The sequence below is a fragment of the Gynuella sp. genome (genome assembly GCF_050297175.1).
Classification (GTDB): Bacteria; Pseudomonadota; Gammaproteobacteria; order Pseudomonadales; family Natronospirillaceae; genus Gynuella.
On the sequence record NZ_JBNKSF010000006.1, the window covers coordinates 57,672 to 115,342 of the forward strand.

The window sequence follows — 57,671 nt, forward strand, 5'->3', positions numbered from 1 at the left end:
AAGGTGCAGTGCCTGAATAATTTCATTAACTTAACATGACAACATTTTCTGTCGGGTTAAATGGATGAGCAGATCATGGCATGGTTGGTGCCATGATCTGCTATTTATCCTGTGTGCACTTCTGTTTCGTCGGCGTGAACATGACACCATAGGCGGTTCAGACTTTGAACTTCCCTACAAGTGAAGTGAGGTTCTCAGAGAGTTCTTTTAACTCATCAGAGACGCCATTCGCTTTTTTGGCGATGACGTCTGTATCTGTAGACGTTAACTTTATATTGACGATGTTCTGATTAATATGTTCCGCCACTTGATGCTGTTCTTCTGCACTCGTAGCAATTTGTGCGGTCATGTCCTTGATTGCATTGATACTTTCGAATACTTGTCCCAAGGTGCCTTCCAGTTCTGAGGTCAAAATCTTGGATTCCTCCGCGTTTGAGAGACTCTCGGAAGTCTTTGAAGAAACGGTTGCAACCAATTGACGAAGCCCATTGAGTAACTTTGATATCTCTTCAGTAGAATCAGCAGTGCGACTGGCCAGTGTCCTGACTTCATCTGCAACCACAGCGAAACCTCGACCTTGCTCACCAGCTCTGGCAGCTTCAATTGCTGCATTCAATGCCAATAAATTCGTTTGTTCTGCTATACCCCTTATAGTGTCGAGAATACTTTCTATGTTTTTAGATTCATCTGTTAGTGTGGTCATTTCTTTGTCTGATTCCACTAACAATGCTGACAGTTTGCTGACTGAATTGACCGTTTTCTGCAGTGAGATTTGTCCGGCATTTACTTGGGACTGACTGTCATTTGCAACCTCTGCCGCTTCAGCGCAGTTTCTGGATACTTCATGTGAGGTCTCCACCATTTCTTCAAACGCTGTCGAAACCAGATCGATGGATTCTGTTTGATCATGTACGAGTCGGGTGAGTTTACCAGACTGGTTATGTAAATCTGTTGATCGATTTCCCACTCCGTGCCCGGTTTCCTGAACGCTTTTTACCATTGCTCTGATGCTCTTCAAGAAAGCGTTGAAAGACTGTGCAAGACGCCCGACTTCATCAGTAGAGGCCACATCTAATTCTGAAGTAAGATCACCTTCTCCCTCCGAAATCGATTTAAGGCTGTCATTGATTGCATACAATGGGGCTGTGAAGCGGGAAATGAGAAAATAACCGAGGCCTATAAACAGCACAACAAATAGCATGCTAATTATAACAATGAGTCCAAAAAGCTGGTTGGTTTGTGACATGACCTCAGACTTTGGTATCAAACCATAGTAGTACCAACTTAGCTGATCTGATTGTATTTTCTGAACAAACCAGGCTTCTTTGCCAATAGTGACCTCAGATAAACCAAGTGGACTGGCTTCAATTGTTGAAATAGGGTCATTAAGCTGAGATAACTTCTGAAAATTGAGTTCGACATTTCTGGGATTGGCTAAAATTGTGCCGTCTTTCTCAGTTAAAACAACGTAGCCATTTTTTCCAAACTGGACATTATTAACAACATTTGCCAGTTTCTCTAATGTGACATCCAAACCAAAAACCCCGCTCAAGCCGGAGTCGGTTTTAAATGATGTCAGGTAATCTATGACGGGTGCACCGGTGAAAATATCTTTATAAGGACGGCTCAATACTGGCTTGGACTGTCCAATCGCATCTTGATACCAAGGCCTGGGCCGAGGATCATATTTGCTTGTATCCGACGTGGGCCATTGAACGTAGCCGCCAGTCTCCAAACCTACAAATACATAAGCCAGATCACCATGGGACTGTCCAAAAGTCTCCATGATTTCAAAGGCATCTTTCTCTTCCTGACTGTTTTGTAACGGCGTCATAGGTTGGTCTACTGCCGTCATATACGTCATTGTCTTATCCGTAAGGGCTCTTATTTGAGTTGTTCCAGCTAAAAAGACGGTGTCTTCTTTTAATCCTTCAAGGTATAGCTCGATAAGGCTATTAACCAGATTTACCTGTTGATCTGCAGTGGTTTCAAAGTTTTCTACGGCACTGGATCGCAACTTCATGATTAGGGTAAAGGCAATAAAGATTACCGGGAGTAAAACACTCACAGATAGTAAAACAATGAGTTTTCCGCGAATTGACATGATTTCATACCTTACTGAAGGCTATGGGAACATTTAGGTGTTATCGGCACCAATTAGTTAAACCTTTATTATAGTGTTATCAATTAATTTACATACCACTCATTCACGACGCTCGACAATACTGAATATCAATAACGCTGGGCTCTGTTTTTTTTGCCTCGTTAATCTGCTATCCGAGAGAGCTATAGATGCAGATAAAAAGACGTTGATCTTGCAGGGTCTCTGATGGCCTGTTCACAACAAATTCGTCAGATCTGTTAACGACTGAAAAAGGCTGAAGTCCAGTGATGCGCTGTTCCAGCAGTTAACATTAAGCTTAGTCATTCCAAGCCAAATTGGCCAACACAGAGCACGGTCTTTTTAGTCAGAACTCTTACCGGATTATGCATCTTTGGTATTCCTCTTTGATGTCGCCTTACGTCAACCACCCCAACCACAGTGGCCAATGCTGCGGGCCAAACAAGGGAATGGCAAGGACAACCCCCAATGAACGTTGAGCATTTTGCCGAACCAGACTGGACAGGCTTCACTGGTGACGAAATCGCATAATCTGCTTAACCCGACAGCGCTTGATGTCGGGTTAAGTGGTGGATAAATTAGGATGATAACCATTCCATAACCTGTTCTTTATTCGGAACGCCACCTTTGTGCACTATGGTCTCGTCAATAACCACCGCCGGCGTGGACATGACGCCATAGGCCATTATGTTTTCGGGTTCCTGAACTTTCTGAACGGAAACTTCGATACCCAGAGCACGGGCACTGTCTTCAATCAGTGTTGCGGTGCTCTTGCATTTGGCACAACCGCTGCCCAGAACTTTGATGATTTTCATGATAACTTCCTCTTAGAGTAAAAATGACAGGCTATTAAATATCCATCCAACCAGCGTAAATGACACCAGTAACATGCCAAACAAAATGGCCAGTAAACGCCACTGCATCACTTGTTTGAGTAGGATAAATTCGGGAAAACTGGCGGCAACAGTACTCATGCAAAAGGCCAGAGTCGTGCCTATGGGAAGGCCATGGGTGATCAGGCTTTCCATAACCGGAATCACCCCGGTCGCATTGGAATACAGGGGTATGCCCAGCAGTACCGCTGCGGGAACGGTCCACCATTGGCCAGCTCCAAGGTGTGAGGCTATCCAGCCATCGGGGACAAATCCATGTAACGCCGCTCCAAGGCCCACCCCGATGATGACCCATTTCCATACCCGGCCAAAAATCTCCTGAGCTTCTCGTTTGGCAAACTCGTGGCGCTCGCGGAAGGTGAGTCGTGGAGCCGGGCCTGCCTGAGTATTGGCTTGAGAACTTTGGCCGGTCTGCAACGCTCGGGCGGCAAAGGACTGCAACCAGCGTTCAGCGCGAACAGTATCGAGAAAAAGACCACCCAGCATGCCAACCGCTATACCCACCACCACATATAAAACCGTGAACTTCCAGCCCAGCAGACTTAGCAGCAACAGTATGGCAACTTCATTGATCAACGGTGATGTCAGCAGAAAGGCCATAGTGATGCCTACCGGAATGCCGGCGGAGGTGAATCCCAGAAATACCGGAATGCTTGAGCAGGAACAGAAAGGCGTGATGGCACCAAAGCCTGATGCCAGCAGGTAACCGATGCCACGGTGTTTACCAGCCAGAAAATCCCGCACCCGTTCAACATCCAAAGATGCCCGCAACAGTGCGATGACATAAATCATGATGATCAGCAGCACAAAAATCTTGCTGACATCCTCCACAAAGAAATGCAAAGCACTGCCCAGCCTGGTTGTGGCTGAAAATCCGGCCAGGTCATAAATCAGCCAACTGGCGAAATCTGCAAATATTCCCAACATCGCTCGCGCCCTTGAAAGTGTGTATGAGAGTAGACGCAGGCAGCTGCAAAAGGATGCAGGTTTTTTTAATGGATACAGGCTGAATTAAAACAGCCAGAGTAGGGGAAGGAAGTTTTTCGTTATGGGTTCAGGATGCCGTAGGCGGCACAGTAAAACTGCATACTTGTCCGGTTTCATCGAAGCGGACAGAACAATGCCGGATCAATGATGTCCGCAGGCGCTGGCGGGCTCGCAGTAAGCGCGCTTTGGCGGCAGACAACGACAATTGACGCTGTTCGGCGTAGCTTTTGACCGTCATGTTCAGCAAGTCGCAGTGTTCGATGATGTCGCGATCGGTCTGATTCAATCGGGCGAGGTTACGGCTCAGACATTCGGTCAACCGATCGACGGGTGCTGGTTCTTCCTCCAGATGAGTTATGTCTTCCGGTAGTTCGCTGGTTTCCCGGTGCCGGCGCTGATAGTCGATGAGTGCGTTGCGGGCCACCCGAAACAGCCAGGCGCGGGGCTGGCTGACGGAACAGAATTTGGGACCCTGGGCAATGGCGCGTAAATAGACTTCCTGTAACAGATCTTCCGCCACCGCATCTGCCGATAACCGGTGGCGCAAAAAAGCCCTTAATTGTGCTTCATTCTGACGTATCGCCTGCAACAGACATTTCAAGCGTGCTGTTCCTCTTTGACGCAGTTTTACTCAAACCAGTGACGGGTGCGGTTGGCGAACCATACCAGCGACAACATGACCGGTACTTCCACCAGCACTCCGACCACCGTAGCTAGCGCCGCGCCCGAGTGCAGGCCGAACAACGAAATGGCCACTGCAACCGCCAGTTCAAAGAAATTTGAGGTGCCGATCATACAGGCCGGCGCGGCAATATTGTGCGGTAACCGCATTTGTTTGGCAGCGAGATAAGCGATCGCAAAGATGCCGTAGGTCTGAATCAACAAGGGGATGGCAATCAAACCGATGACCATCGGCTTATCCAGAATCGTTTGCGCCTGGAACCCGAACAACAAAACAACCGTGGCCAGCAGGCCGATGACAGACCAGGGCTTGAAGGCTGCCACAAAAGCCGCCAGTCGGCTGTGGTCGTTGGCTTTGTCCAGCTTGCTGCGGGTAATCGCGCCGATGATCAACGGCAGCACCACATACAACACCACTGACAGCAGCAGTGTTTCCCACGGAACCTGAATATCACTGATGCCAAGTAAAAACGCAGTCACCGGCGCAAACGCAAAGATCATAATGATGTCGTTAATGGAGACCTGTACCAGAGTGTAGTTAGGATCGCCCTTGGTCAGCTGACTCCAGACAAATACCATTGCCGTACAGGGCGCAACCCCCAGTAATATCATGCCGGCGATATATTCAGCCGCTGATTGCGGGTCCACCCAGCCGGCAAACAACACCTTGAAGAACAGAGCGCCCAGCAGCGCCATGGTGAATGGTTTGATCAGCCAGTTGATCACCAGCGTCAGAATTAAGCCCTTGGGTTTTTTGCCCACGTCTTTGAGAGAGGTAAAGTCGATCTGGATCATCATTGGGTAAATCATCAGCCAGATCAGTACCGCCACAACCAGATTGACATGGGCATACTCGATGGCTGCAATCTGACCAAAAACGCCCGGTGCCAGATTTCCCAGCAAAACACCCAAAGCGATGCACAATGCTACCCATAACGATAGATATCGTTCAAACAGTCCCATTCTTCATCGCTCCTATATCGACCGCTGATTGACGCGTGCCGTCAGTTGTTCGGCGCTTTCCACCCGTTCAGAATAACGATCTACCAGATAAGCGTTGTTATCACGGGTCAGTAGGGTAAATTTCATCAACTCTTCCATCACATCGACAATACGGTTGTAGTAACTGGAAGGTTTCATACGGTCCTGATCATCAAATTCCAAAAAGGCTTTGGCGACCGATGACTGGTTGGGAATGGTGATCATGCGCATCCAACGGCCCAACACCCGCAACTGATTGACCACGTTAAAAGACTGCGACCCGCCTTCCACCTGCATGACGGCGAGGGTTTTACCCTGGGTCGGCCGTACGGCCCCAAGGGATAGGGGAATCCAGTCGATCTGGGCCTTCATAATGCCGGTCATGGCGCCATGACGCTCCGGCGAGCACCAGACCTGACCTTCGGACCATATCACCAGTTCCCGCAGTTCTTTCACTTTTGGGTGTTGTTCATCCTCGGTATCCGGCAAGGGGAGTTCCTGTGGGTCGAATATCCGCACTTCGCCACCCATCTGGCTCAATAATCGGGCGCATTCCTCAACAACCAGGCGGCTGAAGGAGCGGGTACGCAATGATCCATACAACAACAGAAAACGCGGTTTATGGTCAGAAAACTGGCGGCTGAAATGGTTGGTATCCGGCACCTGGAATTGTGACGGATCCAAATTCGGTAACGACATATCATCGAGACTCATGACCGCGCTCCCAAGGCTGCCAGGGCTTCGGCCCATTGGGTTTTATCCATTGCGGCGACGGTCAGCAATGCATCCACCCGGTCACTGATGAGCTGGATGGTGTGCCGGAACGCATCCGCGATCTCTGCTTCCGAACCGCTCAGTTTTGAGGGGTCTTCGAGTCCCCAATGAACTTTCAGCGATTTGCCGAACCAGACTGGACAGGCTTCACCGGCAGCGGAATCGCACACGGTGATCACCACATCCGGGGCGAAATCCTCAAATTCATCCCAGGACTGACTGCGCAGATCGGCTGTCGGGATACCGGCTTCTGCGAGATATCTCAGCGACAAGGGATGTACTTCTCCTGCGGGCTGGCTTCCCGCGCTTCTGGCTTCGATCCCGCCAGCGGCTTTGTGGTTGGTAATTGCCTCAGACAGGATGCTGCGGCAACGGTTATGAGTGCAGATATACAGAATTTTCATGATTAGGATTCGCAAATGGTTTGACAGGATGAGGAAAGCCGTTGCAGGCAATCCGCCAGATAATCAGGATTTTGTGTGGAGGTCGTTTCAAGATTCTGCCGTGCCCATTCCGGTAAGGCGGGGTGAAGACGGTAATACATCCATTGCCCCTGACGGCGTTCCTTGACGATATTGCTCTTACGCAGTAGCGCCAGATGCCGTGAAATCTTGGGTTGGGACTCGTCCAGAGCGACCATCAGATCGCAGACGCACAGCACACCTTTCGCTTCGATCAGCAGTAACGATTTCAGCCGGGTTTCATCGGCCAGCGCCTTATAAAAATCAATCGGTGCGAGTGGCTCAAATGACTCGCTCACATGCTTGCTGTTGACCAGCACAAACAAGCGGATGCGTTCGCTGATCTCATGCAGCGTGCGCGCAAATGCCAGAGGATCATCACTGGTTTTCGGGTCAGGAAAATCCCAGGCCATGACCACACCGGCGCCCGGCCAGTGGCGGCATTCCTGGTGGGCCTTGTCGCACAGCGAAATGACATAATCGAATGACTGTCCGGCAAACTCATCCGAATGCTTGGAGCGCAGACCTGCGCATGGAATTCCGGCCCGCTCCAAAGTGGACAGCGTTCGCGGATCAACTTCTTCGGGATGAGTACCGGCGCTATAGACCTCAAAATGATCTCCGGTCATATCCCGGAGCACCGCCTCAGCCATCTGCGAACGGGCAGAATTGCCGGTACAGACAAATAAAACTCTCATGTACACCCTCACAATCGGTGTTATTACCTTGGAGCGCATGATAAAAGTAAAATATATGATTTTCCATATATATGTTTTAATGAATATAAAATACTTACGTGTCAGAGACGCGCAGGTAGATAAAGCCTGGGTGAATGCAGGGTAGTGTCGAGGCCTTGAAGCCCCTAAAAAATGACGACTCAAGCTTAAGATGACATGTAATGATCACGCCCATAAGTCCAAACAACACAGTTAACGGCTTACCCCATCCGCATGCTCTTCAAAAATAGCCGTTAACTCACCGTACCGGGTAAAGCGATAAACGGTCTGCTGATCGGCGCCGTTTTGTCGGTGGCTGACTTGCAACAATCCCTATCCTTCAAAGTGATAACCAACGCAGTGAAAGTCATCCTCAGCGCTGTGTAAGTGGGTCAGGTGGTGTGGTCTGAGGATCACAGACTTGAGCATCTGTTCTCGCCATCGCTTGGTCAGTTTATGCGGTTCCATTGGTTGCACTCCTTTTCGATCAATGTATAGGGGCATTGACCTTACTACCGAGTTGGCTTGATTCCGGGAAACAGATAGAAATTAACCTTTCTTAACCGCTGTTTTATGCAATACAACTATCGATTTAATTGAGGTGACGATAGTAAGGAACATCGAATGAACAGCCATCCTCAGATAGGACATAACCGATACAGAGGGTTTGACGTTGTCAAAATCTCTGCCCGCACAGGTATCGTTGTGTGTGGCGATTCTTTGATGGAGGGGGTGTAATGCATCACTTGAGCGCGTGAAGGCATTAGAGCTGGAAGCACATGACATTCAGGTTAGTGTTCAGCCGGAACAAGTGCGTCAGACCGCCCTGGACGTTACCGTGTCGCACGATATCGTCCCGGATATCTCGCTGCCGATAAATCAATTCCGGTAAGTGCCACATGCCTGTTCCGTCAGGGCCACAAAAATAGTTCTGGGCGGATACGTGGGGTACTTGTGCATGCTGGCCAGGATCAGTCCGTTTCGTTCGGCGCGTTGGTCACTGAAATACCAATCGGCTACACATTGTCCTTGTTCCGTGCTGTTGGCGGCAGACACTTAAATGACTACATCTATTGCACCCTCAATCCAGAATTTCTGATGTGCTTCCGGTAATGCCAGAAAATCCTGATGGGTAAATGTTTCAGCCTGAACCGTGATAGATCCTGCCAAGCCAGTGATCAATATCATTAATAATAAAAAGTTCCTTAACTCATTTTTGAAAGTTGGCAAAGGTATAATACTGCGTCAGAAACAAGGGGGTGAGACTGTCCCTCCACACACATCAATCGCCTTGACCCCTTGTGCAGGCGTACTAACAGTAAGATAGAGCGGGAATGTCAACTTTCAAAGAATAGTTAATCATGAAGTTTTGGCATCCGCTCACAGCGAAGTCACCCGGTCATGATGCGCAAAGGACATAATGAAAATCATCCCCGCAAAGGCGCATCCATTAAAGTCCAGCCTATTCGCAACCTTGAATCCATTGAGCAGATCAAAGCCAGGCTCCAGTCCCAGCCTCGGAATTTATGTCTGTTTACCCTGGGCATTAACACCGCCTATCGGGCCAATGAATTACTGTCCCTGACCATTGGGCAGGTCAGCCATCTGAAGGCTGGGGATATTCTGGATATCAAACAATCGAAAAACAGTCAGTATCGTTTAACCATTTTGAACACCACCACAGAGACCAGTATTCAAAACTGGCTGGCCTACCACCCTAAACGTCACCATTCCAATGCATCACTATTTTTATCACAACGGCGTAACCGCGCCCTGAGTGTTGCTGCTGTAAATCGACTGGTGAAACGCTGGTGCCGGGATGCAGGCTTGCCGGGCAATTTTAGTTCACATACCTTGCGTAAAACGTGGGGCTACCACCAGCGAGTCTATAACCATGCGTCTGTTGCCATTCTCATGCGTGCTTTCGGCCATGCGTCCGAAGCCCAGACCCTGGATTATCTCTGCATCCTGCCGGATGAAATCCGGTCTTTGTATCTGACTTTGGAATTGTGAGGCGAGAAAATCTGTGGAATAACTGAACCTGTGATTGTGTGATAGGCGAATATTCTACTATGCTGAAATAGCCGCTTGCGACCCAAAGCGGACATAAATTATTAGATATATTAAAAATCTGATGGATACAAAATTTTTTGTGTCAGATTACAACAATGAGAAGGAGAGGGCTTTGAAGGAAGGAAATCCAGTTGAAATGAAAATACAACTCACCTTATGTGTGAGTATATACGTTAGGATACTACATGGATGATTCACAGTTCATAGATTACTTTGTTCAAAACTCCAGGCACCTTATGTGGTTTCTCGGAGCGGGTACATCTAGGACTGCGGGAATGCCCACGGCCACCGATCTTATATGGAATTTAAAGCGGCGTTACTATTGCCTCCAAGAAAATCAAGATATACAACGGCACGACATTAGCAAATCAGCCATTCAACAACGAATACAAAGTTATATGGATAGCCAAGGATTTCCTGCTCTTTGGAGCAACGAGGAATATTCCTTTTATTTTGAACTTATTTTTGACGATGATTATGCCACCCAACAAGCTTATATTAATAAAGCACTGTCGCCGGAAAGAATATCCCTCAATGTCGGTCACCGAGCTTTGGCGGCACTTATTGAACTTCAAAAAGCGAGAGTTATTTTTACCACCAATTTCGATGAGGTTATAGAAACTGCTTACGCAGGAGTTAGCGGAAAATCTATATCACCCTTTCATCTTGAAGGCTCATATGCAGCTTTAGATGCCTTAAATACTGAGAATTTTCCGATCTATGCAAAAATCCACGGAGATTTTAAATACAGGAGCATAAAGAACCTGTCTCAGGATTTGCAGAGCAATGACGCTGAAATACAAAAATGCTTTATAGCGGCTGCATGCAGGTACGGCTTGGTCGTTTCAGGTTATAGCGGTAGAGATTCAAATGTTATGTCGATGTTTGAAGCCGCCATGAATCAAAATAATGCATTCCCTCATGGACTGTTCTGGACAGTTCCGAGATTATCATCCGCAGAAAAGCCAGTCTTAGAGCTAATCGAAAGGGCCAGGGATAAAGGCATTAATGCCAATCTGGTCGAGACTGGAACCTTCGACATAATGTTATCGAGAATTTGGAGACAAATAGAAGACAAACCAGACAGCATTGATAGTAAGGTTAAAAATTCGGGTTTTCTCGCAGTTAACATTCCGATTGGTAATCCTGCCAAGAATTTCCCTATCTTGAGGACCAATGCTCTTCTTATCATCGACGTTCCTACAAGATGTGGTTGTTTACTATCATGCGGGATTAACAGCTATGCGGATTTAAAAGCCAAATTAATTGATCATAACCCTGATACTGTATTGGCCTATACGGATAAAGTCCTATTTTGGGGTGATTTCAATGAAGTAAATAAAATAAGTAATAATAAGGAGACCGCGAAACAAGGTTCGGAAGCCTTTTCAAACGAAATCGAAGCTTTTCAAAACTCAACCATACTAAAATCCTTTCTTGAAGAAGCATTGGCAAATGCTCTTATAGAGGGCAAGCCTCATCTCCTTCTAAGAAAAAGAAACGGGGTTTACTACGTTGTGGTTAATCATGAATATAAGAATATTGGTGAGTTCTCGGAGCTTCGCAATATTCTGGGTTACAAAGAGAAACCAGGATACATAACCGGCACAGTTAGCGGAGTGCAAAATACGCACTGGGCTGAATCCACGTCCGTAAAATTGGATTTTCGTGATGGCAAGCCATGGCTTTTATTGCGTCCTGATATCTGGGTATCTCCCATGAAAAACCGAGAGAGTGCCATTGATTTTCTATATAAGCGAAAGATAAGACGCTATAACAATAAATCTTACAGTCTTCTGGATGCATGGATTGAAATTCTGTTTGGGATATCCGGAGGAAAGGAAAATGCATGCATTGAATACAGACCTAAAAGCGCTGCACCTGCCTCATTTACTATCGCGTTAAGAACAGCTTATAGTGGAAGGGAAAGCGATAATGCCTAATAACGTATCCGAGCTATCGGCGCATAAAGTACTACCGGAACCACGATTATTGTTTTCCGGCAGTAAAACAGATACGCATCCGCTAAGAGGATTAGTCCAACACGGTCCATACAGCAATGATCTTTCTTTTCCTAAACAGGTCAGGCTTGCCTGTCTCGCACCGAATGAACATCTGGCTCAATTAGACAGGCTAATAAGCGAGCTCAAAGGAAGCGCCAAAGTCCAAGATGCGCCGAATTACTATCTACCTTATGACGGCTTTCAAACGGTTTTTAGAACGCCACTTCCGGATGTTGAAGATAGTTTGAAATTCTCTACGTCAAATGAATGTAACTTACTTGCCGCAAATAGGGATGGCGCTGCACTTGTCGAAAATATGTTGCAGAGCATTGGTGGATTAATCAGAGGGCGAAACAGATTTGACGTACTACTTATTTACATTCCACCTTCGTGGAGTGAGTGTTATGAGTATGAAAACTTTAATTTACACGACGCCATTAAAGCTCAGTTAGCTCAACACCTTATACCCGTTCAAATCATCAATGAAAAAGCCTTCACACGACCATGTAGGGCCAATGTGATGTGGGGTCTTAGTATAGCCATATATGCGAAAGCTGGAGGAATACCTTGGAAATTAGCCGATTTTGATAAAGATGAAACTTATATCGGCCTTAGTTATGCCATGAAACAGCATCAAGATGGAGTCGAATATACGACTTGTTGTAGCCAGATATTTGATCCGGACGGAACTGGTTTCGAATTTGTTGCCTATGATACCAAGGAGTATACAACAGACCGAAAAGGTAATCCTTACCTCTCATATCAGGAAATGCAGTCTGTTCTCTCTCGCAGTTTACATTTATACCAAAATGGCCACAGCGGAAGGATTCCAAGAAAACTCTATATTCATAAATCTTCAGAATTTACGGAAGAAGAAATCCAGGGTGCATTTGATGCCTTCGGGGAAAAGACCGAAATTGAATTGATACAGGTCGTCAAAAGTGTACCTTGGTATGGCTTGAAAGTAGATAAGACTGAATCACAAAACAAAAAGAGTATTTTTCCCGCAGGCTATCCCATTGAAAGAGGGACGTACCAACCGATCAGCGGAAACGAATGCCTGTTATGGACTCAAGGAAGCGTAACGGGTGTAAATATGCAAAGGTCTAACCAGCCAGTGTTCAAAGAGGCTGCCCTTAAAGCAACACCCAATCCGATTTTACTGAGGCGATTCTCAGGCGATGGTGGCTGGCACGATAGCTGTAGCAGCGTCCTATCACTTACTAAAGTCGATTGGAATAATAACACCTTGTATAAAACACTACCTGCATCATTAGAGTATTCCAAAACCTTTGCAGATGTCGTTAAGCATTCGGGGGATATCGTTAATGATGTTTACGACTATCGGTTCTTTATGTAGTAGCACCCAATTGCCGCTTATTAATTTTTTAAAAGGATAAATAGTAATTGTTAGAGTTAAAACAAAAATCCAGTTTTAGTCTGCATAAGAAAGGAACACATGAATTTATAAAGCTTGAGGTTAAAGCAGAGGAATTTCAAAATCTTGTTTCAGGGCTTATGGGTCTAATTCCCGAGCATTATGTAGACCCGATTTATGTAGCACGTACCTTGGAGCGTCTAGGAAAACATGCTGCCGCTGAGAAATTAAAAATAAAGATACCGGAAGCAAAGAAGATTCGTTCAGGTGATATAGGGGAAATCGCAGCAACGGATTATATCGAGGATGAAACGCTTTACACCGTTCCAATTAGAAAACTTCGTTGGCGTGACCATAGAAATATGGCTATGCGAGGGGATGATGTCATTGGTATTTTATTCAGCCGACAGGACAACACAATAAAATTTTTGAAAACAGAAGCAAAAGGCAATAAAGCCCTAAGCACAGATGTTCTTGAAAAAGCCAGAGCAGAGCTTGATCTTAATGATGGATTACCCGCGCCCCATGCGTTGAGCTTCATGTCTGAGCGCCTTAATACAATGGGTGAGTATGAACTTGCTGATCGTATTGAAAAAGCACAACTGGTAGATGGCATTCAAGGCAACCAAGTTGAACATTTGCTTTTCACTTTTACACAATCCAATCCAGACTCTCTACAAAAAGCGGCGTTTGATGGGTATGGTGGCAACATCAAGCAAAACTCCGTAGGAGTTAAGATCGATAATCATCAGAAGTTGATTGCGAGCGTTTATCAAGGAGTTTTAGATGGCCTCAACGATTGAAGAAGTTGAGGCGCTGATCAGAAGCGCTTTAGCGGGAGGCTATAGAGGGCGATTACTTGAACGTGGCCTTGCTAGATCAATGATTTGGCAAGAAGGTGAACTACCCCAAGATGCGCCACGCTTTGCCAGAAGCCTTTCTTATGACTTGCTCTCATATGGGTATTCACTTTTATCTCTGGCTTTACGATTAAAAGAGCTAGGTGGTAATGACAATCTTTGCAGAGAAGCTTTTGAAAAATCAGCTTCTGCCATATCAGATGTTGTTGATAATGGCGATCCAGATAATCCGGAGAAAGGATTTCATAAAGTATTATCAGCCTCTGCCTATCACTTGGGGCGATATTCCGCAAAAGCTTACTCCTTAATTAATAGAAACTTGGAAGGTGAAAACTTATCTGAAATAGAAAGAACGCTGTGCCTTTTGATATTACGAAGATTTGATGATCTGGAAGCTTCTGTAATAAACTGGAAACTATCTGGAAAAGGGGCTGATGAAGGCTTAGCCGAACAAATAGAAACGCAGTTAAGTAGCTTTTCAGAAAATATTGATAGCGATAATCCCCCTCAGGAATTTGGCGTTTCATCCGTAGAAATACCAATCATAAATCAGGCCATAACGGATAGTTATTTTTCAGCTATCTTTGAATTTATTTTCGCGCTAGAAACAGGAAGTCAGCCGCTAAAAGATTTTGCCGTTACACGGCTGGAAAACTCTTTATCTATTTGTGGAGAGTTAAACCTTCTACCTCAATGGTGGGTATTTAGAATATCAAAATATCTCATAGATGATTTATGGGAGTCTAGTTTTCACAAGGTGTTACCTGTTACCCCTGAACATCCCAATAGCGCTGAATGGGCCATGTTGCGATGGCTTTTTATTGCCTCATTATTCAAGCGGAAAAAATCGGAAATTGACCTTTGGCCTTCTCAAATTGAAGGTGCTAAACGTGCCGTAAATGAATTTGATGACCTTGTTGTTTCATTACCCACCAGTGCTGGAAAAACAAGAATAGCTGAATTATGCATTTTGCGCTGTCTGGCATTAGGGAAACGCATTCTTTTTATAACCCCCTTGAGGGCATTATCAGCGCAAACAGAAAGCTCTTTGAGAAAGACATTCCAGCCCCTTGGCAGGACAATTTCTACACTTTATGGAAGCATTGGTACAAGTGATTTTGAACAGGATGTATTGAAATCAAACGATATCGTTGTTGGTACGCCCGAAAAGCTAGACTTTGCTCTTAGAAATGATCCATCACTGATTGATGATATTGGGTTAGTCATACTTGATGAAGGTCACATGATCGGACTAAACGAGCGTGAGATACGTTACGAAGTCCAGATACAGAGGCTATTGAAGCGAGAAGATGCAGAAAGCAGACGCATTGTCTGTCTTTCAGCCATATTGCCAGATGGCGATCAATTCGAGGATTTTGTGAATTGGCTACGTAAGGACGCTGATGGTGAGGCTGTATTATCGGTTTGGCGCCCAACAGATTTGAGGTTTGGCGAGGTTGTCTGGCAGGTAAATTCAGGCCAAATTAATTTTATCATTGGTGAGGAAAATCCATTTATACCTAGATTTGTGCAGCCATTTGTTCCGCCTTTACCAAATCCCGGATATCGTACAAAAAAATTTCCCGCCAGCAATAAAGAACTGACACTAGCAACAGCTTGGAAGCTTACAGATGATGGCCATACTGTACTCATTTACTGCCCTCTTAAAAAATCTGTAAATAGTTTTGCAAATGATATTATCGATCTACATAAGCGAGGAGCATTGGCCTCTGTTTTATCAGTTCCAATGCAAAGAATAGAACTTGCCATTTCATTAGGTAAAGAATGGCTTGGAGAATCACACGCGATTGTTGAATGTCTAAAGATAGGTGTAGCTGTGCATCATGGGAATTTGCCGACTCCCTTTAGGAAAGAAATGGAAAAGTTATTACGTGAGGGAATTCTTAAAATAACGATATCTTCACCCACGCTTGCGCAAGGATTGAACCTCGCCGCCACTGCGGTGATTATCTATTCGCTAAGCCGGAACAGAAAAACAATTGATGTATCGGAATTCAAAAATGTGATTGGCAGAGCCGGAAGAGCTTTTATCGACACACAGGGCATTGTCCTTTATCCAATTTTCGAACAATACAATAAAAATCACAGAAAATGGATAAAACTGATCTCGGATACAAATGCCAGAAACATGGAAAGTGGCTTGGTGTTACTTGTCAGCCAATTATTGGTTCGGATGAGTGAGAGCCTTGGAAGCCGTAATATTGATGAACTGATTGAATATGTGGCAAATAATAGGTCCTTAGACTTCCCTGAAATCGAAAACGAAGATAAAGAGCAGGTAGAAGAAAACCAGAATGCGTGGAAAAGACATGTCGTCAACCTTGATACAGCCATTCTTAGTATGCTCGGTAGCGAAGAAATAGATATTGAAGACGTGGCTGACACACTTGATTCTGTCCTTGACTCATCGTTATGGGAGCGCCGACTTAACCGTCTTGACAAAAACGACCTTAAAACCCTTTATGAGTCTTTAATAACAGAACGTGCCAAGCACATCTGGGAAAACAGCACCGCTCCGCAAAGGCGGGGTTATTTTCTAGCAGGTGTTGGGCTAGAAACAGGTCGTCAACTTGACGTGATCGCATCTCAGGTAAATGTCCTTTTGGTGAATGCCAACGGATATATTTTGAATGAAGACGAGGATTCAGCAATAGCAACCATCATACAGTTGGCAGAGTTTGTATTTACAATATCTCCTTTTGCACCTGACAAACTGCCAAATAACTGGAAAGCTATATTAACCTGCTGGCTACAAGGAAAATCACTGACAGAAGAACACTTCACAAATATTGATGATGCTCTCCAATTTGTTGAGGACGGTTTAATCTATCGCTTACCGTGGGGACTAGAAGCCATACGTGTACGAGCGAGTGCCAATAATGAAAGTTTTAGTGATGGAACATCCTTAGATGATTACGAGTTGGGATTAGCCGTTCCTGCAATAGAAAATGGCACTTTAAATAGAAGTGCTGCAATGTTAATGCAGGCAGGGTTTAGCTCCAGAAAAGCTGCGATAAATGCGATTGAAACTACAAATGCTAACTTTGCTAATAGTAATGAACTAAAGGTTTGGCTGAATTCAGATCAGGTATTTGATCTTTCTATTGTTGGTGATTGGCCAACACCTGAGACTTCAAGTTTATGGTGGGATTTTGTTCTTGGTTTTCAGCCGTCCTCCGAGTCTGTATGGTCATCTTCACCTACGCAAAGCTCTGTTATTTGGCGAGAGGGTTTTACAGCCGTCGCTGGTGCTCAAATGAAACTGTGGGGCAATGGTGATGACTTGACGCTAGTATTGTCCTCAGAGGGTGAAAATGTTGGGCATTTGAACGCAAGATACTCTTTGTGCGATAAAGGTGTTTATTTTGTTCAAGTGAATGGCAATCCAAATTTTGTCGATATCATTTACTGGGGACCAAGTGCAGACCCATTTGTAATACATTAGAGATTTTCGAGTAATGTCCGCTAATGGCCGTAGGCTGATTGTTTTTTAATATGCTATAAAATTCTTGGCAGTCAGAATTAGACGTCATCCGTTTAGTTTCGGGAAATGCGGCTACCGTCTAGTAAGCTGTTATGTATAAATCACACTGAAAGGAGGATGTGTTGAAAAATATAGGATTTAACTTTACAACCAATGACTTTAGATATTGCGTGCTTGAGAAAAATGGAGCCGATGTCACATTTGTTGAGAAAGACAAGATCAGTTACCCTAAAGCACTAGATGTGGCATCTACCGCCGGGTGGCTTGAAACCCAGATTTGCTTGCTTCTTGATAAGCATACTCCCAATGCAGTTGGCTATAAGCTGCCATTAACGCACAGCTCAACAAAGCCAATTCAGAATTCTATCTTCCCACTCGGGATTTTAAATCTGTGCTGTAACAAGAAAAATATCTCAATCGGTCATTTTACCAGTCAAGGTATAAATGCAACAAAATTTGGCCTTACGAAAAAAGATGATGTTTATGCCTATGTAGATGCTCACATCGGCCAGCATCGACCATATTGGGATAAAGCGACTAAAGACGCGGCACTGGTTGCATGGTTCCTATTATGAAAAAGCCTGACAAGATCAGAAAATTTGATGTCGTTAATTTTTTAGGAAATGGGAATTTTGGTTTTGTATTTCAAGCCTATGACCCTCTCCTGAAAGCCGACAGGGCCATAAAGCTAATAAAAGTTCCGAAACCTGAAAAGTTTGTGGAAGCCGTTAAAGAAGCTCAAACACTGGAAGCTTGTAGACACAAGCATATCGTTGATGTGAAAGAAGTTGATGTCTTCGTTTATGAAGGTACTCCGTGCGTTTACATAGCTATGGAATATTTGGCGAAAGGCTCAATTCAAAAACATTTAGAAAATCGATTTATTTCTATCCAAGATTCGCTGAGAATCGTATCTGAAGCTCTTTTGGGGTTAGAACATGCCCACAATAGCAATGTGCTTCATAGAGATATTAAGCCTGGGAACATCTTGTTTGGAGATAATGGGGAGGCGAAATTATCAGACTTCGGGTTGGCGCTAGACTACCATGTTGACCCTTCAGATACGATGGGTTATCGACCTCACCAGCCACTAGAGGTCATAGAAGGTAATCCCATGGATAAACTTAGCGATGTATACGCTATGGGTATTACTTTATTTCGACTCATAAACAATATTCCCATGGTTGAATTCAACTTTACAACAGTCGGTGAGTGGCAAGCAGCTGTAAAAGCCAATAAGTATCCAGAAAGGTGCTATCAGCCTTATATCCCAAGAAAAATAAAGACGGTTATAAACAAAGCCATTAACAATGATCCTAGAAAGCGGTTTCAAAGTGCAAGCGAGTTCAGGCAAGCATTAGAAAAGATTGGCATTCCTATTGATTGGCGGCCAATTGATAATGACTCATGGGTAGGCACTGGGATTAATGGCGAAAGCTATGGGCTTCAAAAGCAACGTAAAAAGAATGGATGGATTATTGAATACAAAAAAAATGGAAGAAAAGTGAAAGAAAATTGCCACAAAGAACTATCTGATAGTCAGGTAGCTTCTGAGTTCTTCAAAATAATTAGCTCAAACAATGCATAAACGCATGTTGTCGGACTGGTTTTACGCTACTCTCCAAACCAGCCACAAATGCGGGCGTTAAAAGTCCACTTTTGGCCGCAAACTGTTAAGGGGAATATATCTTGCCACCAAGAAAACCAAAAGCAGAACCGACAATTGATTACCACTTAAGCTCAGCATTTAAAGACGACGACATCATTAGCCTAATTTTAAAGGGTCATCTAGTGATCGAAGCTATGACTGCTAAAATATTAGAGCATATTGGTTTCGGTGATGAAATTTGGAAATGGTCATTTCCCAAAAAAATCGATGAATGTGTGGCTAATAGCCCAATGCCTCAGTGGATTGGAAATATCTGTCTTGATATTAACGAAATCAGAAATGATTACTGTCATTCATTAGGGCACCAAACCACCTTTGATGAAATATTTGAATATGTTCAAAAATGGTCTGAATCTGGCTTAGAATACACTGATGAAACGATATACAGTGATAAAGTCTATTCAGAAGAATGTTACGGACTAGAGGGAATTCTTACAGAGACTTTGTCGAATACAATGTTTGAAATTAATGAAGTTTTTAGTGCGCTAGGTATAAAAGAAACATACTTGGCTTAATGTCCGCTCTTGGCCGAATGTTGATAATTTGATTGGAATATAAATGTCAAAAGGTAATCTTTTCGAGGAATCAATTTCAGTCGATAGACAACATCCTCAATTCATTTCTTTGTTAAATTCTGAGGTGCATGGATGCGCTAGAGAATATATTAATAGCACATTTGAAAAAATGGGTGATCCCAATGGAAGTTTTATCAAGTACTTTCAGGGTAGTGGATTTCATTCTCGCTTATTTGAGCTTGCATGCTTTGCCTACCTTGAAGAGTGTGGTCTAAAAATTGATCGAAATTATGAAAATCCTGATTTTATTGGTGTGTCGGAAAATGTTGGTTTGGCTATTGAGTGTGTTACGGCAAATCCATCCAACGGGCAAAAAACAGATATATCACTAACTCAGATGGTTAATTATGCGAATGGCGAGTTAATGGATAAAATTACCCATGAAGTACCCAAAAGACTTGGACGCATTTTGTGGAAAAAGCTAAATCACCATTATCAAGACTTGCCGCATTGTCTAGGATTGCCTTTAGTATTAGTTATTGCTCCTTTTTTCGAAGGCGGATCGCTTCTATATACAGATCATTGCTTAATTGAATATCTTTACGGATCGCCGGAGGGAGACAATTCACAAGACGCTTTTTTTGGAAAAGATAAATCAAGACATATCAGTGCAGTGTTGTTTTGCAATAGGTTTACTGTTTCTAAGTTTCTTCGTATTTCGACAGATTTTAAAGGACTGAACGATTATAAAACCATCCTGTCAGGGTATGCCTACCAATCGATTGATGTTGAAAATTACCGATTAATTCATTTCTCAAGAGTTCTTGGAGATGAAAATACCCCAGAACTTTGGAGCGAAGGTGTGACATTGTACGAGAACCCCAACGCTGCTATCCCGCTTGAAAAAGAAGTTCTTAAGTGTTCAAGCAGAATATATGTTGAAGATGGGTATGTGTGTCGTGACGTTTACGGTTTTCACCCGTTGTCTTCCAGCACAATTTTGCATGCGGTAAGTTCTACTTGAATGTCCGCTTATGGTCGGAACCTGAAATTTTAATCAGCACAATATTTATTCATGATAATTCACCTTTTTGCACCACATTTTGCATCACAAATCGCACTACAAAACTATTCTCGCAAAAGATAAAATCAATGAAATAGGGGAGAGCTGACAAACAATCGGCTCTCTCCGTGTCCGCTACTTTTCTCCTTATTTAAAAAACAAAACATACTCAAAAGCAAGAAAACATAAGGCTTTGCGCATTATTTTATTGACTAACCGCGTTCCAGGTGCAATAAGTAATCTTATGTTTTGCACTACAGAACACACTACAATTTGCACCACAAACGAAAGCAAGGATGATGAAGTATATGAAGAAAAGAGGACGGCGCTGTCATTACGTCCGACGAATACCCAAAGATATTCAGCACATCGATACCCGCGAATTAATTCAAATATCTCTCAAAACCGATTCATTATCTTTAGCGCAGCAACGCGCCGCTACCTTGGATAAACACATTTTAGAATACTGGCAAAATCTGATTACCACACCAGACAAAGCGCACTAACAATTTGAACAAGTTGTAAAGATCGCTCGTCTGCACGGGTTTGGATATAGCACGCCTACCCAAATAGCTCACTCTTCGTTAGAGAATATTGTCGGTCGCGTTATGGCTGCACAACGAGGAAGTACGCCCATGCAATCGAAATTCTTGCTTGGTGGCGTTAAAAAACCTGATTTACCGTTATCTGAAGGGCTGGAAGCTTTCTGGAGTCTGAGCAGATACAGGCTGCTGGGCAAACAAGTCTGAAAACCAGATACGCAAATAGTGGGGGAGAGATGAAAATCTCTCTCTACGTTGAAGACGAGGTTTTGGTTTTGATGGTAAGGATGTGCGATCAGTCTTTCGCTTTAAAAGGAGTCTTTTCTTTGTTTTCCATGATTTTTCCCTTCAAAGAGTAAATCGAAACTGATATATAACTCTATGATATTTTGTGAAGATCGAGTTGAGCACTATGGTCACAAACTAATGAGGATTATTGGAAAAACACCACTTTCAATCACCGGCGGGTGACTCGAAAAAGCCCGTGCAACTTCTGCAAGTGTTAAAGCTATATGAGTGAATCAAGAGATAATTTTTGTAGCGAGTTGAAAGCTAAATTCCCAGAAGTAGAAAAACTGGCTAACTTAGAATACCAGAAGCAATGGGCGGACTATGATGATGAGTTCTACTCTTATACGTGGTTTGAAGCTCTTGCAAATGCCTTGAATGGTGAAATGCAGAAGCTCGTAAAACCCGAGAAATATACGGAATTATTTGAATTCATCCGGTTCTCGTACATGACGGGCACTGAGGACGTTAAAAAAACAATAGACGTAGCATTTGTTGAAAATTTGTTTTGGCAAATACCTCCAGAAAAAGCAAAACCATATTGGGAAAAACTACCCGATATCTTAAAGGACTTATACATTGGTTTTCACCAACGTAGACCCTAGCACAAGCAGGCACTCTATGCCTTGGATGCGCAACAAGTTACTCGCTATTTATGCGAGCGTTAGGAAGCAATAAATTTGAGGATTCAAGGGTTAAAATTGAAGAAAAAGGAAAGAACGTATCTATTGAAGGGCCACACTCCGAGTTTGATCTGGAGGGCTTGGAAAGGTATAGCGAAATAGAGAAACTGGCACTCACTAGGCTAACAAATCTCATAGTGAAAATTGCGAAAGGCTGATGCAGTCTGAAATCAGTTAAAGAACTGTTTCTCTGGAGTTCGGTTAATAGAACGGCAGTGAGGTATGTGATCACTATACCGGACTTAGAAGTACTGGGTATCCTTGAAATTCGTAATCCTGGAAAACTGGTGAACTTTTCTGAGGCCGTCGAGTTACAAGAATTCCGATGCAGCCATTATATGAGCGAAGCTTATCTTTTAGAAATATCTAATCCTCCCAAAATACGGGAGATTGGCGCACAAAACTCAGCAATAACTAAGAGAGCGAGATGCGTTGGCGTAGCATCGTCAGTTGAGTATGGTCACATCGTCCCTGAACATGGTTATCGCACAAAACACGATCTATGGCCATTGTTAACCCCAGTCGTTTGTCAATTTCTCTGAGCAATAACATTCCACCATCGGAAGAGATCTCACCGCGTTTAAAACTCACGTCGACTTTATGGTGTTTGACGGGTGGAAAAGAGAACGAAGTCTGGTAGCATTCTATCATCTCGGAGCCGCTCTTATTTTGTGTGTTAGCACCTATAAAATAAGGCCAACTCGGTTCCATGGTCCAATTTTGATGAAATATTCGGGCTAGTTGAAGAGCTTGAAGAATATGAAGAACAGAATTGTGCTGAATGAAGTTTAGAAATATAACTAGGCCAGACGAAATTGCTCCTTCGGGGTTGGGTCTTCGCATTACATGTTCAGCCCTGTTACGGCGGCCTTATGCTTTGAATTCATATTTACGGATCAGGAATCGATGGATTATTTTATATATTTGGGTATTTGTATTGTGGCGACAGCTAGCCCTGGGCCAGCGATATTTTTGTCTATTAAGAATGGCGCGAAATATGGGTTTGCAAGAGCGATTATAGGTGTCGTCGGCAATGTTGTAGCAATGCTCACTTTGGCCTCAGTGTCGGCGGTAGGGTTAGGAGCCGTAATTCTGGCATCTCCGTTTTTGTATACTGGTATAAAAGTTATAGGTGGCTTGTATCTGATTTATCTAGGTATAAAGGCATGGTGTTCTAAGCCCATATTTCATGCTAAAAATGCTGAAAAATTAGCATTTTCAACACCCAGTCGTTTAAAAGTATTTAGCGAGTCCTATGTGGTAGGTATCAGTAATCCCAAAGCTATCGCCTTTTACACGGCTCTATTTCCTCAATTTATCAATCTAGATCAGCCAGTTTTCTTACAGTTTGCTTTATTGGCCGGTACATTTGCCATATGTTCATTCTCGTTTCTGACCATATATGTTGTATTGGCCTCTAAATTGAGAAATCACCTAGAGAAAAGAAAAACGTTAGCGTGGTTTAATCGTATTACTGGCGGTGTCTTCATAGGGTTTGGTACTGCGCTTGTTTCCAGTAACCATGTATAACAATAGATACATACTGATGTGACCGCTTTTATGTATGTCGTTACATTAAACGCGTTCTGCAGTATGTATAGGTGAGTACAGCATTAGTGGCTTCCATGTGAATTGATGTTGGTAGCTCTGTGGTTGTTTTTTCAGTGTTTCCTCCGATCCCCATAGTCTATTTGGTTTGCTTGGTGCTAAAAGGTATAACAATAATAAAGCACTGAGTTAGCAAGAAAATTGTTGAAAACTCAATTTGACCTATAGCCAATGGGCTGTTTTGTACATTCGTAACTGGTATGAGAAACGTTTAATTCTTCATCTGGAATTCTGGTTAAAAAATGACAGGTTGGAAAAGAGCTGTCATTAGTATTTCCACCAGTGAGGACATGAACAACTATCCTGTTTGGTTTTCATTTTCACTATACCTGCTTTTAACTCATGGCGCTGGCTCATTCTTATTCAGTATTCCATTGTTGTTTGTTGTATCGGTATTATTGGTATCGATTAAGCGTAAAAACAAGAACAAACAAATGTCCCCATATGGGGGTTAGTTAATTTTGGGCAGATTTGCTAACAAACAACTGCAGCAGCTCAAATGACGCTGTGCTTCAATTGTCCGATGAGTTGGGTATTGTGCTTCGTCAGTAGAGATAACCACGTTGTGTACATATTTAATGTCGATAGAACGTTTGTAAGGAATGGTGATAGTAAACGTATTCCGATTCCAAATGTTATCGAGCATATCAAGGCGCTAATTGTTCAAAGTGCGCGAATGTACTTCTGGAGTTCTGGTGGGTGCTGAATATGCCGAAAATAGCGCAGTTGAATTTGGTGCTGGGCATTGTGTTCTGGTTTCCTACCTAACCTGAATTATCTAGGTGACGTGCAAATTCATAAGTGGCGGACTTCAGCAAACGAATGCAACGGCAACACTATCGAAACCTATAAAGAGAAAATAATTGAGCAGCAGTTAAAAATATAACAAGGGGCCTCTGAAAAATAGGAATAGTTTTGATGCAGGCGAGGAAGCGCCACTCGCAACACCGCAGTTTACTGGTGTAAATGAGGATGTGAGACGGGGGCTGACAACGTCCTGCGTGAAAATAGGCCATTTTTCAGAGGTTCCCAAAGTGCTTAAAGGAGATAAAAAATGGGCCTCATGATGCGCTATTCGCTGTTTGTCCTGCTTTTTTATGTGTGTTCATCGGCATGGGCTAGTCATACGGTTAAACATTACTCTGATCTTATTTGGGCCAGTCCGAAAGGGTTTGATTTAACCCTGGATATCGTTGTACCCGAAACCCAAACCCAGGCTAAACCGGTGCTGGTGATTTTTCATGGCGGCGGTTGGTTACTCAATAATAAGTCCATTATGCGGGACTTAGCCGATGCGATTGCTACCCGTACTGACGTGATTACCGTCAATGCCAATTACCGTTTGCTGGGGGATCTCAATAACACCACCACCATCGACGAACAGATTGATGATGCCATGGGGGCGGTGCTGTGGGTGAAGGATCATATTAGGACTTATGGTGGCGACCCTGACAAAGTGGCCGTTACGGGTGATAGTGCTGGTGGGTATTTGGCGGCGATGGTCATGCTGGCGGGTCGCAATCTGAGCAATGATGGTTTTATCAACAAGTCGTTAGGTTTTACGCCAACTTATTTGCCCAAGGGGCTTACGGCGGAACAGGTTGGCAGTCAGGATGGTTTAAAGCTCAAGGCGGCGATTTTAAGTTATACGGGATACACCTTAGTTGATGCGGCCAAAAATGGTTTTGAAACGAGCAGTAATCCCTTCTGGCATTGGGCTCACGTCAAACCTCGTGGATTTTTTGGTGACAACATCAATGTCAATGACAACCCTGAGTACTACCAGGCTGTTTCGCCGGTTCACTATATGGTCAGTGCCGAAGACTACCCATTACCTCAGCAGCTTGTGTTGCTGGGGGCAGAGGATACCGTTATTCCGTCAGCAGAAGTCGAAGGCTATGTGGTAAGCATGAAGAAACTGGGACAGCCGGTCGACTTTATACTTTACCCCCAAAAAGCCCACGGCTTTTTAGACAGTGGCTGTAACGATTATAACCATGGTTGTTTCAAGGAGCTTTCCGAGCCGGCAGTGACCGACATGGTGACGTTTTTGGATCAGGTTTTTGATTTGTAATGTGTTTTTTCGGTCTTTCAACGAGCCTGTTAAACCGGCTTGTCGCCAATTGCATCAATTTGGACTTCATTATGAGCAGACTACTCAACAATAATAAATCACTACTTTGTCACTTTGCAGAGTCCGGCAATAGTGTGCAGCGATATTGTCCGCCGACCATCATAAAAACCGGTTTACTGCATGCTCTTATGGTGGGCGTTATGCTGCAATTTGCCGGCGTGACTGTACACGCTGATACGCAAAATGGGCCGCCCAAATATCAGGATACATCGGTTGATTTTCACGCCCGCGCCAAAGATTTAGTCTCCCGTATGACCTTGGAAGAAAAACTCCCACAGCTGATTAACGACGCACCGGCTATTCCGCGTTTGGGCGTGCGTGAATACAACTGGTGGAATGAGGGCCTGCACGGTGTGGCAGCGGCAGGATATGCAACGGTCTTTCCCCAGGCGATAGGCATGGCATCGACTTGGGATACACCGTTGATGGGCCAGATTGCCGGAGTGGTGAGCACCGAATTTCGCGCCAAGTACTATGCCAATCAACACCGCTTTGGTGGGTCTGACTGGTTCGGTGGACTGACGGTATGGTCACCCAATATCAACATTTTTCGCGATCCCCGTTGGGGCAGGGGACAGGAAACCTATGGTGAAGATCCTTACCTCACGTCGCGGCTGGGTGTGGCTTATGTGGAAGGGCTACAGGGTGATGACCCTCGCTACTTAAAAACCGTCGCCACGCCGAAACACTTTGCGGTGTATAGCGGACCTGAAGCGAAGCGACACCATATTGATGTGCGCCCCAGTGCCAAAGATCTGGAAGAAACATACTTTCCCGCTTTTCGTGCCACGGTAATGGAGGCGAAGGCTCAGTCTGTCATGTGTTCTTACAACGCCGTGGACGGCGTGCCGGCCTGTGCTAGCAGACAGTTATTAACGGATAAGCTGCGTAAACAATGGGGCTTCAACGGCTATGTGGTATCGGATTGCGGTGCGGTTTCCGATGTTTATCAGGCGGCCAAACACGGCTATGCCAAATCACCCGAAGCGGGGATTAAAGCGGTATTTGATGCTGGTATGGATTTAATTTGTGGTGATGCCAATGAGGCCGATCATATTCGTTCTGCTCTAAAGCAAGGATTAATTAGCGAGGCGCAAATAGACCAATCACTGGTACGGTTGTTTAGCACCCGTATGCGCCTGGGCCAGTTCGACCCGCGCCCACAGGTTTTTCCAGACATTACTGCACAGGAGAATGATACGAAAGCCCATCGGCAATTAGCACTGACGGTGGCAGAAAAGTCATTGGTATTGCTGAAAAACCGCCACGACTTTTTGCCGTTGATATCGACGGTTAAAAGTCTGGCCGTGGTCGGCCCTAATGCGGATAACCTTGATGCGCTGGTAGGCAATTATAATGGCTCCCCGTCGCAGCCCATCACCTTGTTACAGGGCATGCGGGCGCGCTTTGGTAAGGCAAATATTCACTATGCGCCAGGCAGTGGTTTGCTTGATCCTATTCAAAGCCCGGTGCCGGATAATCTCCTTTGTGTTGATGTTCAATGCCATAAGCCAGGTTTAACCGCCGAATATTTTGCTGATAAAGATGTGACTGCCAAGCCTCTACGGAAAAGTGTTGAGGCCAATGCGCAACTGAGCTGGCAACGGCATGTCGCCAGTGGTGCAGTACGCTGGACCGGCTATATCAAAGCCCAGGAATCAGGCGTTTACAGCTTGCGTTACCTGGCCAATGGTGGTTATCGCATCTGGGTAAACCAACAACTTATCGTTGATGCGTGGAATGTTGACTGGCGCTCGGTTATTGCCAGTGGCACGGTGAAGTTGGTTGCGGGTAAAACCTACCCGTTGAAAGTGGAAGCTTTTCAGCGTGGTGAGCAGGGCGATGAAAAACTGGTCTGGAGTCTGCCTTCCGATCCAGGCGTTAAAGCGGCGCTGCAGGCAGCTGAACAGGCCGATGCGGTGGTATTTGCGGGTGGGCTGACCACCCAGCTTGAGGGTGAGGAAATGCCGGTTCCGTTGCCGGGTTTTTCCGGTGGTGACAGAACCAATTTATCGTTGCCGCCGGTGCAACGCCAGTTGCTGGATAAACTGTATGCCACTGGCAAACCGGTAGTTGTGGTGTTAATGAATGGCAGTGCCCTGGCTGTGAATCAGGCAGATAAAAAAGCAGCGGCCATTGTTGAAGCCTGGTACCCGGGCCAAAGCGGTGGGCAAGCCGTGGCCCGGTTATTAGCCGGTGATTTTAGCCCCGCTGGCCGTTTACCGGTGACATTTTACCCATCGGTGGATGAATTGCCCGCGTTTGATAACTACGCCATGGCAAATCGCACCTACCGGTTTTTTACCGGCGATGTGTTATACCCATTTGGCTACGGCTTATCCTACAGCCAATTTCGCTATAGCCACATGGCAGTATCACCGGCACAACGTCGTGGTAACCAGCCTGTGACGGTGTCGGTTGATGTAACCAATACCGGCAAGATGGATGCCGACGAGGTAGTACAGCTTTATCTGTCCCGTAGCGATGTTGCCGGTTCGCCGATTCGAACGCTGGTGGGTTTCAAACGCATTCATCTGGCTAAAGGGCAAACCAGTACGGTCAGCATGCGTATGGATGCGTGGGCCTTGAGTTCAGTTGATGCCAAAGGTCGGCGCGTTGTGGAGCCTGGAACTGTCACGTTGTGGATGGGCGGCGGTCAGCCTGATACGCGCAGCGGGTTGCCTGCAGCCGCAGGACAATCAGCCAGTTTCAGGATTGAACAAAAGCAATCCCTTTAACGCCTGGTTAAACAGGGGTAGATCCCAAAAAAGGGGTAACCGGGGGCGAAGTGCCGTTAATATTCGCCCTTAGGGGGATCGTCGCAGGCTCTAGGGAACGTCTGCAAAATGGCCTATTTTCGCGCAGGACATTGTCAGCACTCGTCTCACATCCTCATTGACGCCGGTAAATTGCAGTGTTGCCAGTGGTGCTTCTTCGCCTGTATCAAAACTATTCCTATTTTTCAGAGGCCTCCTAGTAAAAGATGGCGAACACGTTAACGTCGCAACAGTTTATTTTGCACCGTTGCATGTTCTTACCGGATATGAAAAGCCCTAACCAATTGAAAAGATTGTTATTAGTATAAAAGGAACAATCTTTTGCCCGTCATATAATTACTCATGCAATATTTTAGCGTAGCGCTTTTCCCCAAATGAGCATCAAAAACGAAATGAGTTCTTTCCGTATTATCGCGGCTGCTGAACCCGATAATGATTAAAGGAAAGACAAATGAGTGGAAATAGAGCCTCAAAGATAGAGTGAATAGTGGAAAAAGCATGGGTTTGTATGAACTTTTTAAGCCTGAAAGAACTGCTATTCAAAAAAGCGAGTATAAAATCAGAGATTCTCTGTTTACGTTCAGTGGCTCCTTAAAGTTTTATACTTTGGGAGTATAGGAAGGTGCTGGCCCTGCGAGTTTGCTTATGGATGGACCGAGGCCTTGGGGCTATGTTCGTCCCCTTGGTCACACGGCTTGCTGCCAGTACGAGATAAAATCTATGAAGGTGGTGCCGTTTTTGCCTTTTACTACATAACCAAATTATTCACTGGTTAGCAGTGACGGCCATGCTAACCCTGGTTAAGAGCCATAATGAACCCATTTACCGGGTGTGTTGCCCATGTACTGTTTAAAAACGGTGATAAATGCACTTGTATTGCTATAACCACAGGCTTGTGCAACCCATTCTACAGACCTACCCATTTGCAACCATTCCATGGCTTGCAATAACCGGGCGAGCTGCCTCCAGCGGACAAATGTCATACCCGTTTCTTCTGAAAATCGGCGCGACAGAGAGCGAGTGCTCATACCAATTTCGTTGCTCCAATCTGCAATGGTGCGGTCATTGCTGACATCTTTCAAAATGAGCATGGTCAGTTTTTGTAGGCGGGCATCCTGAGGAATTGGCAATTGCCATGGCTCCTGTTCTGCGGCATTCAGCTCATTCATCAGCACCTCCATCAGTGCTGATTGAATATGGTTATTCTCAGGTTGAGTGAATAACCGGCCTAAAATTGTTGCACCCAGATCAGTCATCTCGAGTACGCAGGGTGTATCCGGCATTTGTAGGCAGAGTTTAGGATGTAAATAGATTGAATGACCGGAGATGGCTGTGCGCGAGAACGCGGTATGTCTTTGTCGTGGCGGAATCCAGCCAACTCGTCCACATGGAATCAACCAACGTCCGTGGCTGGTTTCAATCAACAATACGCCTTGGTTAACTTGAGTAAGCTGACCGGCATCGTGGCTATGCCAGCTGCTGTCATAACTTGCAGGATGCCGCAGTTCGGATACGTGAAACTCAGGAGTACGAGGCATAGTTTGGCCGAAAATCGTTATTATTGGGCAAAATATATAAACATGGTCGTTTCCGCGCAAGACATACTATTCCTGGTCAGTTCACTAACGAGGAAAACTATGTCATGAATATACAACAGCTATTGTCAAGCAACGACGAAATCGAACAACGTACTCTGTTGGAGAACATGCTAAATAGCTTGTTTGCGGGTAAAACTCCGGTGGAAGAGCTGTTCAGCTCGGCTTATCAGCAGTGTAGCGATGGAAAGACTCTCGACTTTGCCGGTTTTAATGATCATTTATGCCACCTCCGTGGGCATGTAAACACAGTAGAGTTTAAGGTTGTCGATGTGTGCTTATGTGAAGACCGGCTGGCTGAACGTCATATTGCGACTGTCAGTCATAAGGATGGACAACTATCCAAAATTGAGGTCTATGTCTTTATGCGCTTACGAGAAAACAAAATTATCTCACTGGACGAAGTTAGTCGGGTGATCGTTGGTGCGGAACAAGATGGAGAGCTGGCAAGTGCTACAAGCTAGGAAACCCAGAACAATCGGACCGAATGTACACGGCATCATATCGTTGGACAAAACCCCAAAACATCATAAGCACACAAAGCCTGTGTGCGGTATAAGGATGCTGTAAGCAAAGTCAGGCGGCGCCCAAAGCGTGTGCCTGCTTTGGGCGTGGTAGCTAAGGAGCGTCGTAAATCTTATTCTAGGTTTGATATTAGCAGAGATGCTAAATGAAAAAGGACCGGCCAGGAAATATGGAAGAGCCCAGACAAGAATATTACGAAGACAAGTCAGGCGCTCAACGCCTTTTATACAGGTGTTATCCATATCAGAAGTAAAATTACACAAGAGAGGGTTTTGGTGAAAATACTGACACTGCAAGATAGCACACAACCGTTTGATGTCTCCGTTCGTGAAAGTACTGGAGCATCCATCGTAGTGATTTTTGCGGTAGGGGCGGGTGGTAATCCTGAGCGACACCATACGCTACTGGATGCATTGGCCGAGTCAGGCTGTACGGTTGTAGCACCTTATTTTGAGCGGCTCGCCACGACGACTCCCACCCAAGTCGAGTTGACCCTGCGAGCAAGACGCTTGTCTCTTGCGCTTGATGCTTTCTCCCAAGCTGGTGCAACCGTGGCGGGGGTGGGACATTCTATTGGTGCAACCACTCTCGTCGCGCTGGGTGGAGGACAAATTTGGTTGGGGCCTGGTCAGCCTGTCGAAATCACGGCAGATAAGCGGATAATGCGTCTGGGGTTGCTCGCGCCGGCAACCGGATTCTTTCAGGCTCCGGGTGCACTTGCTAAGGTACGTATCCCGGTTCTTGCCTGGGTAGGTTCCAAAGACCAAATCACACCTCCCGCCCAAACCCAATGGTTGGCTGACACCATGCGTGACTGGCAGACTGTGGATGTTCGCATCACTAACGGCGCGGATCATTTTTCATTCATGGACCAACGGCCACCACAATCAGTCGAGGTGTTGGCTAACAAGCAGGCATTTCTTCAGGAGCATTCAAGTGAACTTTGTACATTCGTGACGAGTTAATGACTCTGTGAGCCTCAGGGGAGGCCTGGCAAGTACTACCGATCACTATTTGCTCCAGCTGACACAAAACCGCTTCGCCCTAAGCCAAGGATGTTATGTTCGTTGCTCTGCGGACGAACAGGCAACCATCAGTGCGTCCTTAGGCCTGGGTACCAGAGTCATCAGATCACTTGTGCCAGTTTCCAGAAAGCCTGACATTGCTGACGCATAGATTGACATTAACATGGGGGGTTGAAATGGAAGTAGCTGCAAGTGATCAAGCATGGTTCTCTCTGCAGCAAAATTGGTCGGCTCATAAGGAATACCAATACGTTGCGCCAGGTCTGGTATTGAAAAGGGCTTAACCCCCGACAGTTCGTAGCAGGTATTCACGTGTGCTGTCACGTCCCTCAGGACTGTAATTGCAGCATCGGCGAGATCCTCGCGAGCCACTGCGGAAATTCCTGCAGATCCAAACGGTGCCGTTATCTGGCCTTCACGTGGGGCGGCTAAGGTTCCAATAAGCTCCGCATATAGGCCATTACGTAGAATTGTCCATGCCATACCACTTTCTCGGAGTTTCTGTTCCGTCCAACGATGAGCCAGAGCAAATCCAAGATGATCGCCGGTATAAGAAAGACTGGTATAGATTATATGTTTTACACCCTGTGCACGGGCAGCTGCGATAACGTTACCGTGTCGTTTAATAACCACGTCATCCTCGGCATATCCGGCAGACGTAAGAAACAATGTATCAACATCTGCGAAGTTTAGAGTTTCCGGCTGGTCAAAATCTATCCGGCGATCAGACCCAGATGCGCGGCTGGCTGTGATAATTGGCAATCCAATCTCTCGTGCCTTCTGTGTAACAAGTGAGGATAAGTGGCCTGAGGCCCCGGTGATGAGAATCATAGCGTTTCCTTATATTCATGGTTTTCTCTATATTATGGAAATTCCATTTATTGCATAAGAAGGCACAATTTTGTCTGATACATACATTAATGTTCGTACTGAAACACCTTTATCGCCTTGCGGTTCTGATGAGCATGAGGATTGCGGGTTGCGTCTTATCCTTGACCGGCTTGGTGAGCGATGGACTGTGACGACACTGGCGGAACTATCTAATGGTCCGAAGCGTTATCGGGAAATTGAAAGGGCGCTAGTCGGTATATCGCAGAGGATGATGACTTTGACGTTACGGAGACTGGAGCGTGATGGCTATGTTTTGCGCCATGTAGAACCCACGGTTCCTCCCAGCGTAACCTATGAGCTTTCAGATCTCGGATATTCTTTCTCAACTCAAGTTGCATTGCTTGTAACGTGGAGCAGAGAACATAAGTCTAAACTCGAGCTGGCGCGCTCTACTTTTGATAGCAAACATGACCAGTCGTAACGTCGAAGATTATACGTTGCGTTACTTTCACAAAAAATGGCTTTGGTATTACTGCACCGGTTTTAACCCAGGAGGCATATGAGGAGAAACAATTTGCAAAGAATGGGTTCAGCTAGAGTGTCAATGGAACTATTTGAAGGAAATAATTGCGTACTCAAGCAAGGCGCATCTGAAGTCGAGATTGGCTTTTACCAGTCGGCTGCGAGGCTTCTAACTGGGGTTAATACTCCAAAGTTGTTCAACGTGGATGGCTGTGATTTGTGCATCGAGCATATTCCAAACGGCATTACGCTGAAGGATTTGCAATCTAATCCTCAAACATTTAAGCAATTAGCAAACCTCCATAACTTTCAATATACACCAGTTTTTCCGGTTAAAGTTCACAAATGGGAGACTGCAGCGACAGAACAAGCTTTAAAAATATTGGCGCTATCAAGTGAAGCGAATGCCACAATAGAATCAATTCAATCCATATCAGAATGCCTATTTGAACCATTGTGTTTAATTTCAGGTGATACCAATGATGGAAATTGGGGCACTCGGTTAAATGGTGAGCTTGTTTTATTTGATTGGGAGCGCTTTGGCTATGGAAGTCCTGCTATAGATTTGGCTCCATTAGTCAATGGTTTAGGCTCTGTAACTGATTATGACTCTATGATAGGCCGCTATATGCAACATCGCGCCTCGTTACCGGAAGCTGAGTTATTGAGGCATGTGATCATCGCGAAATGTTGGATAATTATAGAGGTCGTGAACATCCTAATTAACCGTGACAATCCTGAGGCCGGAAAGTACTTAAATTGGTATCGTGACAATGTTCCGCAGTGGCTAGGCTCTGTGAAAAGTGTGCTCTAAGCATTTAAGAGCGATCCCAAACGTCTGCTATTTTTGCGCGGGACGTTGTTAGCCCTCGTCTCACACCCTCATTTACGCCCGTAAATTTCGGTGCTGCGAGTGGTGTTTCCTCGCCTGCATCAAAACTATTCCTATTTTTCAGAAGCCCTTAGTACGCCTGTTATATGCTCATCAGGTCTGGCACTCACGGGAATGGAGTCGGCTCTGAGCAACATGATCACAATGTTGTTAGCAGCATCAATTGTTCAGAGCATTCTCTTCTCAATATTTATACCGTTATCTTGAGTGTTGTAGTCTTATGCGTCCTCGTCAATCAGTGCTAGAAAAATAAATATCTCCGAACATATGCTGGGTTCACTTATGCCGATCAGTAGTTTTTAAAACAAAAAGTACTATTGTGTAAATTTGATAAATTCGTTAGAACTTTGTTCGATAGATGGTATCTATTAATTCGGCTATTAAAGAGAACAAAACGATCTCTTTAATAGTCGCCCAATAAAGTCTGGCCATGTCGCGTGAAATATCTCGAAGTGTCAGAAGTCGCATTGCCTACGCCAATGGTGTGTTCTGACACTTTGATGCGTCTCTGTATCACACTATTAACTGACATATTTAATTGCCAGGTTAATAGAATGCCCACAACAATAACTTAGGAGAGGTTCAATATGCGTACTTGTATATACTTTATGTTGTTGCTCGTTTTTTCCAGTATGGCTAATAGTTATCCTTATCCAGATCATAAACCTATTTTGGTAATTGGTGGTTCTCTGGGGAATGGAGTAACACCGTTCAATGATGGATTAACCTCGCCCTTGCTGGGTGCTTCTGTAGGCCAGGGTAGTTATTTGTCGGTCGGTGATGCTCTGATTCGCAGCCCTTTATACAATGGTTATGTTATTAATCAAGCTGAAGCAGGGGGTACTACATTTGCTCGACCAAGTTGTCGTTATGCTTTTTACGGTAATGCTTGTGGAGAGGGAATGTTCAATAGTTATTCCACTCAACTACAGCGTGCTATAGCAAGAGTGAGCTCTTTATCTGATGGTGTCATTAATGCTGACTTTGTTGTTATAACACCGCCTAATGATTGTCTTCACTCTGATGCCCAGGGAGTTCCTGAATTACAGGCCGTTTATTGTACTGAAGCTGACTGGGAGGCTCTGGCAGATAGGCTGATTGCGGTGGGTCAGGAAGCGCTGGCCATTGGGCTTAAGCCGGTGTATCTGACTTACCCCGAAGAATCAGGCGTTGATTTGGAATTGTTTGCCAGTAGTTCTGGATTGATATGGGCCATCTCATCAGCTGATTACATTAGAATGCGCGAGACAGTACACAGTCGTATTGCCCATGATTTACCCGCTGCTTTAATTTCCAATGGTTGGGGAGACTTTCATCATATCGGTGATGGCATTCATCCGGATGTCCGTTCCTCACGTTTGGCTGCCAGGCAGATACTGGTGGATATTGGTTACATTCCATTTGGTGGTGCGCAGTGGTGAGTTGAAAACAAGGTTACAAGGGACAATGACAGGATTTGACCGATTCAGTCATTGTCATCATCTGGTGCTATGAAGAAAGGTCCGGAGATAAATATCATCAGACAAGATTAAAGAGTTCTCTTTTATTGCAACACTCATTTCAGGTCGGGCAAGTACGGTAGCATGCTAAAAGTCCGTCTATTTTTTCACACATCAATCCATCGCGCGTCTCTTAACTGATCTGAACATTTTAAGACTTTGCTGTTTGGCAGCGGTTTTAGACGTGTGTTGTGAGTGACCGGAGGAATGATGATGAACTGGTTTAAGAGATTGCTGGGAGGTGCGAATAAGGCTTCTCCGATACAGGCAATTGGTAATTTATTTGATGAGTTATTTACCAGTGATGAAGAACGCCAAGCAGCTGAAATTGTGCTCAAACGGCTGGCTTTGGAACCAGGAAAATTACAGGCACAGATCAATATGGTTGAAGCTTCCAGCCGGTCACTATGGGTTGCCGGTTGGCGTCCCTTTATTGGTTGGGTATGTGGTATTTCATTGGCCTCCTATTTTATTCCCAAGTTTATCGTGGCCACCGTGGTTTGGGTGATTACCATTCAGGCCAGTGGCTGGTTGACAATTCCGGCTTACCCTGTGGATTCCGGCAGGCTGATGGAGTTGGTGTTGGGAATGCTGGGTCTTGGAGCTTTGCGGACAGTCGAAAAGGGAATGGGGAAGACCAAGTAATGGGGTGAACTACCCAGTCAATATGTTCTTTGGGTAGTTGAAACAAATGACCTTGTTTATCATCTTTTATACTTTTCTTTAATAGAAAAATTTTTACCGTTAGTTTTTCTAAGAAGCCTCAGAAAAATCGGAATAGTTTTGATGCAGGCGAGAAAGCAGCACTTGCAACACCGCAATTTACGGGCGTAAACGAGGATGTGAGATGGGGGCTAACAACGTCCCGCGCGAAAATAGACCATTTTTTAGAGGTTCCCTAGTCTGATGTCGTCAGGGGATGTTTGCAGGAGCATGGTTAATGGATTGAATACCATTCAAGAACTTAAACAAATCACTGTCAGTGGATAAAACCAGGGTTGTGTTTTCAGAAATGATTGTCAGATAAGACTGCATGGTTCGAGTAAACTCATAGAGGTTTACTGATTGAGAGCTTTGGTTATAAGCTTGCGCGTAAATTTCTGCTGCATTTGCATCTGCCAGCCCGCGAATTTCTTCTACTTGCTGATATGCCTCTGATTGGATTCTATTGAGCTCTCGCACTCGGTCACCACGAATCCTGGCAGCTTCACCATTACCTTCTGATAAAAAACGCTCGGCAATTTGCCGGCGTTCACTGATCATGCGTTCATATATTTTAGGTCGGACACTTTCGTTATAGTTGATTCGCTTGAAACGAATATCAAGCAGTTCAATACCAAACACTTTGACCTTCTCAGCGGCTGCCGCAAAAATCTCTTGCTCCACCAGCTTTCGTCCCTTTTGTATAGGGACTAATAATCCTACTTCCTGATTGTCGGAATCGGTGTGGCTTAAGATCACTTCTTGTAAAGGTTCCCGGTCTTTGGTGGTACGAATAATTTCGATAAGTTCATGTTTTGCGACAGCGTTACGGGTTTCACTCCCCAGAATGTCGTCAAGCCTTGATTGAGCACTGCGTTCATCTCGCAATCTTAAAAAATATTGCAGTGGATCGGTGATGCGCCAACGGGCAAATAAATCAACAGAAATATAGAGTTTATCTTTGGTGGGCATGTCTGAAGGGTCTCCATCCCATTCCAAAACACGTTTGTCTATCCCATTGACAACCTGGATAAAGGGCATTTTTATATTGAGACCTGCATTCACGACAGGTTTACCCACGGGTTTTCCAAATTGAGTGATAATGACTTGCTCGACTTCACTGACGGTATAAAGTGCGTTATTGAGGAGAAAGCCAATGAGCAACAATATTCCCATCACTAAGGTGGTACTTATTTTCTTCATAGATTTTCTCCTGTCTTGCCATTGAGGTTAAGCAGGGGAAGAATGTTATTCGCTTGTTCATCGATTATGATTTTCGACTTAATTTTTGGCAAAACTGCCTGCATGGTTTCGATATAAATTCTTCGCTCAGTAACTTCTGGTGCTTTAATATATTCCGCATATAGAGCGTTAAATCGAGCAGCATCACCTTTGGCTTCGTTGATCCGTTTTAATCGATAACCATCAGCTTCGCGAATTCGCTGATCTTTTTCACCGAGTGCCAGAGGGATAACTTTGTTGTAGTCCCGGCGCGCTTCATTAATCAGTTTTTCTTTTTCCTGTTGTGCCTGGTTTACTTCATTAAATGATTCTTGAACCGGTTTTGGCGGGTTTATATTTTTTAGTTGAACCTGATCGATGCTAATGCCCATCGCATACTTGGTTGATAGTTCCTGCATTTTGGTTAATGCTTCGGATTCTATCTCCTGACGCCCGACTGTAATCACTTCATCGACAGTACGATCATCCACAACTTCACGCATGACGGACTCAGATACATATCTCAGTGTTTCGCTTGGTTCTCTTACTTCGAACAGGTACTTAACGGGGTCTGAAATCCGGTATTGCACAACCCATTCGACCAACGCCGCATTAAGATCACCCGTAACCATCTGTGTTTCACGGTTATGATCATATGCTCGAGATGTCTGGTAAGGATCAGTAGCACCAGGTGTGGAGAAGCCAAATTCCTGCTTGAGTTGTCGTTTAACCGGAACAACGGTTGCCGAATCGATGCCCAGCGGAAATTTAAAATGCAGGCCGGGTGGCACATCATGAACGTGTTTACCAAAACGTTGTACTACCGCGACGGAATCACTGGGAACTGTATACATGGTTGTCCATACTAAAAGACCCAAAAAAAATATCGTAAAGATGATAAAAAATTTAGAGGGGCTTCCACCTGGAAGAAGCTTTTTGAAATGATCGATATTTTGGCCTAGGACTTGGTTTAGATCAGGAGGGGAGTTATTTCCACTACCCCAAGGGTTCTTGGGAGGGTCGTTATTTTTGGGCATGATACCAGCCTTTTTTATAAGCGAAAAAATATTCGCCCATATGAGCCCAGTATGGGCGTACATTATGACAATAACAATAGCTATTCATCCGACGATCACTTATATCGAACTGATCGTGAAATGGGAGGATGCACGTAGATGTCAAATCACTACACCGGCTGACCACCCATGAAAACCTCGTACAAACAAAGAATTTCGAATAACCCTGTTTGATTCTGAGAAGTTTCAATCACAACTGGTCTCATAGAATCGCTCTGATTGACCAGTGAATATTCATTCGAAAATTAGTAATGCTGCTGGATGAGTGTAACTGTCTGTCAGCATATTCCACGACATGGTGGAACTGAGAGAATATCTCCTTGGTCTTCAGTTACTTAATTGCCAGGTTTTCTAATGCTTAGGTATGAGGCATTTTTGGCCCATGGTCGTTTTCTGTTGTGTAAACAATCAATGATTACCTGCTACAAGCCGAAATAGAATTTCGATCGTAGATGCTCTGGGGATCTAGCTGCCATATCCGATATGGGCGAAACTGAAAAGATCTTCTAGTCTTAATTGATATGATTCAACGAACTCATTGTTGGCTTAAACCTGTTTGGTGGTTAGCTAATTTCCCCGTTATCAAAGGAAGTGCGTCATATGGATTGCAAGATCATCATTCGTATTTTGGAACAAAACTCAATGCATCCGTTTATTTTGATGCTGACATTATTTTCGATCCTTGCCTGTTCCCTGGCGTCTGCGCAGACATCAGAAGGTAGTGATACATTGGACTTGACTGCAGCGGAGCGGCATTGGCTGGACTCTCATTCTAGTATTAAGCTGGCCTATGATGGATTCAATCCACCCTATAGTTTTATAAACAGTAACGGTCAGTTGGAAGGTTTTTCGGTTGATCTGCTTAGGGTAATCAGTGAGAAGGCCGGTATTCGTTTTCAGGTTTATCCTGAATACAAGTCAGAGCAAATATATCAGTTGGCTCAGAGTGGCCAGGTGGATATGGTGGCCACTATGGACGCACATAGTGATACGCTGAAAGGCTTTACCTTAACCAATCCGTATATATTTAAATCGTTGGTCGTCGTTAGCAGGTCTGACGATACGACTGTTCATCAGCGCAGTGATATTGCCGGCAAGAAAGTTGTCCTGGCCAGGCATGAGCAAGATAGAAAGAACATCCTCACAGAATTTCCTTCCATCACACTTTACCAGGTCAATACCGTTCCAGATGCTTTGAATGCTGTATCTTCGGGTGATGCCGACGTCGCCATCGTGCCTTTGGGAGCCGCACATTATTATCGTAATAAAAATGTGTTGACCAATTTGAAATACGCGGCGGTCTACGAAAAACATCTGCTCAATGAAAGCATCGCTGTCAGAACAGACTGGCCGGAACTGAAATCCATTCTGGATAAGGGGTTGGCGTCAATTTCCGCAACTAAAATGCAGAAGCTCCGGAGCAAATGGTTGCCTGTCGGATATATGGAAAATTTGTTTGAAATCAATCTGACTAAGGCGGAGGAGCAGTGGATTAATGATCATCCGGTTATACGCTTGGGCATTGATCCGGAATTCGCGCCGTTTGAATATTTCGAGGGTGGCCTATATCAGGGAATGGCATCGGATTATGTCGAATTACTCAACCAGCGCTTACACCTGAATATGGTGGTGGTCGAAGATCTTGAGTGGCAGGAAGTGATGACAGGCGCCAGGGAAGGGCGGATCGATGTTTTGCCAGCCGTGGGGAAGACAGATGAACGAATGCAGTTTCTACTGTTTACTGATCCTTACCTAAACTTTCATCGTGTTATTGTCACGCGGGATGATGCACCATTTGTGTCTGGTCTTTATGACCTTAGAACGTTGAAAGTTGCCTTGCAGGCGAATACGTCCCACCACGGTTATATTCTCGAAAACTCCGATATGGACCCGATGCTATTTGATACATTGCAGGCATCGTTGATGGCAGTATCGGGTGGAAAGGCAGATGCGTTTGTAGGAAATGTGGCGTCTACAACTTATTGGATCCGAAAGCTGAATCTGACTAACTTAAAAATTGCCGCTCCAGTTTCTTCGGATGTTCAAAGTCTTCATTTTGCAGTGCGTAAAGACTGGCCGGAACTGGTGTCGATTTTGCAAAAAGGTTTGGACAGTGTCAGTGATCAGCAGCGTCAACAGATATCAGAGAAATGGTTGTCCTTTGACTATGAGGCCACTATCGATTATACGTTAGTCTGGCAGGTAGTGGCCGCATTTACTATTATCGTTATTATTATCCTGCTGTGGAATATATTGCTAAACCGGACTGTTCGGCTGCGGACTTCTCAACTGGAATATACCGCCAACTATGATCAGCTGACGGCTCTGCCAAATCGCTTTCTTATCCTGGACAGATTGACTCAACGCATTGCAGATGCACGTCATAAGCATCGAAAACTTGCCGTCATATCTATTGATTTGGATGATTTCAAAAAAATTAATGATGCACTTGGCCATCACGCTGGCGATGAAATACTTAAAGAATTTGCCATACGCCTGAAAAGTGTATTGCCAGATAACCAATATGCTGGTCGTCTGGGAGCAGACCAGTTTCTGGTGGTACAAAGTTCGATCCATGAAGCTGCTGACTCAGCAGCGCTGGCAGAGAGAATAATTGCCAATACAAGCAAACAGTTTGAGACATCTTCTGAAGAAATCTCCCTCACTGCCAGTTTAGGAATTGCACTATTCCCAAATGATGGTGTGTCTACTGAAGTGCTGTTGAAACATGCTGATACGGCAACCCACCATGCCAAAGAACACATGCGGGGACGATATGCTTTTTATACTGAAAATCTGAATCGGAGCGTGTCGCGAAAGCTGGAGTTAGAGCGATATATTCATGGTGCCTTAAAGCGCAATGAACTGGAGGTTTACTACCAGCCTAAAGTGAATGCCCGTAATCGCCGTATCGTCAGTTTTGAAGCACTGGTACGCTGGTGTAATAACGAATTGGGTATGGTGTCACCAGCGGAGTTTGTGCCTATTGCAGAGAAAAACGGCATGATTGAAAACATAGGCTTTTTTGTACTGGAAGAGGCTATGGCCATGTTGGCACATTGGCAGTCACACTATGATTCTGAGCTGTCCGTGGCGATCAATTTATCACCGGTACAGTTTCGGTCTGATGATCTCATCCAGGTGATTGAATCGGTGATGTTGAATAACAATTTGGACAGTAGGCATATTGAATTCGAAATTACGGAAGGGGTTTTACTGACTGATTATCAGGATATCGAAGAAAAATTGAGGAAGCTGAAAGCCTTGGGTATTACATTGGCCATGGATGATTTCGGTACCGGATACTCCTCTCTGAGTTATCTGCGTAAGTACAAATTTGACACACTTAAGATCGATCGGGAGTTTATCTCTGATTTGGCCACTGAAGAAGCCGATAGAAAATTGGTGGCAGCAACGATTGCCATGGCACACGAACTGGGAATGACGGTGGTCGCTGAAGGGGTGGAAACAGAACAGCAAAATGCTGTGCTGGTGCAACAGGGATGTGATTTGTTGCAGGGATGGTTGTTTAGCAAAGCGCTTCCCGCCGCCAAGATGACCGAGCTTTTGAAGCAGCAATGCAACTCTGCCTCATGAAACAGGTGACATAACTTCTAAAAAAGACGGGTGAAGTTGTTCTTAGGGAGCCTCTGAAAAATAGGAATAGTTTTGATGCCGGCGAGGATGCACCACTCGCAACACCGAAATTTACGGGTGTAAATGAGGATGTGAGACTGAGGTTGACAATGTCCTGCGCGAAAGTAGGCCATTTTTCAGAGGGGCCTTAGGTTTCTTGTGAATAAACAAAGAGTTCTTTCCAGCCGATACTCTCGTTAAAGATGGACTGATTTTGTTTGTTCTTTAGTGTTGCTGAAACGGACCATCCTGATGAATGACGATTACCCTCCAGGTGGATCGTATCTTTATTGTGAAACAGTATTGTTAGTAAAGGAGGAGGTGTCATTTTTGTTTTCATGATCAGTTTAATTCCAACCCGACCCAGTAACAGAACAATCCAGCGTCTGACATACCAGATTCTGAACGTCAGTCCGATGTGCTGACAAACCATATTATGCTGTACCATCGGATCGCAATGCCGGTATTGAAGATATTCGATATCCCGCAGCAGACTTTGTAAGAGAACGCTCCAAAACAAGCGTTCTCTGGTTGAAGAATCCATCAGTTACTTAGCCGAAATGGCATCAATGGCAGCATCAATGATGGTTTGCATACCCTTGGATGGACTGCCTTTAGAAGCAGTGACTGTGATGTTCAGTTTACCCCTCTCGCTGTTTGACGTCGTCGCCTTATGGGTGGTGTTATAGCCGGCTTCGAGTTTGATATCCACGAATTTCGACAGAAAGCCTGCAGAACTGGCTGAACCGGAGAGTGTCCCGGTCTTTTCATCCGAAACTTCTTGAATCGAAGATACTTCGAAAGTGAATTCATTGGTCAGTTGATCAATGGAAAAAAAAGGAATGTCGACCAATGCAATGGTGGGTACAGTAACGGCAATATTCTGTTTTGTACCATCTTGGTCTTCCTTGGCGAAATTAAAGGTTTGATTGCCTTGTTTGATAAAATCACCAAGCAATTTAAGATTCGCTTGGGAAAGTTCGACATGAGCCTGTGCAGCTGCATGTAGAGGTTCGCTGATTAGTTTTACCAGCGGCAGATCATTCAGTGCTTGAGTCGCCATCTGTCGTCTCCTGTTGTTTATTAATCATTGTCTACGTCAGTAGCCATGCCAAAATCGCTGGCGGTTGCAATAAATTTTTTGAGTTCTGCTGGTAAATCCCCTTTGCCAACTTTAAGACGAATATCGATCTTTGCGCCATTGGCCGATTCCTCACCGATGGAGCCTAGCAGGTCGACAGGATTGTCCACCACATACCAAGGGCGATTGGTTTCGTGGTATTTTTCGTCCTTTCTGATAGCTTTTGCTTTCTGGCCGGAGTCACTGAATTGTTTCTGGATATGATATTCATTCGCCAGTGTCATGGAAAACTGTACTTCCGCTTCTTCTATCACCAGAGGGTTCAGTGGCAGTGCCGCCAGTACCGGAATACTCACTTTATATTTCTTAAGGTTTCCCTCAGCATCGTATTTTTCCTGAACATAATCGAACCGGTACATGGTATCTGTATTTTCTGACAGATCTGCCATGTTACCCTTGTCATCGATTGCTTTGTGACCAAAACCCATCTGGAAAATCAGATTCAGGAAAGAACGTGAAGCATGCACCTGTGCCTGGAGTATTGAATTGATTGGTGCGAGTACCGCCTGACTAAGTGTAAGACGGCTTTTATCATTAGCCATAGCAAATTTCCCTGATATATCCAAAACTGAATTAGCTGTTTGATTTGGGCGGCAAAATACCTTTTTTGTGGAGACCCAAAAGTGCTGAAAGACCAGCTTTTATTGTTATGCTTTGAGTGTAAGTTATTTCTGATATTTGTAAAATTTATTTATAACAAGCAGCAATATGAATGCCATTTAACTGTTATTTTTATCATTAATTAGTATGGTAATTGACGGGATTTTTTTGAGTCGTTGGCTGTGTTTAGAAGATATTTAACAGGGCAGTGTGATTAATCGCGGGTTAGTATGGGCTTAGCCAGTCTAAGCCCTGAGAAATTAAAGTATTTCGTGGAATATCGCCAGATGTATCGTGGTAACACTCAAGAGAATGGCTTCATAAATTTATCCGCCTGTTTTTGCCATTTCTGTATCTTATTTGTTTCTGCTTCAAATGCTTTGAGTATATCGACCGTGATGAAGACACTGACTTGCCCCGATCGGTCTATCAATCCCAAGGAGTAGGCGTTATTAAAATGAAACATGGCTCCATGGCCAACATCCCTGGAACTCGCTTTATCAGAATACACAGAAATGATCGAAAGCCCACAGGGTATATTAGTGAAGCCAAAGTTACAGCCACGCCAGCGATTAACTCCCAGCCATTCCACGGACAGTGCCGCTTTGAGTTGTTCTCCATCGGCAGCCTGATCTGCATATTCCATCACAACACCTGGGTGAGCCAAAAAATACTGTGTATCTGGCGCTTTCTGAAAGGTCTGACTGACCAGCATTTTTCGGTTCATTTGCGCCGTTAACATACGGTCTAACATGGTTTGCGAACGAGCTTCATTAAAAAACTGAGCCCAGTCTTCATTATATTCAAGTGCGAGTTCAGCCATTTTTTGCGGTGTTACCCGTTCTTTTTCCTGTTTATACGCAGAGACCGCTTTTGCCCAGGTGTCAAGGTACAGTTGACAGCTACTTTGACCTTCAGCATTGCACTGAAGCAGACTGTTACACAGGGTGTCGAATTGGCTGCTGTTTATTTTTATGCGCTTCGATGTTTTACCAATCAGTATCAACTGATCAGGTGCATCGAAATCATCTGCGATACTGAATTTAATATCCGGAAGGGTTGTCAGATTTTGCTGACTTGCTTCATCGTTAGGGAACTCGGCCAGCAATGCGCTGCTGAGTGCTACAAAGGAGTTGTTGTAATTTGACGGAAACGTAATATCCAATTGTCTGGCAGACTCCATCACTGCCGTTTTCCAGTCTGTATATTCTGCGGAGTTGATAACAGAGGCATCTGTTTTTTTCTGGGTAAGCCTATGTCCGAGCAAGGTGCTGTATTGGGTTATCTTGGGTGCCCAGTAATCCTTTGCCGTAGGCAGGCAATTTTCAGCCTGTCCATAGAAAGTCAAAAGAGTGAAACAAAAAACAAAAAAAACCGGTCTCATGGTGATTTCCTAAGGCTTCATAGATGATTTGAGTGAGGTGATGTATTCCTGATATTCCTTCACCATTTTCAAGAACGTTTTGAAGTCACTGACAGACCCGATACTGTTGACATACGTTGCTATTTTTTTGGATTCATCGGCCAGATTTCGAACACTTGCATGCGCTTTCATAACCTCGTCTCTGGATGGATTAAAACTGCCTGCAGGCATGACTCTTTTTAAAAACCGATAGGAAACCAAAGGGTCGGTCAAGTATCCAGTCAGGTCATGTGGGTCGAGGGACTCACCGATGTTGTGGGTAATCAGCTTATGATAATAACTTTCGTAATCATCAGGATGTATCCAGGCTTCGTTCGGTTGTGGGTCAAAGTGCAAAAAACGTGTGAACGGATCAAGCTCATGATGAATATTGTAATAATGCAGTGTACAGCTATCGGTTCCGGTTCCAGGTTTGACGACTGTATCTTTTGGGTCTGGAGAAGTGCGTATGGGATTAAGTCTGTGCATCAGGCGGCTGACATTAGCAAACATCCATAGACTGTCCAGTTTATGCGTAATGGTATCCAGTTTGAAAGAATGGCCATTTTGATCAGTGATACCGCCAGTATAGGCTTTGTGCAGAGTGTCGATGATGGCGCTGGTACTCAGAGAGTGACCAATGACATGAAAAGACGCGCTGCCTTTGGTCGCCATATGGGTACATATTTCACTCAATATCCTGAGTCGTACAGATTCACCATGCAAACTGGCATATAGCAATACATCCAGCGCCTGAGTGGTATAGAAATTGTCATCACCAACGTCAGCTTCCAACTCGACGATGTTTTCAATAAACAGGCTGGGAAGGTTGGTCGCAGACTTAAAATAATCACTGACAGGCCTGTTGCTCTGAACGATGCGTTGTCGTTCCTGCTCAAAAATGTCATCGTACACAATGGGCTTTATATCCACGTAGTTCTCAAAATTACGGTTCCGAAACGTCGGATAGCGCTGAAGTGCCGTATTTGCTGCTTTTTCAATGAGCGTTCTCAGGCTTTCGGTCGTATGCTGTCCCATCCCGTGAGCGACTGCCAATATTGAATCAGCCATAATGGTCTCCTTGGTTCGATAATTGACGATGTGCCACGTACTAGCTGGATATTGACTCCAGGCGCTCAGTGGTCATGGTTACTATATATTCGCTGGTTGGCGAGTAAAAGCATTCGCTGAATTTGGAGAGGCTACTGTCTGTGACAGGCGGTGTTGGAGTGGGAGAGTAGGGGCGCTATTAAAGGGATGAGAGATAAAGCGGGTGGTTTTATAACCGATGCCTATTCGTGGGTGTGAAATTTGACGGGTAGGCGGTTCTTTCGATTGGAACGATTTTGACCGTTAAACAGAATCAATGATGTGATTGTAAAATATATTTGTCCATATCTTTAGTGGCTTCCATCCTGTTATTTCACTCTATCATGCTGCACTATTTTTTCCGCATCTGCTTGTGAAACATGCCCAAAAGTGGATGAACGGGTTTACGCTTATGGTGTTTATCGAGATCAGAAGCTCGTACAAAAATAATAAAATGCACAATAAATGACGTAATCTTTCGAAGAGAGGAATCGCTTTATGGTGAAACGTTAAAACATAAAGCATTCACAGTAGTCCAAGTAGTCTGCTGAGGCACTCCGTACTCGCCGGTTGAGGTTTGGATCCCTTTAACTGATCACGTTTTATATTCAATAGTGAATTACCTGAAAACAATATATTCCAGCAACGCTTTTGGAATGAACTGCAAAATCGTTTTAAGCCAATATTCCGTTAACAGACTGGATAAAGACAGGAAAAAACATGAAGCATAAAAAACAAACAACGCTATGGCAGTTAATGATCATCTGCGCCTTAATGGGGCTATTTTCCATGGTGCAGGCCACTACCTTTACTAACACGCTCAATACCCAAAATGGGGCTGATCCATGGATGACATATTACGACGGATATTACTACCTGGCGAGCACTACCTGGACCAGTAAAATCTATATGAAACGCGCCCAAACTGTCGAAGGGTTAAAGACAGCAACGCCGGTTGAAATCTGGGATGGTGCAAAAGACGATCCTTCGCGTTGCTGCAATATGTGGGCGTTTGAATTCCGTTTGTTGGATGGGCCAAACGGTAAGCGCTGGTATTTTCACTACACGGCTGGCGTCTCCGAAAACCTGGATGGTCAACGCATGTATGTATTGGAAAGTTCAGGCCAGGATCCGATGGGGCCTTACACCTATAAAGCCAAGTTAAAAGACTCTAACGACGGATGGGCTATTGATGGTAGCTACCTTACATTAAATGATCGTCTGTACTGGCTGTTTTCGGCCTGGGATGGTGCCTACCAGAAAATCTATATTGCTCCGATGAGTAATCCATGGACCATCAGCGGTAATCGAGTGCTGCTCAGTATGCCGGAATATAACTGGGAAAAGCAGGAAAACAATGTCAACGAAGGGCCGGTCGCGCTGCAACACGATGGCAACACCTTTATCACGTATTCGGCCAGTTTCTGTGACGGCCCAAACTATAAACTCGGATTGCTGACATACAACGGTGGTGATCCATTAAAGACCAGTTCATGGAATAAGAGTCGTGAACCTGTATTCCAGAGATCCGATGAAAACGGTGTTTACGGTCCTGGACACAACGGATTTTTTACCTCACCGGACGGCACTGAGCATTGGATTGTTTATCATGCTCAGTCTGACGTTAACAAAGGCTGTGACAGTAACCGTACAACACGCATACAGAAATTCACATGGAATAAGGATGGTACGCCAAACTTTGGCCTTCCTCTGCCGGTGACCGCACAAATTCAAGTACCTTCCGGGGAGTCAGGTGACCAAGGTTTTGTGGGTAGCCGTTTTGAATCTTATAACTATCCAAACTATTTCATCAGGCATTACGACCTTCGCGCTAAAGTAGAAGGGAACATTGCCCTGTTTGCAGATTCTCAATGGGTCATGAAACCGGGACTGGCTGATAGCAATGGAGTGTCGTTTGAGTCCGTCAACTTCCCTGGACGTTACTTGCGTCACGATGGCTATGAACTGGTATTGTCTGAAAATGATAACTCCAGACAGTTTGCCAGCGATGCCACCTTTTATCAGCGTATAGGGCTGGCTGATGCGTCACTCAGTTCATTTGAGTCCTATAATTTACCTGGGTACTTCATACGCCATCAGGACTTCCTCTTAAATCTCACAAAAATCAGCTCTGCTACGGATCAAGCTGACGCCACTTTCCGAATTACCGGTGACAATGCCAGTGGTATTTTAAAAGACGGTGTTTACTACATCAAAAACAACAACAGCGGAAAATGTCTGCGTACACTGAATGGTTCCAATACCAATGGCGCAGGTATTGTGCAGTACACCTGCGGACAGAATAAATATGAACAATGGCAGGTTACTTCAATTGGGCTACGTCAATATCACATCACACAAGTATCCAGTGGTAAATTAGCGGATATCACCGGAGGTTCGACACAAACCGGTGTGACCAACATCATCTGGCCATACAATGGTGGTGACAATCAGAAATGGCAGATTCTGGATCAGGGCGATGGCTATTACCATATCCGTAACGTCCACAGTAACCTGCTGCTGGATATCCAGAGCCATTCGCTGGAAAATAACGCCCAGAATATTCAATGGAGTGCAAATGGTGGGTTCAATCAGGATTGGGAGTTTATCCCGGTAGACTAATAAGCAGGTGATCATCCTGTTTTATCAAGTTTTCTCTCGTATTCATTCGGGTACGGGAGAAACTTATCCGAATAAAAATTTTGCAGCCTCGGTTCATTTGTTACCTTTATTATTTTTCAAATTTTGCTAATGATATCAGCAGAGAAAATGTTATCCAGATGAAGGGAGTGGATATTCCGAGAGCACCCCACGCCTGAAACATGAGCAAGTCAAAAAAACGATCATAACTTATTTCCAGTGTTGGTTTGAAACGCTTTAAGTACAAATATCTGTCGCCATCCACGGCCAGGATTACGCTGCTAATGTCTTGGTTAAAAAATAAACTAAACGCAACGGGTATTAGGAAAACAACCACCAGAAATAGTTTTATATTTGGTAGCACTACTTTTTCCACGACATCCATTTGGCTCCTGAGTATCACAATAGTACTGAAAAAAATAAACACGGATAAATGCAATATTGCCGGCATCCAAAGGTAGTTTTCTATGTGATCAGGTCTGACAGATTCCAGATAAAAGACAAACGCGGCAAGCATTGCGGGCACAATCAGTAGTAACCAGGCCAGTGTTTTTGATATCCCTCTTAAGGTTTTTAGGCTAATGGTAATTTCCATATATAAAAAGCGAGTTCCAGGTTATTCAGCGGGTAGGTTTGTGTGCCCAGACAATCGTTTCAACGCCGTTGGCTAAGCAGGCCATCATCAGGCCTGACTCAACATACAAAAAGCGTCAGTTCAATCCCATGCCGATGACGAGTCCAACTGCAATTCCGACACCGATAATCATAGCGGCCACAACAGTGCCAACGGCTTGATTGCCTTTTGCCAGTTCATCGTGGGTATTGAAGGGAGTCAGTCTGTCGAACAGTTTATAACCAGCGGCCATGAACAACAGGGTAATGGTGCAGCCGACGATGGCGTAAACAAAATTGATGATGGCAATTGACCAATCCATTATTGAATGTCCTCTTTAATGGTGAAAATTTTCTCGACGTAGTTCAGTGTTTCTTTGGAATGCTTTCCGGTGACGGTCGGCAGGGCCTGGTACATGGATTGCCAGATACGTGGATTCAGTCCGGCTTCAATGGCTTTGCGCTGGGCTTTTAACAGGTTTTTGCGGCCAGCGTTATAAGAGCCGTACATAAATTTCAGGCGTTCTTCCAGCGTACGCCCTTTTTTCCAGAATTTAAAATGCTGTTGGTTGTACCAGATACCCGCGGCGATATTCCATTTGGGTTCTGTCGCCAGGCCCTGAATAAACTGGTTTTTGGTTTTTATTTCTTCATAGGTTCTGGGCATGATCTGCATGATTCCCTGGGCCCCTACATAAGATTTGGCCTCAGGGTTGAGGTTGCTCTCTGCGACAGCCTGAGCTTTAAAATAATGCCAGTCAAAGGCCGGACCAAAAAAGCGTTTGGTGTATTTACGAAAATAGTCATCGTAATCATTGTGGGCTTTGTATTTGCTGTACGCACCGGCCTGAGCCAGCGTGGCAGATACCAGGCAGACGCATATGGTTATCCGTAACAAACAACGCTTCATCACTCTAAACAAACTTCCATCCTATTTACGGGAGGGCAAATGTACTGTCTGAATGGGGTGGTATCAAGGGAGCAATGGGGCAAATGTGTTCATCGGTGATTGAAAACAGGTGTAGAGGTGTGGGTTTTTGGCGTGGAGCGGAGAGTAATTATTTTCCAATGCCTGATGATGACTGGGTTACCCCGGTATTTTTGGAGTTACCCAGTCTGGTGCGAGTTTCAGTTGCTTAACAGGTTGGTGATGTCTTTATCACTCGGGATGACTTTGCTTGGGTTGGCACTGACCACATGTCCATCGCGGCTGATCAAGTATTTATAGAAATTCCATTCCGGCGCCTGACTCTGCCGGGCCACTTCTTTGAACAAAGGGTGAGCCTCATCTCCGGTTACTGGCACCGTTGACAGCATGGTGAACGAGACGCCGAAGTTCTTGTAGCAGATTTCAGCTGCTTTGCCTTCGTCCTCATCTTCCTGGTCAAAAGAATCCGATGACACGCCGATCACCACCAGACCCTGATCTTTATATTTTTGATGTATGGCTTCCAGGTCTTCAAATTGCCCGGTAAAGCCACAATGGCTTGCAGTATTCACCAGCATGACCGGATGGCCTGCAGAGACTTCACATAGATCCAGGATCTGTGAACTGTGCAGCTTACGCATCTGCTGTTGAAAGATGGCTGGACACTGGCTGTTCTGACCAGGGCTTGCAACACCACTGGCCGCCAGGACATATGTTGGAGCTATCAGGACTGTGACAATGGTCAATATCCGCATAAACATCTTCATTTTGGATTCCTCCATGTTAATTGCGTCCATGCTAGCGGATGTGCTGATCAATAAACATCCGCTGAAAGTTTGACTCTTTTGCTTGGTTATGAGGACTGGCCGACACGGGCCTGAATACTGATGGTCAGATGATACCGCCATTGGCGCGGAGCACTTGCCCGTTTACCCAGCTACTGTCCGGCCCACACAGAAACGCGACAACAGATGCGATATCCTGCGGTGTGCCGAGCCGCTCGAGGGGACTCATGTGTGCCATCCGATCAATCAGTTCTGCCGATTTGCCCTCCATGAAAAGATCGGTTGCCGTTGGACCTGGCGCCACCGCATTAACGGTGATATCACGGCCACGCATTTCTTTGGCCATAATGGCTGTTAACGTTTCGACTGCCGATTTGGTCGCGGCGTATACGCCGTAGTTCTCCAGTTTCAGACCGACAACGGAAGTGGACAGATTAACAACGCGGCCTCCCTGACGTAGCCTGTTCGAAGCCTCTTTCAGAGTATGAATTGTCCCTTTTAGGTTTATGTCGATTTGACGGTCGATTTGTTGATTATCCACGTCTGATAACGGTGCGAGAGCCATAACTCCGGCATTATTGATCAATGCATCGATACCACCAAAGGCTGTTTCTGCTGCATCAAACATCCTGGTGACAGCGGCAGGGTCTGCAACATCCGCTTGATGAATGATGGCCTGGCCTCCGGATGATTCTATTGCCTGTGCCACGCTTTGAGCAGCTTCGGCATTACCAGCATAGTTCACCATAACGGAAAACCCGTCCTGGGCCAGACGCCTGGCGATTGCAGCACCGATGCCCCGTGATGCTCCGGTGACAATGGCAACTCTTTTGAGTTCTGACATATTAGCTCCTGTTCATTGAACAATGGTCGTTTGAAGACGATCAGCACAATAACATTTCGTGGTTTTCGTATAATCGCTGATTATTTGTGTTCAGAATTCAAAAATCTCGAACAATGTATGAGCACAATCGATGCTTGTGCGTGTTGATCGATATAGCGAAAGAAGCGGAGCCTGTTATTCTGGTCGTGACTGTGTTCGGGAAATTATCTGGATATCGACTTGTCTCTGGGAAGGGACGGAGTGGTGGGTAATTGTGTATTAACATGATTGCCGGCCGGATTGATGCGCCGGCAATCATTGGGTCAGTTCAGTCGCCGGTACGGTCAATAAATTCTGCCGTTTCAATCACCTGTAGCTGGGATGCGGGAGTGTTTTGCTCCAGCTGGGCCAGTAGCAGGCGGCTGAGTTCACGCCCCACTTGGTGCAGATCCTGGTGAAAACCACAAATAGGAACACGGAAGTACTCCGGCAATGGACTGGTTTCCATGGTGACAACATCGCAATCAATGCCAATCTGAACGCCGGCATCATGCAATCCGGCCATGATTCCCATGGCTGAGATTTCGGTACCGCAAATGTACCCGTCTGGGTTCCATTCGCTGTTATTGAGCTGTTGCGCCAGAGACCGATAGTCGACGGCATTGCTTTCAATGCATATTTGTCGATGCTCAGTATAGGGTAGGCCGGCTTCCTGCAAGGCACGTTTAAAACCCGTCAGCCGGTGCCAGCTGAAGAGAAACTCCTTAGGTGGAGTCAACATCATCAGGCGTTTGCGTCCTCGCTCGATCATAAAACGGGCAGCTCGATAACTGAAATCGGCATTATCGGTGTCGTAGAACGCATGTTGAAGGGAGAGTTCGGTACGACCAAATGTCACGAATGGAAAGTCTTCGGCATACAGATATTTCACTCGCTCATCCTGGCTGTGAGTGCTGTTCAGAATAATGCCATCCGCTAACCCATGTTCCACTACATATTTGACTGGATCGAGTTCATCCTGCTCTGGCCGGCGTGGAATGATGGTCAGGTGATATGGTGTATCTGTCAGTGCAGCGGTTAAGCCTTCAATTAATGGCAGAGTTCCCACGTCACCAACAATCTCCCCTGGTTTCAGAACCGGCATGATCAGTGCGATAACATGGGTTTTACCGGTTTTTAAGCCAAGGCCAGAAGTGTTGGGACGATATCCAAGCTCCCGGGCGACTTTTTGAACCCGGGCAATGGTATCCGGTCTGACCTCGTCGCCGTTTTTAAGGGCACGGGATACCGTGGTGATCGATAACCCTAAATGTTCCGCCAGGGTTTTGAGAGTGGTCCTCGGCCGACCTGGAAGAGTATTCTTTGATTGCTCCATGGCTATAACTGTCTACGATTGATAGCTTTGTACCAGATGGTTCAAGCTGGGGTTAGTGGAAATGGGTTGTTCACCTTGCCAATAAAACCGTCTTGCAACCCCTGGTAGCAGTGTCACACTGTTGTCACTCCAGTGACCATTACCAAGCGTACCAAGGGTTACAAAATGTGCAGGTTTATCTGTTGTCAGATCGACATGAACCGTTTGTTTGTCCTGTCCGATCTCCAGCTGAACCTGAGCGGATGGCAGATTCAGGCGTTTCCAGAGGTCAAAGTAGGCTGTCGCTTCGCAATCGAATGATTGAGTTCCAACAGAGGCAAATGCTGTGGCCCAGGCGAATTCTGAAGCCGGTTGATCAGACTCATAGTTCGCTAATACCAGGCTCGCACCAGCCGGGATTGTAAGTTCAAGTGTCTGTTGTTTAAGTGATTTGCCGGCAAGATCGAACACTGACCACGTGCCTTTGAGCCGCGCCGGTTCTGTTAAATCATTCACGGCCGTCAGTTTCTGGTGGCGCCCCTGGCCAATCCAGAAAATCTGCACCGGTTGATAAAAGCGGCGGGCATGATAATGCATCTGTTTCCAGCCACCGCCATATTCCAGACTGCTCCACGAGGCCACCGGCCAGTTGTCGTTGAGTTGCCAGTAAAGCGTGCCCATGCAGTGCGGGCGTAGGGTGCGCCAGTATTCGATAGCGGTTTTCATGGCCACGGCCTGTTGTACCTGGCTCAAGTAAAGAAATTGCTCGAACCCCGTTGGAAAACGAAAGTAACGGGTGAACATCTCGGTAATGATCGAGTTGCCGGCGGGGTTCTTTTGGTGAACTTCCATGACCGGGCTGGTCACGTTGTGGTCTTCGGGCAGAGTAAACTGCTTGACCAGTTCTAGCGACGGGAAAGACTGGTAGCCGAACTCAGAACAGAAGCGGGGTTTGATGTCATAGTAAGCAGAAAAGGACTTCCCGGAGTGCCATACATCCCAATAATGCATGTCGCCTTTGTTGTCGTCATGCCAGGCATCACCGAAATCAAGCTCACCGTTGCATGGGGAGCTGGGCCAGAATAGCCGGCTGGTATCGGCTCCCAGTACGCTTTCCTCCAATACCCGGCTGAGCCGATCGTAGTTAACGAGATATTTTTCGCGGTTATTACGGGAGGTCTCATACCAGTTGATGGCGCCGATGACTTCATTGTCACCACACCATAGCGCGATACAGCCATAAGATTGAAGGCGACGGATCTGCCAATCGATCTCCGGGCGAATGTCATTGATAAAATCTGTGGTGCTGGGATACAGCGAACAGGAAAACATCAGGTCCTGCCAGACCAACAATCCCAGTTCTTCACAAGTCTGGTAAAAAGTATCGTGTTCATAAAAACCACCCCCCCAGACCCGAATCATATTCATGTTGGCTGCCGCAGCGGATTCCAGTAGCTGTCGGTAGCGGGCAGGTGTCTGGCGGGCAGGGAATGCGTCCGCAGGAATCCAGTTGGCTCCTTTGGCGAAAATCTCCACATCGTTGACCACTACGCACATACGACTTCCGGCGTCATCAGGACTCAGATCCCAATGTAGCGAACGCAAGCCGATATGGCGGCACCAGTGCTGATCGTGCAGGTATGCCTCGAGGGTGTAGAGGGGTTGTTCGCCATAACCGGAGGGCCACCATAATCTGGGGTTGTCGATATCCACTTCGGCTGTGCCTTGGTGCTGTCCGGGACTGAAAGTCATCAGTTCTGGCGGGGCATCTGTCAGGCAGATTTCCATAACCTCCTCGCTGTCATCCGGTCCCCAGGTATCGACTGTTATGGTCAGGCGAACGTGATCCGGCCCATGCTTCTGGGTTACCCGAATACTGTCAATTAATCTGCCCTGATGAAAATACAGGACAGGGGAGGCATAGACCCCCATTGACATCAGACAGATTCCCCAATCCCAGCCGGCATCGCATTGGGTTTTCCGGACGGTATTCATAAATGGAATCTGATTATTGGTTTCACTGTAAGGTACCGGAAAGGGCAGGGCTTCAGCCCGTTTGCGGCCCAGCTCGGCATTATCATGAAATGTGATCGTCAGACGATTGCTGCCGACTTTGAGAGCTTTGTGTACATCCAGGTGAAAACGACGGAAGAAATTAGCGATTTCGCCCACAGTCTGACCGTTTATGGCAACCGTTGCATGCGTGTCGATGAACTCCAGCCGAAGTGTTGCACAGCGGTTTTGCAAGTCACGCTCAGTCACATCGAAATTGGTTTCAATCACCCAATTGCGCTGATGGACCCATTGCACGCTGGCTTCGTTGTCCCGATAGAACGGATCGGGTAGCTGATCGTGATCCATTAACACCTGATGAATATCAACAGGAACATGGGCGCTGAAGATCTGATCTGTCCGACCGGCTTCATAGATGCTCCAGGATTGATCAAAGGTAATGTGTCTATGGGCCCCCATAGCTGGCTCCTGCGGCTGTACAGTCTTAAAGGATAGTATGATACGCAGTCTTTGCTAGAAATGGCAACGTTACGATTTTCGTAAGCTTGAATCTTCTTTAAATAAATTACATTAATGTTTAAAAATCAAAATAAATATTAATAAAAACAATAGGTTATATTGTTTAGTTAAAGTTAAATATTGATTTTAAAATAATTCATGTTTGACATTGTTTTTTTTGTAACGTTACGATTAAATCAATAGGTCGCCGTTTTTGACAAGATGCGGAGTATCGTTGGCGTTGACGAAGGCAGCTTCATGGTGATGTACCGAGATCACACAAAACAATAACAAGAGGATCACCTATGAATACCACCTATGCCGTTATGGCAGGTTTAATGCTGGGTTCTTTGTCTGTTTTTCCGGCGCTGGCGGCTGAGCCGGGCTGGCAGATTTCCGACGTTAGCGGAAGTATTACGTTTTATACCGCCCGCACTGATTTGATTGAACAGGGACATTATGATCGTTGGGAAAAAGCATTTAAGGAAAAGTATCCAGCAGTCACTGATGTCGAAGTGATCGGCCTGACGGATTATCCAGGGCAAATTCAGCCACGCATGCAAAGCAAAGATTTTGGTGATGTGGTTTTGATTCTGGATTCAATTCCACGGGATCAGTATGGTTATTTTTTTGAACCACTGAATGATATTGGTCTGAAGGGGGAGATCTATTTTGAAGATTTTTGGTCTCTCAATGGCAAGGATTATGGCTATACCCAGGGCGTTTCGACTGAAGGTCTTGTGTACCACAAACCCACACTGAAAAAAGCCGGGATCAGCGTGCCTTTAAACACGCTGGATCAGTGGTATGACGCTGCTGCCACACTCAAGCAATCGGGCTCAGTGCCGTTGGCCATCAATATGGGGGCTGGCTGGACCATGCAGCAATGGGACAAGCTGTCTGGCCTGATTGCCGGTGATTACGGTCACTTCGATGACATGCTTAAGATTCCGGCGCCTTACGCAAAAGGAGAACCAAACCGTAAAGCCCTCGATGTTGTTAAAACCTTCTTTGATAGCGGCTGGACTGAGCCTGATTACGTCTCCAACAACTGGGAGGAGTCCAAAGGCAAGGTTGCCACAGGTGAATATGCCATGTGGTTCCTGGGTAACTGGTCTATTCCACAGGTCGGCGGTTATAACGACAACTGGCGCGAGGAAATCGGATTCATGCCGATTCCGGTGGATAACTCCGGGCAGCCGGTGGTGTTGTTTGGCCATGATTGGGCTTATGGCGTGAGTGCTTTTTCGAACAACAAAACCACCGCCAAAGCCTGGGTTCGTTTTTTACTGGCCGAAACCGATTTTGCTGACGCCGCAGGCTTCATTCCTACCATGAAAAATCAGCACTCCAGCATGCCGCAGTTGGCGGAAATCATGTCCTACCATCCCAAAGTGATAGAAGTGAAAGCGGTCTCTTCTCAGTTTACCGAAGTCGCCAACCGTGCCCGGCTGGATATTTTTTCCGGTACTTATATTCGCGATCTGCTAGTGGCCAAAGACTTTGATGGCGAAATCAATCGGATAAATCGCCGTTGGGCCACCGCTGT

At 45.3% G+C, this 57,671-nt stretch carries 52 protein-coding genes (2 of these 52 cut by a window edge); 24 read left to right on the top strand and 28 right to left on the bottom strand.

The features are described from left to right. Positions 1 to 20, top strand: the 3' portion of a protein-coding gene (locus ACQY6I_RS00565; RefSeq protein WP_428239518.1) for a DMT family transporter. 919 nt of this gene lie to the left of the window's left edge; the window shows 20 of its 939 coding nt (coding positions 920-939); the start codon falls outside the window, past its left edge; it ends in the stop codon at positions 18 to 20. Positions 21 to 157: 137 nt separating this feature from the next. Here the strand turns inward: ACQY6I_RS00565 and ACQY6I_RS00570 are convergent, their stop codons facing one another. From ACQY6I_RS00570 to ACQY6I_RS00620, 11 genes are all read right to left on the bottom strand, one after another. After that, positions 158 to 2,104 carry a methyl-accepting chemotaxis protein gene (locus tag ACQY6I_RS00570; protein WP_428239519.1) on the bottom strand — a complete coding sequence of 649 codons (1,947 nt, stop codon included), beginning with the start codon at positions 2,102 to 2,104 and terminating at the stop codon, positions 158 to 160. A gap of 596 nt (positions 2,105 to 2,700) precedes the next feature. Next, positions 2,701 to 2,937 carry a thioredoxin family protein gene (locus ACQY6I_RS00575; RefSeq protein ID WP_428239520.1) on the bottom strand — a complete coding sequence of 79 codons (237 nt, stop codon included), beginning with the start codon at positions 2,935 to 2,937 and terminating at the stop codon, positions 2,701 to 2,703. A 12-nt stretch (positions 2,938 to 2,949) separates the two neighbouring features. Continuing rightward, on the bottom strand, positions 2,950 to 3,942 hold the full coding sequence (locus ACQY6I_RS00580; RefSeq protein WP_428239521.1) for a permease: 993 nt from the start codon (positions 3,940 to 3,942) through the stop codon (positions 2,950 to 2,952). Between the two features lie 127 nt (positions 3,943 to 4,069). Then, the gene (locus tag ACQY6I_RS00585) at positions 4,070 to 4,603 is read right to left on the bottom strand and encodes a sigma-70 family RNA polymerase sigma factor (protein ID WP_428239522.1); all 534 of its coding nucleotides are present in this window, start codon (positions 4,601 to 4,603) and stop codon (positions 4,070 to 4,072) included. 26 nt (positions 4,604 to 4,629) lie between these two features. Continuing rightward, positions 4,630 to 5,646 carry an ACR3 family arsenite efflux transporter gene (gene arsB, locus ACQY6I_RS00590; RefSeq protein WP_428239523.1) on the bottom strand — a complete coding sequence of 339 codons (1,017 nt, stop codon included), beginning with the start codon at positions 5,644 to 5,646 and terminating at the stop codon, positions 4,630 to 4,632. A 12-nt stretch (positions 5,647 to 5,658) separates the two neighbouring features. Beyond that, a complete protein-coding gene (gene arsH / locus ACQY6I_RS00595; RefSeq protein WP_428239524.1) occupies positions 5,659 to 6,378 on the bottom strand; it encodes an arsenical resistance protein ArsH in 720 nt (239 codons plus the stop codon). After that, the gene (locus tag ACQY6I_RS00600) at positions 6,375 to 6,842 is read right to left on the bottom strand and encodes an arsenate reductase ArsC (protein WP_428239525.1); all 468 of its coding nucleotides are present in this window, start codon (positions 6,840 to 6,842) and stop codon (positions 6,375 to 6,377) included. The genes arsH and ACQY6I_RS00600 overlap by 4 nt, the downstream gene beginning before the upstream one ends. 2 nt (positions 6,843 to 6,844) lie before the next feature. Then, complete coding sequence (locus ACQY6I_RS00605; protein ID WP_428239526.1) at positions 6,845 to 7,597, bottom strand: metalloregulator ArsR/SmtB family transcription factor; 753 nt, start codon at positions 7,595 to 7,597, stop codon at positions 6,845 to 6,847. 351 nt (positions 7,598 to 7,948) lie between these two features. After that, the gene (locus ACQY6I_RS00610; RefSeq protein WP_428239527.1) at positions 7,949 to 8,083 is read right to left on the bottom strand and encodes a hypothetical protein; all 135 of its coding nucleotides are present in this window, start codon (positions 8,081 to 8,083) and stop codon (positions 7,949 to 7,951) included. A gap of 295 nt (positions 8,084 to 8,378) precedes the next feature. After that, positions 8,379 to 8,516, bottom strand: coding sequence for a hypothetical protein (locus ACQY6I_RS00615; protein ID WP_428239528.1), 138 nt, complete (start codon positions 8,514 to 8,516; stop codon positions 8,379 to 8,381). 155 nt (positions 8,517 to 8,671) lie between these two features. Next, positions 8,672 to 8,803 (bottom strand): hypothetical protein, encoded by a 132-nt coding sequence (locus ACQY6I_RS00620; protein ID WP_428239529.1) that lies wholly within the window; start codon positions 8,801 to 8,803, stop codon positions 8,672 to 8,674. A 213-nt stretch (positions 8,804 to 9,016) separates the two neighbouring features. On the opposite strand from ACQY6I_RS00620, the gene ACQY6I_RS00625 reads away from it, so the two are divergent. The 11 genes from ACQY6I_RS00625 to ACQY6I_RS00675 all read left to right on the top strand — a co-directional run bounded on the left by ACQY6I_RS00625 (position 9,017) and on the right by ACQY6I_RS00675 (position 22,116). After that, positions 9,017 to 9,628 (top strand): tyrosine-type recombinase/integrase, encoded by a 612-nt coding sequence (locus ACQY6I_RS00625; protein WP_428239530.1) that lies wholly within the window; start codon positions 9,017 to 9,019, stop codon positions 9,626 to 9,628. Positions 9,629 to 9,963: 335 nt separating this feature from the next. Next, a complete protein-coding gene (locus tag ACQY6I_RS00630) occupies positions 9,964 to 11,631 on the top strand; it encodes an SIR2 family protein (protein WP_428239531.1) in 1,668 nt (555 codons plus the stop codon). Further along, positions 11,624 to 13,051: an argonaute/piwi family protein gene (locus tag ACQY6I_RS00635; RefSeq protein ID WP_428239532.1), complete on the top strand. Its 1,428-nt coding sequence runs from the start codon at positions 11,624 to 11,626 to the stop codon at positions 13,049 to 13,051. Before ACQY6I_RS00630 ends, ACQY6I_RS00635 begins: the two co-directional genes overlap by 8 nt. Positions 13,052 to 13,098: 47 nt before the next feature. Next, positions 13,099 to 13,872 (top strand): Hachiman antiphage defense system protein HamA, encoded by a 774-nt coding sequence (locus ACQY6I_RS00640; RefSeq protein ID WP_428239533.1) that lies wholly within the window; start codon positions 13,099 to 13,101, stop codon positions 13,870 to 13,872. Next, the gene (locus ACQY6I_RS00645) at positions 13,856 to 17,395 is read left to right on the top strand and encodes a DEAD/DEAH box helicase (protein ID WP_428239534.1); all 3,540 of its coding nucleotides are present in this window, start codon (positions 13,856 to 13,858) and stop codon (positions 17,393 to 17,395) included. The genes ACQY6I_RS00640 and ACQY6I_RS00645 overlap by 17 nt, the downstream gene beginning before the upstream one ends. Positions 17,396 to 17,556: 161 nt before the next feature. Further along, complete coding sequence (locus tag ACQY6I_RS00650) at positions 17,557 to 18,009, top strand: hypothetical protein (RefSeq protein ID WP_428239535.1); 453 nt, start codon at positions 17,557 to 17,559, stop codon at positions 18,007 to 18,009. Next, positions 18,006 to 19,022 (top strand): serine/threonine-protein kinase, encoded by a 1,017-nt coding sequence (locus ACQY6I_RS00655; protein ID WP_428239536.1) that lies wholly within the window; start codon positions 18,006 to 18,008, stop codon positions 19,020 to 19,022. Before ACQY6I_RS00650 ends, ACQY6I_RS00655 begins: the two co-directional genes overlap by 4 nt. A 101-nt stretch (positions 19,023 to 19,123) precedes the next feature. Continuing rightward, on the top strand, positions 19,124 to 19,618 hold the full coding sequence (locus ACQY6I_RS00660; protein ID WP_428239537.1) for a hypothetical protein: 495 nt from the start codon (positions 19,124 to 19,126) through the stop codon (positions 19,616 to 19,618). Positions 19,619 to 19,661: 43 nt separating this feature from the next. Then, positions 19,662 to 20,642 (top strand): hypothetical protein, encoded by a 981-nt coding sequence (locus tag ACQY6I_RS00665; RefSeq protein WP_428239538.1) that lies wholly within the window; start codon positions 19,662 to 19,664, stop codon positions 20,640 to 20,642. Between the two features lie 347 nt (positions 20,643 to 20,989). Beyond that, positions 20,990 to 21,187, top strand: coding sequence for a DUF6538 domain-containing protein (locus ACQY6I_RS00670; protein WP_428239539.1), 198 nt, complete (start codon positions 20,990 to 20,992; stop codon positions 21,185 to 21,187). A gap of 548 nt (positions 21,188 to 21,735) precedes the next feature. Further along, complete coding sequence (locus tag ACQY6I_RS00675) at positions 21,736 to 22,116, top strand: DUF7674 family protein (RefSeq protein WP_428239540.1); 381 nt, start codon at positions 21,736 to 21,738, stop codon at positions 22,114 to 22,116. A gap of 492 nt (positions 22,117 to 22,608) precedes the next feature. On the opposite strand, the gene ACQY6I_RS00680 is transcribed toward ACQY6I_RS00675, so the two are convergent. Next, positions 22,609 to 23,037 (bottom strand): transposase, encoded by a 429-nt coding sequence (locus tag ACQY6I_RS00680; RefSeq protein WP_428239541.1) that lies wholly within the window; start codon positions 23,035 to 23,037, stop codon positions 22,609 to 22,611. A gap of 63 nt (positions 23,038 to 23,100) precedes the next feature. On the opposite strand from ACQY6I_RS00680, the gene ACQY6I_RS00685 reads away from it, so the two are divergent. From ACQY6I_RS00685 to ACQY6I_RS00695, 3 genes are all read left to right on the top strand, one after another. Continuing rightward, on the top strand, positions 23,101 to 23,724 hold the full coding sequence (locus ACQY6I_RS00685; protein ID WP_428239542.1) for a LysE family translocator: 624 nt from the start codon (positions 23,101 to 23,103) through the stop codon (positions 23,722 to 23,724). A gap of 1,132 nt (positions 23,725 to 24,856) precedes the next feature. Then, a complete protein-coding gene (locus tag ACQY6I_RS00690; RefSeq protein ID WP_428239543.1) occupies positions 24,857 to 25,876 on the top strand; it encodes an alpha/beta hydrolase in 1,020 nt (339 codons plus the stop codon). 71 nt (positions 25,877 to 25,947) lie between these two features. Beyond that, entirely contained in the window at positions 25,948 to 28,674 is a 2,727-nt protein-coding gene (locus ACQY6I_RS00695) for a glycoside hydrolase family 3 C-terminal domain-containing protein (protein ID WP_428239544.1), read from the top strand. Between the two features lie 839 nt (positions 28,675 to 29,513). Here the strand turns inward: ACQY6I_RS00695 and ACQY6I_RS00700 are convergent. Continuing rightward, the gene (locus tag ACQY6I_RS00700; RefSeq protein ID WP_428239545.1) at positions 29,514 to 30,251 is read right to left on the bottom strand and encodes an AraC family transcriptional regulator; all 738 of its coding nucleotides are present in this window, start codon (positions 30,249 to 30,251) and stop codon (positions 29,514 to 29,516) included. Between the two features lie 104 nt (positions 30,252 to 30,355). Here ACQY6I_RS00700 and ACQY6I_RS00705 point away from each other — a divergent pair, with 104 nt between their 5' ends. Beyond that, the gene (locus tag ACQY6I_RS00705) at positions 30,356 to 30,772 is read left to right on the top strand and encodes a hypothetical protein (protein ID WP_428239546.1); all 417 of its coding nucleotides are present in this window, start codon (positions 30,356 to 30,358) and stop codon (positions 30,770 to 30,772) included. Between the two features lie 336 nt (positions 30,773 to 31,108). After that, positions 31,109 to 31,798 carry an alpha/beta hydrolase family protein gene (locus ACQY6I_RS00710; protein WP_428239547.1) on the top strand — a complete coding sequence of 230 codons (690 nt, stop codon included), beginning with the start codon at positions 31,109 to 31,111 and terminating at the stop codon, positions 31,796 to 31,798. A gap of 93 nt (positions 31,799 to 31,891) precedes the next feature. Here the strand turns inward: ACQY6I_RS00710 and ACQY6I_RS00715 are convergent, their stop codons facing one another. Next, entirely contained in the window at positions 31,892 to 32,689 is a 798-nt protein-coding gene (locus ACQY6I_RS00715) for an NAD(P)H-binding protein (protein ID WP_428239548.1), read from the bottom strand. A gap of 148 nt (positions 32,690 to 32,837) precedes the next feature. Between ACQY6I_RS00715 and ACQY6I_RS00720 the strand changes: the two genes are divergently transcribed. The 4 genes from ACQY6I_RS00720 (at position 32,838) to ACQY6I_RS00735 (ending at position 36,247) form a co-directional block, all read left to right on the top strand. After that, on the top strand, positions 32,838 to 33,170 hold the full coding sequence (locus ACQY6I_RS00720) for a winged helix-turn-helix transcriptional regulator (protein WP_428239611.1): 333 nt from the start codon (positions 32,838 to 32,840) through the stop codon (positions 33,168 to 33,170). Between the two features lie 123 nt (positions 33,171 to 33,293). Then, positions 33,294 to 34,025, top strand: a complete 732-nt coding sequence (locus ACQY6I_RS00725) for a phosphotransferase family protein (RefSeq protein ID WP_428239549.1) — start codon at positions 33,294 to 33,296, stop codon at positions 34,023 to 34,025. Between the two features lie 665 nt (positions 34,026 to 34,690). After that, entirely contained in the window at positions 34,691 to 35,524 is an 834-nt protein-coding gene (locus ACQY6I_RS00730; protein WP_428239550.1) for an SGNH/GDSL hydrolase family protein, read from the top strand. Between the two features lie 291 nt (positions 35,525 to 35,815). After that, positions 35,816 to 36,247 carry a 3TM-type holin gene (locus tag ACQY6I_RS00735; protein WP_428239551.1) on the top strand — a complete coding sequence of 144 codons (432 nt, stop codon included), beginning with the start codon at positions 35,816 to 35,818 and terminating at the stop codon, positions 36,245 to 36,247. 267 nt (positions 36,248 to 36,514) lie between these two features. Here ACQY6I_RS00735 and hflC read toward each other — a convergent pair whose 3' ends face one another. Further along, positions 36,515 to 37,507 (bottom strand): protease modulator HflC, encoded by a 993-nt coding sequence (hflC, locus tag ACQY6I_RS00740; protein ID WP_428239552.1) that lies wholly within the window; start codon positions 37,505 to 37,507, stop codon positions 36,515 to 36,517. After that, the gene (gene hflK, locus ACQY6I_RS00745; RefSeq protein ID WP_428239553.1) at positions 37,504 to 38,562 is read right to left on the bottom strand and encodes an FtsH protease activity modulator HflK; all 1,059 of its coding nucleotides are present in this window, start codon (positions 38,560 to 38,562) and stop codon (positions 37,504 to 37,506) included. Before hflK ends, hflC begins: the two co-directional genes overlap by 4 nt. A gap of 639 nt (positions 38,563 to 39,201) precedes the next feature. Here hflK and ACQY6I_RS00750 point away from each other — a divergent pair. Next, positions 39,202 to 42,198 (top strand): EAL domain-containing protein, encoded by a 2,997-nt coding sequence (locus ACQY6I_RS00750; RefSeq protein ID WP_428239554.1) that lies wholly within the window; start codon positions 39,202 to 39,204, stop codon positions 42,196 to 42,198. Between the two features lie 187 nt (positions 42,199 to 42,385). Here the strand turns inward: ACQY6I_RS00750 and ACQY6I_RS00755 are convergent, their stop codons facing one another. From ACQY6I_RS00755 to ACQY6I_RS00775, 5 genes are all read right to left on the bottom strand, one after another. Next, complete coding sequence (locus ACQY6I_RS00755; RefSeq protein WP_428239555.1) at positions 42,386 to 42,781, bottom strand: hypothetical protein; 396 nt, start codon at positions 42,779 to 42,781, stop codon at positions 42,386 to 42,388. Between the two features lie 3 nt (positions 42,782 to 42,784). Beyond that, positions 42,785 to 43,300, bottom strand: a complete 516-nt coding sequence (locus ACQY6I_RS00760; protein ID WP_428239556.1) for a DUF2589 domain-containing protein — start codon at positions 43,298 to 43,300, stop codon at positions 42,785 to 42,787. Positions 43,301 to 43,320: 20 nt separating this feature from the next. Further along, on the bottom strand, positions 43,321 to 43,920 hold the full coding sequence (locus ACQY6I_RS00765; protein WP_428239557.1) for a DUF2589 domain-containing protein: 600 nt from the start codon (positions 43,918 to 43,920) through the stop codon (positions 43,321 to 43,323). Positions 43,921 to 44,282: 362 nt separating this feature from the next. Next, positions 44,283 to 45,362 carry a hypothetical protein gene (locus ACQY6I_RS00770; RefSeq protein WP_428239558.1) on the bottom strand — a complete coding sequence of 360 codons (1,080 nt, stop codon included), beginning with the start codon at positions 45,360 to 45,362 and terminating at the stop codon, positions 44,283 to 44,285. 9 nt (positions 45,363 to 45,371) lie between these two features. After that, a complete protein-coding gene (locus tag ACQY6I_RS00775) occupies positions 45,372 to 46,451 on the bottom strand; it encodes a hypothetical protein (RefSeq protein ID WP_428239559.1) in 1,080 nt (359 codons plus the stop codon). A 738-nt stretch (positions 46,452 to 47,189) separates the two neighbouring features. Between ACQY6I_RS00775 and ACQY6I_RS00780 the strand changes: the two genes are divergently transcribed. Next, the gene (locus ACQY6I_RS00780) at positions 47,190 to 49,091 is read left to right on the top strand and encodes a family 43 glycosylhydrolase (RefSeq protein ID WP_428239560.1); all 1,902 of its coding nucleotides are present in this window, start codon (positions 47,190 to 47,192) and stop codon (positions 49,089 to 49,091) included. 109 nt (positions 49,092 to 49,200) lie between these two features. Here the strand turns inward: ACQY6I_RS00780 and ACQY6I_RS00785 are convergent, their stop codons facing one another. The 7 genes from ACQY6I_RS00785 to ACQY6I_RS00815 all read right to left on the bottom strand — a co-directional run bounded on the left by ACQY6I_RS00785 (position 49,201) and on the right by ACQY6I_RS00815 (position 56,083). Beyond that, positions 49,201 to 49,494, bottom strand: a complete 294-nt coding sequence (locus tag ACQY6I_RS00785) for a hypothetical protein (protein WP_428239561.1) — start codon at positions 49,492 to 49,494, stop codon at positions 49,201 to 49,203. A 325-nt stretch (positions 49,495 to 49,819) separates the two neighbouring features. Then, entirely contained in the window at positions 49,820 to 50,044 is a 225-nt protein-coding gene (locus ACQY6I_RS00790) for a DUF350 domain-containing protein (RefSeq protein WP_428239562.1), read from the bottom strand. Beyond that, entirely contained in the window at positions 50,044 to 50,634 is a 591-nt protein-coding gene (locus ACQY6I_RS00795) for a transglycosylase SLT domain-containing protein (protein WP_428239612.1), read from the bottom strand. The genes ACQY6I_RS00790 and ACQY6I_RS00795 overlap by 1 nt, the downstream gene beginning before the upstream one ends. Positions 50,635 to 50,849: 215 nt before the next feature. After that, complete coding sequence (locus ACQY6I_RS00800) at positions 50,850 to 51,416, bottom strand: glutathione peroxidase (RefSeq protein ID WP_428239563.1); 567 nt, start codon at positions 51,414 to 51,416, stop codon at positions 50,850 to 50,852. 124 nt (positions 51,417 to 51,540) lie between these two features. After that, entirely contained in the window at positions 51,541 to 52,278 is a 738-nt protein-coding gene (locus ACQY6I_RS00805; RefSeq protein WP_428239564.1) for an SDR family oxidoreductase, read from the bottom strand. Positions 52,279 to 52,585: 307 nt separating this feature from the next. Continuing rightward, the gene (locus ACQY6I_RS00810) at positions 52,586 to 53,632 is read right to left on the bottom strand and encodes a LacI family transcriptional regulator (protein ID WP_428239565.1); all 1,047 of its coding nucleotides are present in this window, start codon (positions 53,630 to 53,632) and stop codon (positions 52,586 to 52,588) included. 12 nt (positions 53,633 to 53,644) lie between these two features. Further along, complete coding sequence (locus tag ACQY6I_RS00815) at positions 53,645 to 56,083, bottom strand: glycosyl hydrolase 2 galactose-binding domain-containing protein (RefSeq protein ID WP_428239566.1); 2,439 nt, start codon at positions 56,081 to 56,083, stop codon at positions 53,645 to 53,647. Between the two features lie 344 nt (positions 56,084 to 56,427). Here ACQY6I_RS00815 and ACQY6I_RS00820 point away from each other — a divergent pair, with 344 nt between their 5' ends. Then, positions 56,428 to 57,671, top strand: partial view of an ABC transporter substrate-binding protein gene (locus tag ACQY6I_RS00820; protein ID WP_428239567.1) — the 5' portion only. 19 nt of this gene lie beyond the right edge of the window; the window shows 1,244 of its 1,263 coding nt (coding positions 1-1,244); the start codon lies at positions 56,428 to 56,430; its stop codon lies beyond the right edge, outside the window.

What these genes read in the sequence shown, in the direction of transcription:
- ACQY6I_RS00665 (WP_428239538.1), top strand. Translation starts at nt 19,662, where the DNA reads ATGTCAAAAGGTAATCTTTTCGAGGAATCAATTTCAGTCGATAGACAA.
- ACQY6I_RS00605 (WP_428239526.1), bottom strand. Translation starts at nt 7,597, where the DNA reads ATGAGAGTTTTATTTGTCTGTACCGGCAATTCTGCCCGTTCGCAGATG.
- ACQY6I_RS00570 (WP_428239519.1), bottom strand. Translation starts at nt 2,104, where the DNA reads ATGTCAATTCGCGGAAAACTCATTGTTTTACTATCTGTGAGTGTTTTA.
- ACQY6I_RS00685 (WP_428239542.1), top strand. Translation starts at nt 23,101, where the DNA reads ATGGATTATTTTATATATTTGGGTATTTGTATTGTGGCGACAGCTAGC.
- ACQY6I_RS00580 (WP_428239521.1), bottom strand. Translation starts at nt 3,942, where the DNA reads ATGTTGGGAATATTTGCAGATTTCGCCAGTTGGCTGATTTATGACCTG.
- hflC (WP_428239552.1), bottom strand. Translation starts at nt 37,507, where the DNA reads ATGAAGAAAATAAGTACCACCTTAGTGATGGGAATATTGTTGCTCATT.
- ACQY6I_RS00780 (WP_428239560.1), top strand. Translation starts at nt 47,190, where the DNA reads ATGAAGCATAAAAAACAAACAACGCTATGGCAGTTAATGATCATCTGC.
- ACQY6I_RS00645 (WP_428239534.1), top strand. Translation starts at nt 13,856, where the DNA reads ATGGCCTCAACGATTGAAGAAGTTGAGGCGCTGATCAGAAGCGCTTTA.
- ACQY6I_RS00790 (WP_428239562.1), bottom strand. Translation starts at nt 50,044, where the DNA reads ATGGATTGGTCAATTGCCATCATCAATTTTGTTTACGCCATCGTCGGC.
- ACQY6I_RS00625 (WP_428239530.1), top strand. Translation starts at nt 9,017, where the DNA reads ATGATGCGCAAAGGACATAATGAAAATCATCCCCGCAAAGGCGCATCC.
- ACQY6I_RS00725 (WP_428239549.1), top strand. Translation starts at nt 33,294, where the DNA reads ATGGAACTATTTGAAGGAAATAATTGCGTACTCAAGCAAGGCGCATCT.
- ACQY6I_RS00700 (WP_428239545.1), bottom strand. Translation starts at nt 30,251, where the DNA reads ATGCCTCGTACTCCTGAGTTTCACGTATCCGAACTGCGGCATCCTGCA.
- ACQY6I_RS00775 (WP_428239559.1), bottom strand. Translation starts at nt 46,451, where the DNA reads ATGGCTGATTCAATATTGGCAGTCGCTCACGGGATGGGACAGCATACG.
- ACQY6I_RS00620 (WP_428239529.1), bottom strand. Translation starts at nt 8,803, where the DNA reads ATGATATTGATCACTGGCTTGGCAGGATCTATCACGGTTCAGGCTGAA.
- ACQY6I_RS00755 (WP_428239555.1), bottom strand. Translation starts at nt 42,781, where the DNA reads ATGGATTCTTCAACCAGAGAACGCTTGTTTTGGAGCGTTCTCTTACAA.
- ACQY6I_RS00815 (WP_428239566.1), bottom strand. Translation starts at nt 56,083, where the DNA reads ATGGGGGCCCATAGACACATTACCTTTGATCAATCCTGGAGCATCTAT.
- ACQY6I_RS00635 (WP_428239532.1), top strand. Translation starts at nt 11,624, where the DNA reads ATGCCTAATAACGTATCCGAGCTATCGGCGCATAAAGTACTACCGGAA.
- ACQY6I_RS00715 (WP_428239548.1), bottom strand. Translation starts at nt 32,689, where the DNA reads ATGATTCTCATCACCGGGGCCTCAGGCCACTTATCCTCACTTGTTACA.
- arsB (WP_428239523.1), bottom strand. Translation starts at nt 5,646, where the DNA reads ATGGGACTGTTTGAACGATATCTATCGTTATGGGTAGCATTGTGCATC.
- ACQY6I_RS00735 (WP_428239551.1), top strand. Translation starts at nt 35,816, where the DNA reads ATGAACTGGTTTAAGAGATTGCTGGGAGGTGCGAATAAGGCTTCTCCG.
- ACQY6I_RS00675 (WP_428239540.1), top strand. Translation starts at nt 21,736, where the DNA reads ATGAGTGAATCAAGAGATAATTTTTGTAGCGAGTTGAAAGCTAAATTC.
- ACQY6I_RS00630 (WP_428239531.1), top strand. Translation starts at nt 9,964, where the DNA reads ATGCCCACGGCCACCGATCTTATATGGAATTTAAAGCGGCGTTACTAT.
- ACQY6I_RS00765 (WP_428239557.1), bottom strand. Translation starts at nt 43,920, where the DNA reads ATGGCTAATGATAAAAGCCGTCTTACACTTAGTCAGGCGGTACTCGCA.
- ACQY6I_RS00695 (WP_428239544.1), top strand. Translation starts at nt 25,948, where the DNA reads ATGAGCAGACTACTCAACAATAATAAATCACTACTTTGTCACTTTGCA.
- ACQY6I_RS00750 (WP_428239554.1), top strand. Translation starts at nt 39,202, where the DNA reads ATGGATTGCAAGATCATCATTCGTATTTTGGAACAAAACTCAATGCAT.
- ACQY6I_RS00705 (WP_428239546.1), top strand. Translation starts at nt 30,356, where the DNA reads ATGAATATACAACAGCTATTGTCAAGCAACGACGAAATCGAACAACGT.
- ACQY6I_RS00575 (WP_428239520.1), bottom strand. Translation starts at nt 2,937, where the DNA reads ATGAAAATCATCAAAGTTCTGGGCAGCGGTTGTGCCAAATGCAAGAGC.
- ACQY6I_RS00810 (WP_428239565.1), bottom strand. Translation starts at nt 53,632, where the DNA reads ATGGAGCAATCAAAGAATACTCTTCCAGGTCGGCCGAGGACCACTCTC.
- ACQY6I_RS00800 (WP_428239563.1), bottom strand. Translation starts at nt 51,416, where the DNA reads ATGAAGATGTTTATGCGGATATTGACCATTGTCACAGTCCTGATAGCT.
- ACQY6I_RS00600 (WP_428239525.1), bottom strand. Translation starts at nt 6,842, where the DNA reads ATGAAAATTCTGTATATCTGCACTCATAACCGTTGCCGCAGCATCCTG.
- arsH (WP_428239524.1), bottom strand. Translation starts at nt 6,378, where the DNA reads ATGAGTCTCGATGATATGTCGTTACCGAATTTGGATCCGTCACAATTC.
- ACQY6I_RS00680 (WP_428239541.1), bottom strand. Translation starts at nt 23,037, where the DNA reads ATGCGAAGACCCAACCCCGAAGGAGCAATTTCGTCTGGCCTAGTTATA.
- ACQY6I_RS00615 (WP_428239528.1), bottom strand. Translation starts at nt 8,516, where the DNA reads ATGTGGCACTTACCGGAATTGATTTATCGGCAGCGAGATATCCGGGAC.
- ACQY6I_RS00670 (WP_428239539.1), top strand. Translation starts at nt 20,990, where the DNA reads ATGAAGAAAAGAGGACGGCGCTGTCATTACGTCCGACGAATACCCAAA.
- ACQY6I_RS00785 (WP_428239561.1), bottom strand. Translation starts at nt 49,494, where the DNA reads ATGGATGTCGTGGAAAAAGTAGTGCTACCAAATATAAAACTATTTCTG.
- ACQY6I_RS00690 (WP_428239543.1), top strand. Translation starts at nt 24,857, where the DNA reads ATGGGCCTCATGATGCGCTATTCGCTGTTTGTCCTGCTTTTTTATGTG.
- ACQY6I_RS00610 (WP_428239527.1), bottom strand. Translation starts at nt 8,083, where the DNA reads ATGGAACCGCATAAACTGACCAAGCGATGGCGAGAACAGATGCTCAAG.
- ACQY6I_RS00655 (WP_428239536.1), top strand. Translation starts at nt 18,006, where the DNA reads ATGAAAAAGCCTGACAAGATCAGAAAATTTGATGTCGTTAATTTTTTA.
- ACQY6I_RS00770 (WP_428239558.1), bottom strand. Translation starts at nt 45,362, where the DNA reads ATGAGACCGGTTTTTTTTGTTTTTTGTTTCACTCTTTTGACTTTCTAT.
- hflK (WP_428239553.1), bottom strand. Translation starts at nt 38,562, where the DNA reads ATGCCCAAAAATAACGACCCTCCCAAGAACCCTTGGGGTAGTGGAAAT.
- ACQY6I_RS00760 (WP_428239556.1), bottom strand. Translation starts at nt 43,300, where the DNA reads ATGGCGACTCAAGCACTGAATGATCTGCCGCTGGTAAAACTAATCAGC.
- ACQY6I_RS00805 (WP_428239564.1), bottom strand. Translation starts at nt 52,278, where the DNA reads ATGTCAGAACTCAAAAGAGTTGCCATTGTCACCGGAGCATCACGGGGC.
- ACQY6I_RS00730 (WP_428239550.1), top strand. Translation starts at nt 34,691, where the DNA reads ATGCGTACTTGTATATACTTTATGTTGTTGCTCGTTTTTTCCAGTATG.